This window comes from Flavobacteriales bacterium (assembly GCA_016699575.1).
Classification (GTDB): domain Bacteria; phylum Bacteroidota; class Bacteroidia; order Flavobacteriales_F; family PHOS-HE28; genus PHOS-HE28.
Window position 1 is genome coordinate 3,339,162 of the sequence record CP064979.1, and the last position, 57,671, is coordinate 3,396,832.

Annotated in this window: 43 protein-coding genes, 1 other RNA gene and 3 pseudogenes (2 of these 47 cut by a window edge); 27 read left to right on the forward strand and 20 right to left on the reverse strand. The window is 60.3% G+C overall.

Features of this window, described 5'->3' with window-relative positions:
* The 3 genes in view from IPJ76_13950 to IPJ76_13960 are tightly spaced (at most 3 nt apart) and all read right to left on the reverse strand, a layout consistent with a single transcriptional unit that may run on beyond the window.
* Positions 1 to 399 carry the 5' portion of a TolC family protein gene (locus tag IPJ76_13950; GenBank protein ID QQR85698.1) on the reverse strand. The gene continues 1,014 nt to the left of window position 1, outside the view, so the window shows 399 of its 1,413 coding nt (coding positions 1-399); the start codon lies at positions 397 to 399; the stop codon falls past the left edge of the window.
* Positions 396 to 1,751 (reverse strand): HlyD family efflux transporter periplasmic adaptor subunit, encoded by a 1,356-nt coding sequence (locus tag IPJ76_13955; protein QQR85699.1) that lies wholly within the window; start codon positions 1,749 to 1,751, stop codon positions 396 to 398. The genes IPJ76_13950 and IPJ76_13955 overlap by 4 nt, the downstream gene beginning before the upstream one ends.
* Positions 1,752 to 1,754: 3 nt before the next feature.
* Complete coding sequence (locus IPJ76_13960) at positions 1,755 to 3,425, reverse strand: ATP-binding cassette domain-containing protein (GenBank protein QQR85700.1); 1,671 nt, start codon at positions 3,423 to 3,425, stop codon at positions 1,755 to 1,757.
* Positions 3,426 to 3,515: 90 nt separating this feature from the next.
* On the opposite strand from IPJ76_13960, the gene IPJ76_13965 reads away from it, so the two are divergent.
* The 3 genes from IPJ76_13965 (at position 3,516) to IPJ76_13975 (ending at position 7,038) form a co-directional block, all read left to right on the forward strand.
* Positions 3,516 to 4,199 (forward strand): TetR/AcrR family transcriptional regulator, encoded by a 684-nt coding sequence (locus tag IPJ76_13965; protein QQR85701.1) that lies wholly within the window; start codon positions 3,516 to 3,518, stop codon positions 4,197 to 4,199.
* A gap of 10 nt (positions 4,200 to 4,209) precedes the next feature.
* Positions 4,210 to 5,064, forward strand: coding sequence for an SdiA-regulated domain-containing protein (locus IPJ76_13970; GenBank protein ID QQR85702.1), 855 nt, complete (start codon positions 4,210 to 4,212; stop codon positions 5,062 to 5,064).
* Between the two features lie 537 nt (positions 5,065 to 5,601).
* Complete coding sequence (locus IPJ76_13975; GenBank protein ID QQR85703.1) at positions 5,602 to 7,038, forward strand: hypothetical protein; 1,437 nt, start codon at positions 5,602 to 5,604, stop codon at positions 7,036 to 7,038.
* Positions 7,039 to 7,044: 6 nt separating this feature from the next.
* On the opposite strand, the gene IPJ76_13980 is transcribed toward IPJ76_13975, so the two are convergent.
* Positions 7,045 to 9,549: an LPS-assembly protein LptD gene (locus IPJ76_13980; protein QQR85704.1), complete on the reverse strand. Its 2,505-nt coding sequence runs from the start codon at positions 9,547 to 9,549 to the stop codon at positions 7,045 to 7,047.
* A gap of 85 nt (positions 9,550 to 9,634) precedes the next feature.
* On the opposite strand from IPJ76_13980, the gene IPJ76_13985 reads away from it, so the two are divergent.
* Genes IPJ76_13985 through IPJ76_14010 form a run of 6 tightly spaced genes read left to right on the forward strand, consistent with a single transcriptional unit; the run spans position 9,635 to position 15,521 of the window.
* Entirely contained in the window at positions 9,635 to 11,056 is a 1,422-nt protein-coding gene (locus IPJ76_13985; GenBank protein QQR85705.1) for an N-acetylmuramoyl-L-alanine amidase, read from the forward strand.
* A 2-nt stretch (positions 11,057 to 11,058) separates the two neighbouring features.
* Positions 11,059 to 12,069 (forward strand): MCE family protein, encoded by a 1,011-nt coding sequence (locus tag IPJ76_13990; GenBank protein ID QQR85706.1) that lies wholly within the window; start codon positions 11,059 to 11,061, stop codon positions 12,067 to 12,069.
* Positions 12,069 to 13,397 carry a (Fe-S)-binding protein gene (locus tag IPJ76_13995; GenBank protein QQR85707.1) on the forward strand — a complete coding sequence of 443 codons (1,329 nt, stop codon included), beginning with the start codon at positions 12,069 to 12,071 and terminating at the stop codon, positions 13,395 to 13,397. The genes IPJ76_13990 and IPJ76_13995 overlap by 1 nt, the downstream gene beginning before the upstream one ends.
* Positions 13,394 to 14,233: a hypothetical protein gene (locus IPJ76_14000; protein ID QQR85708.1), complete on the forward strand. Its 840-nt coding sequence runs from the start codon at positions 13,394 to 13,396 to the stop codon at positions 14,231 to 14,233. The genes IPJ76_13995 and IPJ76_14000 overlap by 4 nt, the downstream gene beginning before the upstream one ends.
* A gap of 19 nt (positions 14,234 to 14,252) precedes the next feature.
* Positions 14,253 to 14,678: a phosphoheptose isomerase gene (locus tag IPJ76_14005; GenBank protein ID QQR85709.1), complete on the forward strand. Its 426-nt coding sequence runs from the start codon at positions 14,253 to 14,255 to the stop codon at positions 14,676 to 14,678.
* A gap of 51 nt (positions 14,679 to 14,729) precedes the next feature.
* On the forward strand, positions 14,730 to 15,521 hold the full coding sequence (locus tag IPJ76_14010) for a (Fe-S)-binding protein (GenBank protein ID QQR85710.1): 792 nt from the start codon (positions 14,730 to 14,732) through the stop codon (positions 15,519 to 15,521).
* A gap of 49 nt (positions 15,522 to 15,570) precedes the next feature.
* On the opposite strand, the gene IPJ76_14015 is transcribed toward IPJ76_14010, so the two are convergent.
* A complete protein-coding gene (locus IPJ76_14015) occupies positions 15,571 to 17,121 on the reverse strand; it encodes a hypothetical protein (protein QQR85711.1) in 1,551 nt (516 codons plus the stop codon).
* 42 nt (positions 17,122 to 17,163) lie between these two features.
* A complete protein-coding gene (locus IPJ76_14020; protein QQR85712.1) occupies positions 17,164 to 20,406 on the reverse strand; it encodes a PD40 domain-containing protein in 3,243 nt (1,080 codons plus the stop codon).
* A gap of 85 nt (positions 20,407 to 20,491) precedes the next feature.
* Between IPJ76_14020 and IPJ76_14025 the strand changes: the two genes are divergently transcribed.
* On the forward strand, positions 20,492 to 20,989 hold the full coding sequence (locus tag IPJ76_14025) for an ABC transporter ATPase (GenBank protein ID QQR85713.1): 498 nt from the start codon (positions 20,492 to 20,494) through the stop codon (positions 20,987 to 20,989).
* Positions 20,990 to 21,039: 50 nt separating this feature from the next.
* Positions 21,040 to 21,828, forward strand: a complete 789-nt coding sequence (locus IPJ76_14030; GenBank protein QQR85714.1) for a hypothetical protein — start codon at positions 21,040 to 21,042, stop codon at positions 21,826 to 21,828.
* Positions 21,829 to 21,915: 87 nt separating this feature from the next.
* On the opposite strand, the gene ssrA is transcribed toward IPJ76_14030, so the two are convergent.
* Positions 21,916 to 22,312: a transfer-messenger RNA gene (ssrA, locus tag IPJ76_14035) on the reverse strand.
* Positions 22,313 to 22,388: 76 nt separating this feature from the next.
* Between ssrA and IPJ76_14040 the strand changes: the two genes are divergently transcribed.
* The 8 genes and pseudogenes from IPJ76_14040 (at position 22,389) to IPJ76_14075 (ending at position 33,407) form a co-directional block, all read left to right on the forward strand.
* Positions 22,389 to 23,600: an alanine dehydrogenase gene (locus IPJ76_14040; protein QQR85715.1), complete on the forward strand. Its 1,212-nt coding sequence runs from the start codon at positions 22,389 to 22,391 to the stop codon at positions 23,598 to 23,600.
* Positions 23,601 to 23,721: 121 nt separating this feature from the next.
* Positions 23,722 to 24,771: pseudogene (locus tag IPJ76_14045) on the forward strand (PKD domain-containing protein).
* 171 nt (positions 24,772 to 24,942) lie between these two features.
* Positions 24,943 to 25,467 (forward strand): annotated as a pseudogene (locus IPJ76_14050) (PKD domain-containing protein).
* A gap of 18 nt (positions 25,468 to 25,485) precedes the next feature.
* Positions 25,486 to 26,172 (forward strand): annotated as a pseudogene (locus tag IPJ76_14055) (PKD domain-containing protein).
* A 363-nt stretch (positions 26,173 to 26,535) separates the two neighbouring features.
* Positions 26,536 to 26,841, forward strand: coding sequence for a T9SS type A sorting domain-containing protein (locus IPJ76_14060; protein ID QQR88472.1), 306 nt, complete (start codon positions 26,536 to 26,538; stop codon positions 26,839 to 26,841).
* 29 nt (positions 26,842 to 26,870) lie between these two features.
* Positions 26,871 to 31,937, forward strand: a complete 5,067-nt coding sequence (locus IPJ76_14065; GenBank protein QQR85716.1) for a gliding motility-associated C-terminal domain-containing protein — start codon at positions 26,871 to 26,873, stop codon at positions 31,935 to 31,937.
* A gap of 13 nt (positions 31,938 to 31,950) precedes the next feature.
* The gene (locus IPJ76_14070; protein ID QQR85717.1) at positions 31,951 to 32,664 is read left to right on the forward strand and encodes a DUF2807 domain-containing protein; all 714 of its coding nucleotides are present in this window, start codon (positions 31,951 to 31,953) and stop codon (positions 32,662 to 32,664) included.
* Positions 32,664 to 33,407 (forward strand): hypothetical protein, encoded by a 744-nt coding sequence (locus IPJ76_14075; GenBank protein ID QQR85718.1) that lies wholly within the window; start codon positions 32,664 to 32,666, stop codon positions 33,405 to 33,407. Before IPJ76_14070 ends, IPJ76_14075 begins: the two co-directional genes overlap by 1 nt.
* Before the next feature lie 4 nt (positions 33,408 to 33,411).
* On the opposite strand, the gene IPJ76_14080 is transcribed toward IPJ76_14075, so the two are convergent.
* The 6 genes from IPJ76_14080 to IPJ76_14105 all read right to left on the reverse strand — a co-directional run bounded on the left by IPJ76_14080 (position 33,412) and on the right by IPJ76_14105 (position 40,844).
* Positions 33,412 to 34,497 carry a methyltransferase domain-containing protein gene (locus IPJ76_14080; GenBank protein ID QQR85719.1) on the reverse strand — a complete coding sequence of 362 codons (1,086 nt, stop codon included), beginning with the start codon at positions 34,495 to 34,497 and terminating at the stop codon, positions 33,412 to 33,414.
* Positions 34,494 to 35,831, reverse strand: a complete 1,338-nt coding sequence (locus IPJ76_14085; GenBank protein ID QQR85720.1) for a tryptophan 7-halogenase — start codon at positions 35,829 to 35,831, stop codon at positions 34,494 to 34,496. The genes IPJ76_14080 and IPJ76_14085 overlap by 4 nt, the downstream gene beginning before the upstream one ends.
* A 27-nt stretch (positions 35,832 to 35,858) precedes the next feature.
* The gene (locus tag IPJ76_14090) at positions 35,859 to 37,160 is read right to left on the reverse strand and encodes an AMP-binding protein (GenBank protein QQR85721.1); all 1,302 of its coding nucleotides are present in this window, start codon (positions 37,158 to 37,160) and stop codon (positions 35,859 to 35,861) included.
* Positions 37,142 to 38,806, reverse strand: a complete 1,665-nt coding sequence (locus IPJ76_14095; protein ID QQR85722.1) for a peptidase C45 — start codon at positions 38,804 to 38,806, stop codon at positions 37,142 to 37,144. The genes IPJ76_14090 and IPJ76_14095 overlap by 19 nt, the downstream gene beginning before the upstream one ends.
* A 61-nt stretch (positions 38,807 to 38,867) precedes the next feature.
* Positions 38,868 to 39,464: a hypothetical protein gene (locus tag IPJ76_14100; protein ID QQR85723.1), complete on the reverse strand. Its 597-nt coding sequence runs from the start codon at positions 39,462 to 39,464 to the stop codon at positions 38,868 to 38,870.
* 36 nt (positions 39,465 to 39,500) lie between these two features.
* Positions 39,501 to 40,844, reverse strand: coding sequence for an MATE family efflux transporter (locus tag IPJ76_14105; GenBank protein QQR85724.1), 1,344 nt, complete (start codon positions 40,842 to 40,844; stop codon positions 39,501 to 39,503).
* A gap of 45 nt (positions 40,845 to 40,889) precedes the next feature.
* Here IPJ76_14105 and IPJ76_14110 point away from each other — a divergent pair, with 45 nt between their 5' ends.
* Complete coding sequence (locus tag IPJ76_14110; GenBank protein QQR85725.1) at positions 40,890 to 41,483, forward strand: YdeI/OmpD-associated family protein; 594 nt, start codon at positions 40,890 to 40,892, stop codon at positions 41,481 to 41,483.
* A gap of 10 nt (positions 41,484 to 41,493) precedes the next feature.
* On the opposite strand, the gene IPJ76_14115 is transcribed toward IPJ76_14110, so the two are convergent.
* The 5 genes from IPJ76_14115 to IPJ76_14135 all read right to left on the reverse strand — a co-directional run bounded on the left by IPJ76_14115 (position 41,494) and on the right by IPJ76_14135 (position 49,740).
* Entirely contained in the window at positions 41,494 to 41,970 is a 477-nt protein-coding gene (locus tag IPJ76_14115; GenBank protein QQR85726.1) for a hypothetical protein, read from the reverse strand.
* A 245-nt stretch (positions 41,971 to 42,215) separates the two neighbouring features.
* Positions 42,216 to 43,430: an AAA family ATPase gene (locus tag IPJ76_14120; protein QQR85727.1), complete on the reverse strand. Its 1,215-nt coding sequence runs from the start codon at positions 43,428 to 43,430 to the stop codon at positions 42,216 to 42,218.
* Between the two features lie 94 nt (positions 43,431 to 43,524).
* Positions 43,525 to 44,751: an isocitrate dehydrogenase (NADP(+)) gene (locus IPJ76_14125; GenBank protein QQR85728.1), complete on the reverse strand. Its 1,227-nt coding sequence runs from the start codon at positions 44,749 to 44,751 to the stop codon at positions 43,525 to 43,527.
* 165 nt (positions 44,752 to 44,916) lie between these two features.
* Complete coding sequence (locus IPJ76_14130) at positions 44,917 to 47,940, reverse strand: gliding motility-associated C-terminal domain-containing protein (protein ID QQR85729.1); 3,024 nt, start codon at positions 47,938 to 47,940, stop codon at positions 44,917 to 44,919.
* Positions 47,941 to 47,964: 24 nt separating this feature from the next.
* Entirely contained in the window at positions 47,965 to 49,740 is a 1,776-nt protein-coding gene (locus IPJ76_14135) for a DNA polymerase III subunit gamma/tau (GenBank protein ID QQR85730.1), read from the reverse strand.
* Positions 49,741 to 49,886: 146 nt separating this feature from the next.
* Here IPJ76_14135 and IPJ76_14140 point away from each other — a divergent pair, with 146 nt between their 5' ends.
* From IPJ76_14140 to IPJ76_14165, 6 genes are all read left to right on the forward strand, one after another.
* Positions 49,887 to 50,882 (forward strand): toxin-antitoxin system YwqK family antitoxin, encoded by a 996-nt coding sequence (locus IPJ76_14140; protein ID QQR85731.1) that lies wholly within the window; start codon positions 49,887 to 49,889, stop codon positions 50,880 to 50,882.
* Positions 50,879 to 52,036: a tRNA 2-thiouridine(34) synthase MnmA gene (mnmA, locus tag IPJ76_14145; protein QQR85732.1), complete on the forward strand. Its 1,158-nt coding sequence runs from the start codon at positions 50,879 to 50,881 to the stop codon at positions 52,034 to 52,036. Before IPJ76_14140 ends, mnmA begins: the two co-directional genes overlap by 4 nt.
* On the forward strand, positions 52,033 to 52,743 hold the full coding sequence (locus IPJ76_14150; GenBank protein QQR85733.1) for a hypothetical protein: 711 nt from the start codon (positions 52,033 to 52,035) through the stop codon (positions 52,741 to 52,743). The genes mnmA and IPJ76_14150 overlap by 4 nt, the downstream gene beginning before the upstream one ends.
* A gap of 5 nt (positions 52,744 to 52,748) precedes the next feature.
* Positions 52,749 to 54,425, forward strand: a complete 1,677-nt coding sequence (locus tag IPJ76_14155; protein QQR85734.1) for a S8 family serine peptidase — start codon at positions 52,749 to 52,751, stop codon at positions 54,423 to 54,425.
* Positions 54,426 to 54,440: 15 nt separating this feature from the next.
* A complete protein-coding gene (locus IPJ76_14160) occupies positions 54,441 to 55,010 on the forward strand; it encodes a leucyl/phenylalanyl-tRNA--protein transferase (GenBank protein QQR85735.1) in 570 nt (189 codons plus the stop codon).
* Positions 55,011 to 55,134: 124 nt separating this feature from the next.
* Positions 55,135 to 55,395: a histone H1 gene (locus IPJ76_14165; GenBank protein ID QQR85736.1), complete on the forward strand. Its 261-nt coding sequence runs from the start codon at positions 55,135 to 55,137 to the stop codon at positions 55,393 to 55,395.
* Here IPJ76_14165 and IPJ76_14170 read toward each other — a convergent pair.
* A complete protein-coding gene (locus IPJ76_14170) occupies positions 55,392 to 56,210 on the reverse strand; it encodes a hypothetical protein (protein QQR85737.1) in 819 nt (272 codons plus the stop codon). The two genes, IPJ76_14165 and IPJ76_14170, sit on opposite strands and share 4 nt — an antisense overlap.
* Before the next feature lie 13 nt (positions 56,211 to 56,223).
* Complete coding sequence (locus IPJ76_14175; protein QQR85738.1) at positions 56,224 to 57,129, reverse strand: hypothetical protein; 906 nt, start codon at positions 57,127 to 57,129, stop codon at positions 56,224 to 56,226.
* 123 nt (positions 57,130 to 57,252) lie between these two features.
* On the opposite strand from IPJ76_14175, the gene IPJ76_14180 reads away from it, so the two are divergent.
* A protein-coding gene (locus IPJ76_14180; protein QQR85739.1) for a DDE-type integrase/transposase/recombinase crosses the window boundary here: on the forward strand, positions 57,253 to 57,671 show its 5' portion. It continues 418 nt past the right edge of the window; the window shows 419 of its 837 coding nt (coding positions 1-419); it begins with the start codon at positions 57,253 to 57,255; its stop codon lies beyond the right edge, outside the window.

The following is a 57,671-nucleotide window of genomic DNA, read 5'->3' on the forward strand; positions in this document are numbered from 1 at the left end:
CCCTTGTCCCAAGCTCACTTGGCCGCCCACTTTGAGCAGGCCGTCATCCGGTGTTGAAGACTCCGGGTTCAACAGGTCGCCGTTGTTCTCCTCGTAGCCCGCGAACAGTTCAACGCCGTACCACGTTGGCACTTTCAAACCGGCGTTGAAGAGCTCGAAATACGTTTTGTCGTCGTATCGCTTCTCGTCGTAGTTGGCCACGGCCATCGGGTCGAACGCACCGCGCGCACTGCGCACCGTGGCTTCGCCGAGAGCCGGCCGCAGCGCTGCCTGGCGGGCTATGGGATGGTTCTCCAGCACCAAGCGTACGAAGGCCTCCCGCGTGAGTACGGGCGGCACCTGCGCGACTGCGCCGATGCACGCGCCGACCATCAGGAACATCAGCGCGCAAGCCCTCATGGCATGCTAGGTTTTTCCGGTGTTCCGGCTTTCCCGGTGTACAGGTCCGGCGGGAATCCGTTGATCTGGCGCCATAGCTCGTACCAGATGGGCACGTCGCTCATCAGCGCGAAACCGACGGCACCGCCACCGACACGCAGTGCGTCGGGCCATGGGGCATCGTCCTTGCCAGGGGCCACCAGGATGCGGTACTTGCCATTGGCGCTGATGAAGTTGTCGATGGCCACCACCTCGCCACCGAAGGTGCCGTAGCTGGAGTTCGGCCAACCGCTGAACACCACGCTCGGCCAGCCGTCGAACATGAAGCGCACGTTCTGGCCTTTGTTGATCAACGGCATGTCCATCGGTCGCACATAGAGCTCCACCGCCAGGTCGAAGCGGGCCGGCATCACGGTCACCAGGCCGTCGCCTTCCTTCACGGTTTCCCCCACACCGGTCACCACGGCCTTGGTGATGTAGCCCGCTTGCGGTGCGGTGACGTAATAGTTGCCTGCGCGAACGGTGTAGTTGGCGAGGTCCACCTGCATCTTGCTCACTTCGGCCTCGGTGGTGTACATCTGGCTCATGCTCGCGAACTTTTCACTCTCGGCCTTGCTCAGCTTGTCACGGTAGTCGTTGCGGATGCCATTGATCTCCAATTGCGCGTTCAACAGCTCGTTGCGGGCATCGAGCATCCTGTTGCGCGCGTCGATGAGGGAAGCGTTGGCCTTCTGTTGTACCACCTGCCTGCGCTCGAGCTCCACCTTGCTGATGAGGCCTTCCTGGAACTGTTGCAGGCCGCGGGCCAATTGATCGTCCGCCACCTTGATCTCCGCTTCGGCCGCCACCACGCGGATGCTGTCGCTCTGTAGCTCTAAGCCCGCCTGCTGGATCTTGTTCCGGGCCTGTTCCAATTTGATGCGGAGCCCGCCGGTCAGTGCGTCGATCTGTGCATCCAGCGCGTGCACTTTCTCCTCGTAGCTCCTCCCGGTGAGTTCCTTGGCGGTGATCTGTTCCTGTGTGCGGTCCAACAGTTTGGGGTCGAAATACTCGGGCTTCACCTCGCTGAGGCGAAGGATGGTATCGCCCTTTTGCACGAGCTGCCCTTCCTGCACGAACCATTCCTCCAAACGGCCGGGGATGATGGCATGGATGGTTTGCGGGCGTTGATCGGGCGACAAGCTGGTGACGGTTCCCCGGGCCCGGATGTTCTGGGTCCAGGGGAGGAACAGCGCAACGATGGCCACCACGGCGATGATCTTCACCCACACGGCGAAGAGGCCGCTGGCCCGGGCAACACCGATGGTGCGGAACGAACGGAAGCTCGTGCGCGTAAGCGCGGGCGCGGGGCTGTTGGGGCTCAGGTCAAGCATGGCTCAAGCCGTTGTGAGTTGGCCATCGCGCAGCACCACGGTGCGCGCACAGCGTTGTTGCAACCATGGGTCGTTGCTCACGGCCAGCAATGTCCATGGCCGTTCGGGTGCGCTGATCCATCCGAGCAGCTGTTCCCGGTCGCGGGTGTCCCAGTTCTGCAGACTGTCCTCCAACAGGATCAACCGCGGCGAACCGGCGATGGCCCGCGCCTGGATGATGCGCTTCACAAGGCTTTTCGGCAGGCGCGATCCCTGCGGGTCGAGCTTGGTGAGCAGTCCCTCGGGGAACTGTGCGAGCTGGTCGAACAGTCCCGTCACGCGGCAGGCCTCCATCGTGTCCTGCTCCGATACCCAGGCGCGGCCCACGACGATGTTCTCCAGCACGGTCCCCGCGAACAGTTCCTCCTCGTTCAGGCTGTCGCCGATCACCGACCGCACCACGTCCAGGTCGAGACTGTTCATCGGGTGCCCGTCCAGCTGCACCGTTCCCTGATGTGGGGCCATGGCGCCGCCCAGGATGCGCAACAAGGTGGTCTTGCCGGCCCCGTTCGGACCGCAGAGGCAGACCTTTTCGCCCGGCGCCAGGTAAAGGTCAACCCCCTGCAGCACGGGCCTGCCGTGGAAGTGGGAGCGGAAGCCCAGGCCGGTGATGCGCAAATCGAGCCCCCGTGACGGGTCGCGGTCCAAGGTCTTCAGGCCTTCCTCGCGCTCCAATGGCAGGTCGGTCACGCTTCCCACCTTTTCGAGGGCGGTGAGCACGTCGTACACCGTTTCGATGCGCAGGATGATCTTCTCCACTGCGTTCATGAGCAACAGGATCACGATCTCGGCAGCCACGAACTGGCCGATGTTCATCTGTTCGTTCATCACCAGCATGCCGCCCAAGGCGAGCAAGCTCAGGGTCACCACCACCTTGAAAGCGACCATGGCCCCGTACTGCCCGAGGAGCACACGGAAGTGCGCCTTGCGCGCCGTCACGTACCCGTCAACCAGCTTGTCGGTGCGCTCCAGCGGAAGGTTGGTCTCACCGATCAGCTTGAACGTGCCCATACTGCGGCCGAGCTCTTCGAGCCAATGGGCCACGGCGTACTTGTAGTTGCTCTCGGTGATGCTGGTGGAAAGCCCTTTCCGGCCCGTGAAGCGGAAAATGAAGTACAGCAGGAGCACCAAGAGTGCACCGAACGCAATGAAGAACGGGTGGTATAGTGCCAGGAGCACCAAACAAAGGACGATCTGCAGGGCCGCCAGGGGAACCTCGAGCAAGAGCTTGCTCAGTCCCTTCTGGATGGACACCGTGTCGAAGAACCGGTTCACCAATTCGGGCAGGTACTTGCCGCTCACCGCCTCGGCCTTGATGCGCGGAATGCGGTAGGCGAATTCGAAGGCGCTCCGTGCGAACAGCCGCTGCTGGATGTTCTCGGCCAAGGCCAGCTGCATCACCTGCAAAGCCCCGGTGAACCCCACGCCGATGGTGACAAAGGCGATCAGGACCCCCCAGCTGGTGGCCACCTGCCCGCCACTGATGAGGTTGATGATGGCCTGGATGCCCAGTGGAACGCTCAGGCTGATCGCACCGCCCACCAGTGCGTACAGGTAGATATGGCCGATCTCCCGCTTGTCCACGCGGAGCAACCGCGCCAAGCGCTGCCAGGGTGTGATGTTGTTGATGGCCATCGGGGTGCAATTATAGTAATGCTAAACAAGAATGATGTTATACAATAACAAACTATTGCAGTACTACCTTCGCCGCGCTGCTCCATCACCATGCCCCGCTACCTCATCGAGCCCGACCCCGGTCTGGCCCTGCGCGATACCGCCAGCCCCATCGGCTCCCGCATCCTCACCGAGGGCCTGGACCTGATGATCGAACTGGGATTGGAAGCCTTCACCTTCAAGAAACTGGCCGAGCGCATCGGCAGCACCGAGGTGACCGTGTACCACTACTTCGCCAACAAGCAACGGCTGCTGCAGTACTACTTCCAGGCGTACTGGCTCTGGTTGGCCACGCATTGCCGCCAGGAAGGAAAGTCCCTTGCCGATCCCATGGAGCGCTTGCGCGGCGACATCAAGGCCATGTGCGGTATCTGGCCGTCCGATGCACGGGCAGGGCAGTTCGACCCCGCACGGTTGCGGGAACTCGTGATCAACGAGGGCTCCAAGTCGTTCATGCACAAGAACGTGGACTCGGACAACGAGCTGAAGCTGTTCAAGCCGTACAAAGACCTGTGCGCGCACATCGCCGGGGAGGTGAAGGCCTGTTCGCCGCGGCTCAAGCACGCACGTTCCTTCGCCACCACGCTCGTCGAAATGGCGCACTCGCTCGAGTTCGCCATGGCCCATTTGCCGGCCCTCACGGAACTCAGTGCCAAACGCGATCGCAAGCACCTCGCTCTGTTCATGGTGGACATGGCCGAGCGTTATCTGCAGGAACGGCGTGCCGCACGCTGATCTTTGCACCATGCGCCTTCTTTTCCTCGCTGCTCTGCCGTTCTTGGCCGCAGCACCGTTGCGCCACGATCTCAAGCACCCCGTTGCGCGGTTCGACCTGCCTGCGCAGCTCACGGAAGTCAGCGGCCTTACCGATGTCGATGCCAACACGGTGGCCTGCCTTCAGGACGAGGAAGCGGCGATCTACTTCATCGATCTTACCAACGGTTTGATCAAAGCCCGCTACGTTTTCGGCGCGCCCGGCGACATGGAAGGGCTCACGCGCGTGGGCACGGGCTTCTTCGCTTTGCGCAGCGATGGATTGGTGTACCGTGTAGAGCGCGTGCAGGACAAGTTCGCCGCCGTGGACAGCTACCATCTCCACTTGAAGGAGCACAACATCGAAGGGCTCGGTTACGACGACAAGAACGACCTCGTTCTCATCACCCCAAAGGATTTCCAGAAAGGCGAACCCGCGTTGCGTGAACGGCGGCTCGTGTTCGCTTTCAACCCTAGGTCGAAGCAAGTGCTGCCCGAGCCGGTGCTCAGCTTCACACTATCGGACATTGAAGCAGGCGCGCGCGCAAAGGGCATCGATCTACCTGTGCGCACCACCCCCAAGGGCCGCGCCGTTAGCGCGCTGAAACTGCGCATGGCCAGCATCGCGGTGGATCCCATCAGCGACCACTACTTCATCCTCAGCGCAGCGGATCAGTTGCTACTTGAGCTTGATCGCCAAGGCCGATTCGTTGATCTGCATCAGTTGGATGCTGCGTTGCTGCCCAAGCCAGAGGGCATCACCTTTTTGCCGGGCGGCGACATGCTCATCAGCACCGAAGGCAAGGGAACGCCGCCCAGGTTGGTGCGCTACGCGGCGAAGGGGTAGATCGGAAATGCAGTTCACCTTGGTTCCGTGTATCGCGCACAGGAGGCCTGCGGGATGTGGGCAAGGCTGCACCGCGTTCTTTCAATGATCGGCATCACCCGGTTGATCGCACATTACATTCGGCTTTCCTAAGCCCCCACTACCGTGAACACTTTAACCTCTCTCTCTCTCTAGGCTTGCTGCACTGATGGCCTTGGTTGTGGCCATGGCGTTGCCTGCCACGGCGCAGATCGATTTCACCAACGATACGGGTTGCCCGATATGGGTAAAGGTGACGTATCGGATCGGCCCCAACTGTCCGGGCTCGACGCCTGAAATGACAGACTGCGTTTCTGTACCGGCCAATAGTCCGGCGCAATCGAACATTCCGCCGGGCCATATATTTCGTGGACTTGAGATATACTGCAGTTCAGGCTGCAATTCCTCTGTGGTTGGTCTCATTTCAAGCTGCACTGGTGGCTCCACCACGTTCACATGCTGCTCAACGACCTTCACCTTCGAAGGAGATGTTGCTGGTGGGTTCAGGATCTACTGATCATGCGGTACTTGAAGTTGCTCCCCCTCAATGTGTTGTTGCTCGCGTCCATGCCAACGCATGGGCAATCCCGCAATGATCACTGGTTCTTGATGCGCGATGTATGGATGGACTTCAGCTCAGGTGGTCCGACGAACCAAGGAGGACTTGCGTCTCAGCCCGGCTATGCCGCCTCGCTCGCTTCACCGGCCGGAGCGCTGCTGTTGTACACCCCAGGGGACACGGTCTACAATGCATCTCAAGAGCCGGTAATAGGTACCGATGATGATATATTGGCTGACGGGGCTCAGGGCGCTCTCATGCTGCCTTGGCCGAACGACTCATCCAGAGTTGCTGTATTCGCTGTCAAGGGTAGTGCTGGTGGGTTAGGGGCCTACACGTTTTTCTTCGACGTTGACCTGACGATGAACGGGGGCGCTGGTGGCACCAACTACCCGCAAGCCATCGATTTCATGGAGCCCCCTGCATTGCCAGGGGGGAAGATGACCGGTATACCGCACGCCAACGGCACCGATTATTGGGTGCTGGTGCATGAGCGCGATACGGATGGCTACCACGCCTATCATCTCGACCCGTCCGGACTGGATACCGTGCCGGTGATCTCCAATACCGGAGCGGTGCATGGCCCCAGCTACGATCGCGGGTGCATGGTGGCATCGTACGATGGAAGCCTTCTGGCGATGACAGCCTATGTGGTCAGTGACACAAGTCTGGTGGATATCCTTTCGTTCAACGATGCCACAGGCGAGGTGAGCGCGATCTGCTCATTGCCGGGTTTGCAGTTCGCGCAAGGCGTCGAGTTTTCCCCTGGCGGCACCAAGCTCTACGTTACCGACCAGTTCTACACGGGCTTCAGCATCATGCAGCAACTCTGGCAATACGATCTGTCCTCCCTGGACTGTGCTGGCATCCGCAACAGCAAAACGTTGATCCGCGAGGACAGCAGTCTATATGGGAACATTTCCGCGTTGAAAGTCCTCGCCCAAGGCCCCGATGGCAAGATCTACTACCGGCACTTCTGGAAGCATAACTACCTGGGGGTGGTGAACGACCCGGACGAAAGCGGTGTTGCGTGCAACTACGTACAGGACGGATACCTCACCCTGAACGATACGTTGCTGAGCATCACCAACCAGTGTAAACGCTACCACGACAGCGAAATGCCATGGACCTTGGGCGTGCGCGAAGAGCCCGGCCCCGAGCGCGCGCAGGTGTGGCCCGTGCCCATGCGCACCGAAGGCTGGCTGCGACTTGCCCCGGGCCACGTGTTCGATGCGCTGCTGTGGACCGATGCCATGGGCCGCACCGTGCGGCGCACCACCACCACACCGGTGAACGGCCTTGCGCTGCAACCCGAAGGCCTCGCCCCGGGCGTGTACACCCTGCGCGCCCTGCGCCAAGGTGTTGTGATAGGCGTTGGTTCGGTGGTGAAGGAGTAGCCTAGCTCAATACAACAGTTCCCCGTCGTTCCTGATCGGCCAGGTGCGGTCGTATTTCATGTCCTTCAGGATGCTCGCCTTCACGTTGATGCGGAAGCCGAAGCTCTGGCGGATGCCGATGGGCACTACGTTGAAGTTGAACTCCCAGCAGTGCAGGTCCCAATACAGGTTGAGGCTGGTGGGCGTCCATTCACCGGCGGTGATGTCGTAGCCGCTCTGCGCGCCCAGCTTCCAGTACTTGAAGACGGTGATGTCGCCGTTGAAGAGCACGCTCTGGCGATCGGTCTCGGTGTAGGTGCCCTGCTTCCACGCGCGGCCGATGTCGTACGTGTAGTTGACGGCCAATCGCCACGGCATGCTGAAGTCGATGCGTGCGCCCTTGCTCGGGTCGCTCTCGCCCACTATGCTCGGTGAACCACCGCCGCCGTATCGTTTGCTCTTCAGCTCGAAGCCCACGGCCGCGCTGGCGCTGGTGAGGCGCGCGAGGCTGCCGTAAAGCTCCTTGTGGCTCTTGTCGAAGCGCGTGCCGTTGGTGTCCACCGCGTAAGGGTCGAAAACGGCGCTCGCGTTCACGTTGATGAGGTTGAAGAAGCTGGTGCGCAGTTGCGTGCTGAAGGGGCTCCAATTGATGGAGTCCTTCATCAGGTCGTAGCCCGTGCCGATGCCGAGGAAGTCGAGCAACTTGATCTTCTTCGTGGCGTCGTTGCTGCCGTCGGCGGCGGGTATCGTGTCGCGCGCACTGCGCTGCACTTTGGCTTCCAGGTTCTGCTGCAGGCTCATGGTCACCAGCCCACTGGCGCCGTCGGCCGGTGCGCCGTAGATGCCGATGCTGAACGGGTTGTAGATCCCCTGCGCGCCGTTCTCGCCAAAGGGTCCAACAACAGCTGTGCTCTGATCGGGCCGGTAGCTGAGGCCCACGGTAGGCGTGATGACGTGGCGGATGGCCTTCACCTTGCCACCGCGGAAGTTGTACTGCCCGTAAAGTTTGCTGGTCACATCGGTGCGAGCGTTCCACTCGAAGGCATTGGCGAAGCCCGGCACAGTGTCGATGAGCACCGTGTCGAGATCGGCGATGTAGGTGCGGCGCTGCGTCTCGAAATACATGCGGTCCACGGCGTTCAGCGCTGGGTTGATGGTGAAGAACTTCGTCTTGAAACTAGTGCTGGCACCGGCGGTGTGGCGGATGCCGTTGCGGAAGTCGCCCACCAGCCGGTTCATGTTGCTGAAGCTCAACTGGTCCTCCGTGGTACGCAGCTGGTTGTCGAAGTTCATGGCATAGGTGACGCCGATGCGCTCGTACCAGCGCTCCTCGCCAATGGCATCGGCGGGTCGCAGCAGGATGCCGGGGAACACGCGTTGCAGGTTGAAGTTGATGCTGGGCAGGGTGATGTTGAACTCGCGGGTGAGCGTGTTCTGGTTGTGCGTGGCGTTCACGCTTGCGGTGAAGGGCCGACCGGGCCACAAGCGCGTCCACCCCAAGTTGCTCTGGAAGGTGTTGCTCAGGTAGTCGGTCTGGCTGCTGTTGAGGTTGTTGGTGAAGCTGTTGCTGCTACCGAGGTTCAACTGCGCGTTGAAGCGGTTGCGCAGGCTGGCGCGGCTGTCCACGGTGTGCGTCCAGCGCAGGAAATAGGTGCGGTCGCGGCTGAACGTGGTGAACTCCGGATCTCCGTTGAGCTTGGTGTTGTGCGTAAGGTCCAGCGTGCCGCCGTAGCGGTAGCGCTGTTTGTAGCGCAGTACGCCGCGCGCGCCCCAACTGCCCCGGGTGTAGATGTCACCGGTGAGCTGCAGATCGGCCTTGGCGCCGAGGGGCGTGTACACGCCACCGTTCAGGAAGAAGTAGCCGAAGGCATCGCTGTAGCCATAGGAGGGAAGCAGGATGCCGGTGGTGCCGCGCGGTTTGTTGGGCACCAGCGCGAACGGGATGGCGATGGGCGTGGGCACAGGACCAATGCGCATGTAGGCCGGCCCCACAATGATCTTGTCCTCGGGGATCACCATCATCTTGCTCACACGGAAGCCGTAGTGCGGTTTCTCGCGGTCGCAGGTGGTGAGCATGCCACCGCGGCTGTGCACTTCCTTGTTCGCGTGCAGCTTGCTGCGCTTGCTGCCCACGTAGGCTTCTTCCTCCTTGGTGCGCGCCTCGCGGATGTATCCGCGCTGCGTGCGGAAGTTGTACCGAAGGCTATCGGCCCGAACGGTATTGCTCCCTTGGGTAAAGCGCGGAAGACCGGCAATGGCGGCCGTGTCCCGCGGGCCGCTGGGCATGGTATCCGGGAAGGCCTGCACCGTTTCCTGTTGGAAGTCGTAGATGATGCGGTCGGCTTCCAGCGTTATGTCATCGTACTTCACGGTGGCCTTGCCGTAGAGGTACACCCGCATGGCCTGCAGGTCGTACCGGATGCTGTCCACCGCGCTGTACCGCACCTCGTGGTCGAGGCCGCCCGCTTGGGCGGTGTCGGCAACGGCGGTGCTGTCGCGGCCTGCCGTTTGTCCATGTACCGGTGCGCTCACCAGCGTCCACGCTAACAGGAACGTGATGAAAAGTGCAGGGAACCCACGCCGATCGTCGGAAACAGCCCGGGTAGCTTCGCGCCCGTTGGAAAAGAAAGCTGGGACTGTGGGCATCAACGGCGCGAAAAGTAAGTGGCACCTGGCGGGCGGGCTTTCCCGTGCGTTGTGGCGGGCTTCATCTCAAGGGGGTTACGCCGCGTATGCCATCCTGAACGGGCTGCTGCTGCATCGTGCGGTGCCCCCCAACGGCAGCGCGTTACCACGGCTCGCACTGCCCAAGGTCTTTGCTCGTGTGGCGTCACTGCGAGGAGGGACGACGAAGCAGTCCAGCCGCACGCTGAACTGCATCCTCTTCGCCCTGGCCACCTCAACCGCCATGCCGCAAGCGGACCACGGGATGAACGACCCGACGAAAGTCGACGTGGTGGTCATCGACCCTGGCCACGGCGGCAAGGACCCGGGCAACATCGGCACCGGCCGTTACAAGACCACCGAGAAGCACGTGGCCCTCAACGTGAGCAAGCTGGTGGGGAAATACATCCAGGATGCCTACCCGGACGTGAAGGTGATCTATACCCGCGAGGACGACCGCTTCATCGAGCTCAAGGAGCGCTGCGAGATCGCCAACCGGGCCAAAGCCGATGTCTTCATCAGCATCCACTGCAACGCCAACGATAACCACGACCCGCACGGCACCGAGACCTTCGTGATGGGCCTGCACAAGACCGAGGCGAACCTGAAGACCGCGCAGCGCGAGAACAGCGCCATCCTGATGGAGGCCGATCATGAGCTGAAGTACGAAGGCTTCGACCCGAAAGACCCGGAAAGCGTGATAGGCCTGAGCATAAGGCAGAATGCCCACCTCATGCAAAGCACCAAGTTCGCCGATCTGATCGAAACACAATTCAAGGAGCGCGTGGGCCGGAATGCCAGAGGTGTAAAGCAAGCCGGCTTCATCGTCATCAGCTACACCACCATGCCTGCCGTGCTGGTGGAACTTGGCTTCCTCACCAACGACAAGGAGGAGGACTTCCTGCAAGGCGACCAAGGACAGGAGTACATGGCCAGCGCCATTTACCGGGCGTTCAAGGAATACAAGGCCACCATCGAAGGTACCGACGTGGCCATGGAGCCGGTCGTGAAACCCGACACCACGACGGCCCCGGTCAATAAGGAGGGCGAAAAGGAGGACAAGCCGGAGCCGGTGGCCACGAAGACCGACGAAAGTGGTGTGCGCTTCAAGGTGCAGATCGCCGTGAGCAAGAAGAAGATCAAATGCGAGCCGAAGAACTTCAATGGCTTGGAAGGCGTGCGGGAGTATGAAGGCGGCGGCATGTACAAGTACGTGTACGGCAATGAGCGCACGCCCGAGGGCGCCACGAAACTGAAGGAACTCTGCCGCGAGAAGGGCTATGAAGGCGCATTCATAGTGGCGTTCCAGGACGGCGCCCGGATCGAACTGGAGAAGGCCCTTACTTTGGCCAAACAGTTGGCCCAGACCCGTTGAGGATGAAGAAGGAGTACAGCATCGCCATCACCGTCATCGTGGGAGTGGCGCTGCTGGTGTTCGGTTACAACTACCTGAAGGGGCGAGACCTTTTCCAGAAGGAGAACATCTACCACGGCGTGTTCGACAATGCCGGTGGGGTGGCAGCGGCCACACCGCTCATGCTCAATGGCTACAAGGTGGGGCAGGTACTACGGAGCAAGCTGCTCTACGACGGCACCAACCGCGTGGTGATGACCTTCCAGATCAACGAGGACGAACTGAAGATCCCGAAGGACAGCCGCATCCAGATCGTCAGTGACCTACTTAGCACGGGTACACAGCTTGTGCTCGGCACGAGTGCTGAATTGGCCGTACGCGGCGATACCCTTGTGGGCCTCACATCGCCCAGCCTTACGGCCTCGCTCGGGGCGCAGATCGATCCCATCAAGCAAAAGGCCGAAGCGATGCTCGGGAGCGTGGACAGCGTGATCACCGCGTTCCAGCTCATCCTCAACCCCAGCACCATCGCGAACATCGATTCGAGCTTCATCAGCATCCGCGAAACACTGCACAACCTGTCCGATGCGAGCAAGCGTTTGGACGCGCTGATCGCTGCTGAGAGCGCCACATTGGACATCACGTTGAAGAACTTGGCGTCGGTGACCGGCAACCTGGAACAGAACAACGACGAACTGAGCCGCATCTTCAGCAACCTCGATTCGTTGAGCGGCGCCCTTGCGGACGGCCGCGTGGATACCGTGCTGCAAGGCATCAGCGAAGCCGCCAGCAGCCTGAAGGGCGTGATGAACGGCATTGAGCAAGGCCAAGGAACGCTCGGTCAACTGGCCAAGAACGATAGTCTCTACAACAACCTCAACTCCTCCATGGCCGAGCTTGATCTGCTTTTGGAGGACCTCCGTGTGAACCCGAACCGTTATGTGACGATCTTCGGCAAGAAGGACCGCCTGCCCAAGCTGAGCGAGGCAGACATCAAGCGGATCCAGGAGGCGTACGAGAAACAGAAGAAGTGATGGTCAGCAGCATCGTTTTCATCGTGCTGCTCGTTGGTGCGAGCTGGCTGTTCGCGCGCAACTTCATGCGCATCCGCCGTAACATCCTGCTTGGCCGCGATGTCGTGATCAACGACCGCAAGGGCGAGCGCTGGGCGCTGATGACGCGCGTGGCTTTGGGCCAGAGCAAGATGGTGGTGCGTCCGGTGGCCGGCATCCTGCACATCATCGTATACGCGGGCTTCGTCATCATCAACATCGAGGTGCTGGAGATCATCATCGACGGCATCTTCGGCACGCACCGGGTGCTCAGCTTCCTAGGCGGCTTCTACGACTTCCTCATCGGCAGCTTCGAGTGGCTCGCGCTGGGTGTGTGGGTGGCCTGTGCCATCTTTCTCGTGCGCCGCAACGTCATCAAGTTGAAGCGCTTCGTGATGATGGAACTGGACGGCTGGCCGCGCACCGATGCCAATCTCATCCTCGGCACCGAGATCGCACTGATGACGGCCTTCCTGCTGATGAACGCCGCGGACCTCACCTTGCAGCAACATGCTGTGGACCATTACATCGAGGCCGGTTCTTTTCCGGTCAGCCGATGGATCGCCGAGTGGTTGTCCTTCCCGTCCATGGTGTCGGGTACGCTCATCGCCATCGAACGCATCTGCTGGTGGTTCCACATCATCGGCATCCTTGCGTTCCTCAACTACCTCGTCGTCAGCAAGCACCTGCACATTCTGCTGGCTTTCCCCAACGTGTGGTACAGCAGCTTGAAGCCGAAGACGGAGATGGTGAACATGGAACGCATCACCGGCGAGGTGAAGAGCATGCTCGACCCGAGTGTTCAGCCCCCGGTGCCAGCAGCACGCACCGTGGCCGGTGTTGAGATGCAGGAGCGATTCGGCGCGAAGGACGTCTTCGACCTGTCGTGGAAACAGCTGATGGACGGCATGACCTGCACCGAGTGCGGGCGCTGCAGCAGCGTGTGCCCGGCGAACCTCACAGGTAAGTTGCTGAGCCCGCGCAAGATCATGATGGACACGCGCGACCGTCTGGAAGAAGTCGGAAAGGTGATCGATGCGAAAGGGAAATGGGAGGAGGACGGCAAGAGCCTGCACAGCCGCATCAGCGAAGAGGAGCTGTGGGCCTGCACCACCTGCAATGCGTGCACGGAGGCGTGCCCGGTGAACATCGACCCGGTGGGCATCATCGTGGACATGCGCCGCTACCTGGTGATGGAGGAAAGCAAGACGCGGCCCGCGCTGGCGAACATGCTCACGAACGTGGAGAACAACGGCGCACCTTGGCAGATGGCGCAGGCGGATAGGATGAAATGGGCGGATCCAACATGACCCAACACATCTTTCTTGCTGGTTGGGAAGTGCGTCTCAATGGCGATGCACAGTGTGAGGCATTTATCCGGACCCAATCTGTAGCGAAAGATGTGGCTGAAGTGCTTTCGAGCGCCACCGAGCTGATCTTCGAGGAAGGTGTGCTGATTGCAGCCTACACCCTTGAGGAGGGCGAAAGATCAGAGCGGATTCTGCGAATGGATGAGAAAGGACTTCCATGGGTGAATGTCAGTCCGAACAAGTCTCTTGTTTTTGAAGGAGGAGGTCCTCATCTGCTTGGCGGAGTCTGGCCTGAGTCGTTGAAAGTACCTAAGGTGGATTGTGCTACCTCTTTTCAATATGTGGGGTGCATCAAAAGGACTGAGCCAGCTTTCGGATGGCTCCCACATGACCTGCACCTTGTCTGTCCCATATACCTCGCCTTTGACCGGCTGCTAATGGACTATGTGGATCCGCTGGGGCCAGTTGTGTACAACACTAACGAGATCGCAGAGGCTGAAAGTTCGTTTGACGAAGTCGGCCCGGACAGCCTCATTGAGTTCCATGGTCGCTCCTTCAACTTCATTGAGTCGATAGAGCGCATTGGGCAAGGCTTTGCAGGGTTTCCTGCCTGGATCCAGTACCCGTCGATACCTCGCTGCCCCAAAACTGGAAATGTCATGCGCTTTGTTTGTCAGTTGAGTGGGGGTGCAGTGGTGGCCCGGAGCAATATCGTCCCATCTGATGACTACAACGCGACGTGCTTCGAGGATCTTAATTTCTGGGAGGACGGGGATCTCTACGTCTTCTTTGAGCCGAGTTCCAAGATGGCCTGTTACATCATTCAGAACACGTGAGGCCCTTACTTTGGAGTCAATGAAAAAGCCTGCCCTTATCGAGACCACTGAGAACGGCAAGCGCGTGAGCCCGAAGCTGCCGCCGGGGATGAAGAACTTCCTTATCGACATTGACGGCACCATCTGCGACGACATCCCCAACGAGGAGCCGTGGCGCATGGCCGATGCTGCGGTCTTCCCTGAGGCGCTGGAGAAGCTGAACAAGTGGTACGACGAAGGACACATCATCACCATCTTCACCAGCCGCACCGAGGAACACCGTGAAGTGACCGAGGCATGGTTGAAGAAACACGGCTTCAAGTACCACGGCATGCTGATGGGCAAACCGCGCGGGGGCAACTACCATTGGATCGACGACCGCGAAGTGCGCGCTACACGCTACGAAGGGCATTTCACCGATCTGGTGGAACGAAGCGCCACCGTGCAGGTATTTGATGAACACTGATCAATAGCACCCGTACCGTCGACCCATTGGGTCGAAACACGACACCACAGAATGACCGACCCGATCCGCGTCCCCACCATGGCCGAGATGCTGGCCAGCGGCGAAACACCGGAAGTGCTGTTCTGGGTGGGCTGTGCCGGTTCGTTCGACGACCGCGCCAAGAAGATCACCAAAGCCTTCGTGCGCATCCTCAACGCGGCGAAAGTCAAGTATGCGGTGCTGGGAACGGAGGAGAGCTGCACGGGCGATCCCGCGCGCCGCGCCGGCAACGAGTTCGTGTTCCAGATGCAGGCGCAGAACAACATCATGGTGATGAACGGCTATGGCGTGAAGCGTATCGTCACCGCCTGCCCGCACTGCTTCAACACGCTGAAGAACGAGTACCCTGCTTTGGGTGGCAGCTACGAGGTGCTGCACCACACGCAGTTCATCAACGCATTGATGAAGGAAGGCCGCATCAAGGTGGAAGGCGGCAGCTTCAAAGGCAAGCGCATCACCTTCCACGATCCCTGCTACCTCGGCCGCGGCAACGGCGAGTACGAAGCACCGCGCGAGGTGCTACTGAAGCTGGACGCTGCCTTGGTGGAGCTGAAGCGCAGCAAGCAGAACGGACTGTGCTGCGGAGCGGGCGGCGCGCAGATGTTCAAGGAAGCCGAGCCCGGCAAGAAGGAGGTGAACATCGAACGCAGCGAAGAAGCGCTGGCCGCATCACCCAACGTGATAGCAGCAGGCTGCCCGTTCTGCAACACCATGCTCACCGACGGCGTGAAGCATTTCAACAAGGAAGGGGAGGTGGTGGTGAAGGACGTGGCGGAGCTGATCGCGGAGGCTGGGGAGTTGTGATCGAACAACCATTTGCTGTTCGGCCACCGGAGTTCGTTCGGCCGGCTTATCAGCGCGTTACGATGCAGCGGGCATGCTCAAGCGATGAACCTGAACTGATCGTTACGAAGTATGCCCCGCTTTTCACGAATGCGGGAAGTTGGACCCGCACGGAGCTTGATCGGCCGTTGGTTTGGTCGTTGTGTGTATGAACGACGTGACCGGAAGCATCAGTGAAAGTGAACGTCGTCCGTCCGGTATGCGCATGAAGCCCGTGGAACTCCACGACATCCGTGGCAGGGCAGGGCACAGCACGAACAGCTTCTGCGGAACGTTCCGGTGGCGCTACGCCCGTAATCAGATTGTTGAAGTACTTCGCCACTGCCACATCAGTGTGCGCTGAGGTGGCTGCCCAACCACCAAGAACAACGCCCCCATCAGGAGCTAGGGCCATGTCCCAAGGTACTTCGAGGCTCACGCACATGTCCGTGGCTACGTAGCCCCCGCCTGCGAAGGATGGATCGAAAGAGCCATCGCCCAAGAACCGCGAAAGCGTGAACATGGCAACAGGGGATGCGCCTTGCTGGTAGAAACCTGAGACCAAGAAGGAAGTATCCGGCAATGCCAGTACCTCGGTGAACTGACCGAAATCGGGCAGCGTGTACGGGATCGACTGGACACCGCCATTGCCGAAGTCCGTATCGACACTACCGTCCGGCCAGAGCATGACGAGCTGCGGGGTATCGCCTTGTGCCAACTGCGCCGCGGAATATCCGCACGCGACGATGCGACCATCGCTCATTTCGGATATACCCACGGCGCGTTCCCCACCACTGGCGAACAGGTCGATGGTGACGATACCACCAGCTCCGAACCCCGGGTCGAATGCACCAACGCTGTCCAGCCGGGCGATGAGCCAGTCGGAACCGAGCATACCAGCGACTATGGTGCTTCCTGTGGCATCCATAGCCAGGCTGACCCCTTGGGAAGTCGGGAGGCCGAACTCTGCAACACCGCCGATCCCGTATGTCATATCGGGGCCGCCATCAGGGAGCAACCTGGCACAAACAGAACCCGATGCCCCGTTGCCAACGCAGATGATGCGATCATCGGCCAGTACCTGCATATCGAGGATGTCCTGATCGTCGGATCCCTGGTCGAAGTCCCAAGCAACAATGCCCGATTGCCCGAACGTGCTGTCCAATGCGCCTTGTCCAGTGAGGCCCCAAAGAGCGGCATTGTGATCGCCAAGGCTATCCAGCGTTGCGCCTGACACTACAACCCTGCCCGTGCTCTGAATGACGATCGCGCTAGCGACTTGGTCCAGTCCAGGAACGGTTAGGATCACCGTTCCGGCAACGCCCCATGTGCTGTCCGGCGTTCCGTCGCTCAGCAATCGATGGACAAGGACGGCTTGGTCGTCCGCGTCACCAACCATACCTGCACCGATGATCTTACCGTCGTCCTGGACAGTGATCGCCCATAGTTCATCGAACCACGGATCCAGGTCAGCGGTGTACATCCCATCACCGCTGAAGGAAGGGTCTAGGGTACCAGCCTGGCCGTGCACTTCCGCAGCTGCGGCCATAAGGCCAATTGTGATGAATATGAAAACCCTCATGATCCTATCAACGCCACGCAACCGGTGCCGCAGATCAAGCCGTCACTGCCCTAGCAACACCTTCACCGCGGCCTCGAGCTGCTGATCGCGCCCTTGGCTGACGATGCCGGGTTCCAACGGTTGCTTCACATCCGGTTCCAGCTGCTGGTTCTCCAGGTAGTTGCCGTTGTTGTCCACCATGCCCACCATGGGGATGCCGAACCACATGCCGTTCTGCAGGCCCTCCCACCACACGGCGGTGCCGGTGCCGGGCACGGGCATGCCCACCAGCTTGCCAATGCCGAGCGCGCGGTAGGTTACAGGGAACATGTGCGCATCGCTGTAGTTGCTCTCGCTCATCACCACGCAGCTCTTCTTCTGGTACTTGAAGTGCGGTTCGGTGCCGAGCTTCTGGCCGCGGGGTAGGAAGGTCATGTAGGTCTTCCCGCCGAGGAAGGTCGCGAGGTCGTCGTGCAGCCAACCGCCGCCGTTGAAGCGCGTGTCCACCACCAGTCCCTCCTTGTTGTGGTAGCGGCCGAGGGCTTCCTCGTACACCGTGCGGAAGCTCTCATCGTTCATGCCCTGCACATGCACGTAGCCGAGCTTGCCGCCGCTCAGGCTGTCCACCAGATGTCGGCAGCGCTCCACCCAACGCTGGTAGAGCAGTTCCCAATCGGCGCCTTCGGGCAGGGGCTTCACGCTTTCCTCCCAGCGCGTGTTGGTCTTCGGATCGAACACGCTAAGCAGCATCGGCTTGTTGCCTTTGCGGTTGAAGAGCTTTGCGGGGTCCATTTCGGCGGTGATCTCCACGCCGTCGATCTTTTCGATCACGTGGCCGGCTTTCACCTTGGTGCCTTGCTTGATCAACGGGCTCTTCGGCATGATCTCCACGATGCGCAGGCCCGGACCGGCCTCGTTGGCATAGTAGCAGCCGAGCGACGCGGTCTCGTCGCCGTTCTGCGGTTGGTAGCCGAAGCCCGCTCCCGTGTGCGAGGCATTGAGCTCCCCGAGCATCTCACTGCACAGCTCGGCCATATCGAAGTTGTTGTTGATGTAAGGCAGGTAGCGCTGGTACTCGGCCTTGTACTTGTCCCAGTCCACGCCCTGCATGTCCACGCGGTAGAATTTCTTCTTCACCTGTCGCCAGATGTGCTCGAAGAGGTAGGCGCGCTCGGCGGTCTCGTTCAGCAGCATTTCGCCGTTGATGCCGATGCCCTTGTTCTCGTTCTTCTCCGTGTCGTACTTGCTCACCGAGCCGTTGCTGATGTAGAAGAGCACCTTCTTGTCCTTGTCCCAATCCAGTCCACCGGCCCAGCCGTCGCCCATCTTGTTCAGGATCTTCGTTTCGCGCGTGCGGATCTCGTATTGCCACAGGTCCGTGCCCTTCTCGAAGGCGGCCAGGTAGTAGAGCTTTTCGCCGTCTTTGCTCAACAACGCGCCGCTCAGTGCACTGCTGTTGGGCGTCAAGCGCACGCGGCGGTCCTCGATGCCCGCGAGATCGATCTTGATGGGTTCGACCTTTTTGTCTTTCTCCTCTTCCTTTTTCTTGTCGTCCTTGCCCTTCTTGTCCTTCTCCTTGTCGTCCTTCTTCTCTTCGCCATCCTCTTTCTTGTCCTCGTCTTCTTTCGCCAACGCGGCTTCTTCCTTCGTCATCTTGAACTTGTCGTAGGCCTCCTGCGTGAGGAAGATGGCGTAGGCATCACTCTCGCCGCCCCAGCTCGCGTGGTTCTTCTGGCCGTCGCGGTCGCTCATGTACACGATCGCTTTGCCATCCATGGCCCAGCGCGGTGCGTAACCGCCGTAGCCGCTCTTCGTCAGGTCCACGATGTCCTTGCCACCTTCTGCGCTCACCAGGCCCACCTGCCCGATCCACTGCTCGTCGTGCAGGAAGTTCACCACGAACCACTTGCTGTCCGGGCTCCACTCGTACCACTGGTCGCCATCGCTGTAGCTGTAGTTCTTGTTGCCGGGCACGATGGTGCGCGTCTGCTTCGATGCGATGTTCAGCACCTTCAGCGTGGTGCGCTCTTCGAGGTAGGCGACTTCCTTGCCGTCGGGTGAGTAGAATGCCTGGAATTCTTCAGCCGGCGTGGTGAGCAGCGCCTCTTCCTTCAGCACGGTGGCATTGAAGAAGTACTTCTCCTCCTTGCGCGTGAGGCTGGTGGTGTACAGGTCCCAGCTGCCGTTGCGCTCGGTGGAGTAGAGGATGCTCCGGCCATCGGGGCTGAAGCTGGCGGTGCGCTCCTGCTCCGGTGTGTTGGTGATGCGCCGTGTGGTGCCTTCGGCCACGGAGCTCACGAACACTTCGCCACGGTGCACGAAGACGATCTCCTTGCCATTGGGGCTCACGTTGTATTCGTCCGCGTTGTTCACGTTGATCGTTCGCTCGGGCAGGTAGCGGCCATCGGTGTTGATGCGGATAGTGACCTTCTTCGGTTCGCTGCCGTCGGTCATCGTGTACAGCTCGCCTCGGTAACTGAAGCACAGCACACCACCATCGCTAATGCTGAGGTAACGCACCGGGTGATCGGTGAAGCGGCTCACCTGCGTGCTCGCGCCACCGGCGGCCGGCATCTTGTGTACGTTGTAGCTGCCCTTCTCTTCGGTGAGGTAGTAGAGTGTGTTGCCATCCTTGGTCCAGACGGGATTGCGATCCTCACCGGAGAACGTCGTGAGCTGCTTGTACTCCTTGGTCGCGGGATTGAAGGTCCAGATGTCGCGTGTGACCGAAGAGGTGTGGTGCTTGCGGAAGTTGTCCTCGTAGCCTTTGCGGTCGTGATAAGCGATGAGCGTGCCGGCCGGGTTGTAGCGCGCGTTCTGCATGGCGATGGTGCTCAACTGCATCGGGCGACCGCCTCTCGCTGGCACCGTGTAGAGTTCACCCAGACCGCCCACGGGGAACTGCTGGTTCTTCACATCGTCCTGTCGCGTGCCGTAGAAGATCACCTGGCTGTTGTCGGCGGAGAAGTCCGCGGCCGTTTCATGGTTTCCGTGGAAGGTGAGCCGCACAGGCGAACCGCCTGTGCTCGGCATAACGAACACATCGTAGTTGCCGTGGCGGTTGCTGGTGAAGGCGATCTGGCTGCCATCGTGGCTCCACACAGGTCCGAGGTCGTAGGCTTCGTTGGTCGTCAGCGCAACAGCTTCGCCCCCAGCGGTCGGCACGCGCCAGATGTCACCTTGGTAGCAGAAGGCGATGGTCTGCCCATCGGGACTGAGGGCGGCGTTGCGCAGCCAGAGCGGGCCCTCCTGCGCTTGGGTGGTGAACGAAAACAAGGCGGCAAGCGCGGCGAAGCTGGTCTTCATAGGTGTATGCAGATGGGCCGCCAAACTATCCGTCCCCCTGCGCCGATGGTCACGGGGCGAACGGTTCTGTGCCAACCTTTGCAAAATGGAACCAGCCACGACGCCCCGTACGATCGACACGATGCCTTCCCATGCGCGCGTTTGGGTGTACAAGAGCGCGAGGCCTTTCACGCCTGAACAACGCCGGGCCATCCTGGAGCGTGGTGCGGCGTTCACCGCTGGCTGGGCCGCGCACGGTGCGGCCCTTGACGCCTGCGTGGATGTGCTGCACGGCCATTTCGTTGTTATCGCCGTGGATGAGCAGCAGGCCATGGCCAGTGGGTGCAGCATCGACAAAAGCGTGCGGCTTGTTCAGCAGTTCGAGCATGAGCTCGGTTTGAACCTCACCGACCGTATGGTGGTGCTGTACGAGGTCGACGATTCCATTGGAACATGCCGTGTGCAGGAGGTGGAACGGCTCATCCGGGCCGGAGAACTGTCCGCATCCACTATCGTTTTCGATGATCTCGTCGCCAACGTTGGTGATCTACGCAACCGCTTCCGAGCCCCGTTGTCTTCAACTTGGATGGCGCGTTACTTGTGAACCGGACACTAGAGGACGTCTATTTTCGTTCTCGCCCAAATCAGTATTGCATGAAAAACAGCTTTCTCCGTCTCTTGGCCATGCTCTCCATCGTAGCGCTGCCTTTCATGGCATCTGCACAAAGTACCTTGGAGGATGTTGTGTACCTCAAGAACGGCAGCGTCATCCACGGTACGATCGTGGAGCAGGTGCCCAACGTGAGCATCAAGATCAAGACCGCCGATGGCAATCTTTTCGTGTTCCGCATCGAGGAAGTGGAGAAGATCACGAAGGAGGAAAAGGTCGGGGCGAATGCTCCGAAGGAGCGGGGCGTTCGGCACGCACGCGGTGGTTTCGGTCCCGAGGAGATGAAGCAACGCGGCTACAGTGCAACAGCTGAACTGGTCACCGCGATCGGCTACAACGATTTCCCCGATAAGTCCTCGTTCGGCATGCAGGTCATCAACGGCTACCAGGTGAATCCCTACTTCAACGCAGGGGTAGGCGTGGGGCTGAATCAGCACTTTTCGGGCGCAGCTTTCATGCCGGTGTTCCTCGACTTGCGCGGCACGTTCCTGCGCCAGCGCGTGTCCCCGTTCGTCGGGCTTGCCGGTGGATGGGCCGTGGCGCTCAACGTGAACGATGCCGAACCGGATGAGGGTGGGCTGTACCTCAACCCCGCCTTCGGAGTGCGGTTTTTCGTCAGCAGGAAGACGTCGCTCAACCTCAGCGTTGGGCTCCGCTATCAGGAGGGAACTGGGTACGAGCGGGAGTGGGACATCATTCAAGGCAACTATGTGGAGCGGAACGAGCGCATCCATCGCAACGCTTTCACGCTGCGTTTCGGCGTTACGTTCTGAGCTGATCAGCGGTGTCATCTGTCCGCCGCTCTTTCGTAGGCGCGCCGGGTGAGAACACGAAAGCCCCGGCAACGCCGGGGCTTTCACTTGTGGAGCCGGAGGGATTCGAACCCTCGTCCAAACGACCGCAAGGGCTGCTTTCTACATGCTTATCCGTCTTGTTGGTTTTAGATCCACGCCTGGGAAGGGGCACCCCAGCATGGACTTAGGTCCTGTTTCTCACCAATGCTCCGGACCACCGCATTGGCCAGTCTTCCAAGCTGATACCCCTATGCCGGCTCGTGGATGACGGATCGTTCCGAGGGGTACTCGTCCACGCTACTGTACTTCACGTGGATAAAGCTTCATAGCCTGAGGCTATTAGGCAGCGAGAGCGTAGCTGTTGTCGCCTGTTATGGCGTGATGTTCGTTTTGAAGAGCCGTACATCACCGCTCTGCATGCTTACAACCATTACGAAGCCGCTGTCGAAACCATGTCGGCCCCATGAGGAAAGAACGTGGCACAAATGTAGGACCGTCGCGGGATGGTGCTTCTACATTCGCCGCCTCTCATCTGCAGCATGTACAAGAAGATCGGCATCATCCGCGAAGGCAAACAACCCGTTGACCGCCGTGTGCCGCTCACGCCCGTGCTCTGCCGCGAAGTGCTGGACACCAACCCCGGGCTCGACCTCGTGGTCCAGCACAGCCCCATGCGAGCGTTCATGGATGCGGAGTACGAACTGGAAGGTATCGCCATGGTGGAAGATCTGGGCGATCGCGAGCTGATCTTCGGAGTGAAGGAAGTGCCGCTGGACATGCTGCTTCCCGGGAAGAGCTACCTGTTCTTCAGCCACACGATCAAGAAGCAGCCGCACAACAAGAAAATGCTGCGTGCGATCATGGACCGCGGCATCACGCTCATCGACCACGAGCTGCTCACCGACGCCAAAGGCGAGCGGGTGCTGGCGTTCGGCCGTTGGGCGGGTGTGGTGGGCTCCTACAATGCCTTCCGCGCCTGGCAAGTGCACCATGGTTCCCCTGACCTGGAACCGGCCAACGAATGCTACGACCGGGCTGAAATGGAGAAGCACTTGGCCGATCGGCCCTTGCGCAAGGACCTGCGGATCGCGCTCACCGGCGGTGGTAGGGTGGGGAAAGGCGCTATGGAAGTGCTGGACAAGCGCGGCGTCAAACGGGTTTCGGCGCACGAGTTCCTGAACACTGAGTTCAACGTTCCCGTGTATTGCGTGGCGGGCTCCGAAGCGATCTACGAGCGTTTGGACGGCAAGCCTTTCGACAAGCAGGCCTTCCACCGGGACCCGAGCGGGCATCGCAGCACGTTCACGCGGTTCGCGCACCGGGCCCACATCTACATGGCCTGCCACTTCTGGGATCCGCGCGGCCCGAAGTTGCTCAGCGCGGACGCTCTGCGTGATGAGCGCATTTCGTTGCGCGTGATCGCCGACATCAGTTGCGATGTGGGCGGTCCGATCGACAGTACGTTGCGCAGCACCACAATTGCCCAGCCGATGATGGGATACGATCGGGCCACAGCGACCGAATGCCCTGTTGGCAAGCCAGGCTCCATAACCGTTATGGCCGTGGACAACCTGCCGTGCGAACTCCCGCGCGATGCCAGCGAAGCCTTCGGTCGGGACTTGGTGGACAATGTCCTTCCGTGCTTCCTCGGGAACGACCCTACGGGCATGATCGACCGCGCGACCATCGTCAAGAACGGGGCGCTCACGGAGCGATACGCCTACCTCGCCGATTACGCTGCAGCGGGCTAGGCATCGCCCGGTTCCGGGACTACATTCGTTCCGTCTTCGGAACGCTTTCCCTTGTTGCGCTGGAAGACCTCGGTGGTTGAGCCTCGACTTGTCGGGGCTCTTCCTTTTCCGACCGGCAGTTATGGACAGATCGCGCATCGTGTGCGGTGATCCTGCCGAACCCCGGAACATGGCGTTGGATGAAGATCGTGGTGGGACGGAGTGCGGCATCCGGTCGTGGACCCCGGCATTTTCCGGGCCACCAAGAACAGTTGCAGTGAAGACCGTGATGGATGAAAGTGCCCGTCTATATTTCGCGGTCTACGGGCCCATCGCCCTAGCAGGATCCATGACACGGTTTTTCCTCCCGGCGACCCGGTTCTTCAAGCCACTTTGCCTTACGGTTGCAAGCCTTGCAGGCAGCGGCTTGGTCGCCCAGCAGTTCTACGACCTGGGCACCGGAACGCAAACGAACGCGAACAACGACTACCCCGCACCTTATGGGAACGATTGGCCCGGTAGCCGCCATCAAATGGTTGTCCTGGCAAGCGAGCTGAACGGGTTGGGGATGGGAGCCGGTGACATTGTGAGCATCGCCTTCAACGTGGCAACACCGCAGGGAACCCCGCTCCAAGGATTCACGCTCAGCCTTGGCACCACCACGGAGGCGGAAGCGCAGATACCGTGGATCACGGGCACGGCTCCGGTAATGGGCCCCGTCAGCTACACGGACGTCTTCGGTTGGAACACGCACGTGTTCGATGCTCCGTTCACGTGGGACGGCACCAGTAACCTCGTGGTGCAAACGTGCTTCTTCAACGGCAACGCAACGGCCAACGCCAGCATGTACTACACGCCGACGACGTTCAACAGCGTGACCTACAGAGCAACGCCGAACGGCAACGTGTGCACGAGCAATACGGGCCAACTGTTGCTTTCCACGGATCGTCCGAACATGCGCTTCGGGTTCGAACCGCCGTTGGCCGTGCCGGTGGCGCAGTTCTTGGTTTCCCCGACCATCTCCTGCAATGGCGTCGTTGATTTCTCGGATGAAACGTCGGGTGTGCCGGATGACTGGCAATGGGATTTCGGCGATGGTTCAACGGACACTGTCCAGGATCCCGAGCACACGTACTTGAGCGATGGCGTGTACATCGTGCAGCTCATCGCCAGCAACATCCTGGGCACGGACACCGCCTTCGGTACGGTGACCGTGAACATCAACGGCCCGCAGCCCGCGCCGGGATGCGTTGTTTCCAGTCCCGGCACTGTGGCAGGGTTCGGTATCACCAGTGTGGCCTATGGCGATGTGAGCGTTACGAGCGCCGACGCTCTGACTGAAGGATACGCGGACAGGGCCTGCATGATGGACACGGTGCTTGTGGGCACCAGTTTCGACCTGGCTGTTGCATGCGGGACCCTTACCACGCACAACGTTCGCGTTTGGATCGATTGGGACAACAGCGCCACCTTCGATGCCACGGAGCAGGTGGCCTCGGCGATCGCCGTCACCGGCATCAACGCTTCGATCAACGTGCCGGCAACCGCGGCGCTGAACACGCCGTTGCGCATGCGCATCATGGCGGACTATGATTTCAGTCCTTTCCCGCAACCATGCACCGATCCGCAGTTCGGGCAAGCCGAGGATTACGGCATCGTGGTGATCGAGAACCCGCTGCCGCCTGATGCAGAATTCAGCGCGGCACCGACCACTACATGCGACGGCATCGTGCAGTTCACGGATCTATCGCTCAACGTTCCAACCGGTTGGACATGGGACTTCGGTGACGGGAACGGCAGCAACGATCAGAACCCGTTGCACACTTACGCAGCCAGCGGCACCTACACGGTGAGCCTCACGGCCATCAACCCGAACGGTAGCGACACGGAAACACAGGTGAACGTTGTGGTCGTTGATCTGAACGGTCAGACCGCACCGCCGCTCTGCACCCCGCAAACCCAGAGCTGGTGCTGCGGCTATGGCATCCTTGGTGTTCAATTCGCGGGTATCAACAGCACCAGCCCTGATGGAAGTGAGGGCTACCAGGACCGCACATGCGGCAACCAGGCCGCGGTGACGGAAGGCAACAGCTATCCCATCAGCATTGCAACGGGCACCCAGAACAACTGCGATACCTATGTGTGGGTCGACCTGAACGGTGATGGTGACTTCACCGTCGGCGAACTGCTCTTCAGTGCATTGGGTACCACGAGCCCGAGCGGCACGGTGTACATACCGTCAAGCTCGGCCTTCGGTGTTCCCGTGCGCATACGGGTGGCCACGGAAGTCGTGGGAGAACTGACCGGCCCTTGCGATGCACCGCTCTTCGGGCAGGTTGAGGATTTCAGCGTGATCATCACGCAGAACACGAATCCGCCTTCAGCAGTGTTCAGCGCAGATCCCACCACAACTTGCGATGGGGTCGTGGATTTCACTGACCTGAGCACGAACCTGCCTCAAAGTTGGAGTTGGGATTTCGGTGATGGCAACGGCAGCTCGGTCCAGAACCCTACGCATACTTACGCCGCCCCAGGTACCTATACGGTGAGCCTCACCGTAACCAACAACAACGGCAGCGACACGGAAGTGCAGAACGGCTTGATCACGGTGCCTGAACCTGCGGCGTGCGATACCAATTTGGTGGACGACGCCCAGGACATCACCGACACGGATTGCACGGGCATCGTGGCCGACGATGGTGGACCTGACAATGACTACACACCGGGAAGCAGTGGGTTGTTCACCATCGCGCCGACCATCCCCGCCCAAGTGACCCTGACGTTCCTGTCGTTCGCCTTCGAGCCCAACGACGAACTGGTGATCTATGACGGCCCCGACGACCAAAGCCCGCTGATCGGTGCATACACTGGGCAGGGGCTCGGGGCGTTGGACAACAACGGCGTGTTCACCAGCACGAACGGTGCCTTGACCTTATGGCAGAACGCCAGCCCGGGCATGGTGGTGGACGACGGGTTCGTTGCAACATGGACCTGCAGCCCGGACGGCATTGTTGAGAACAGCGCTCCGTCGTTCCACTTGTCACCTGTTCCGGCCGACGACGTGCTGAACGTCTTCTTTGCACAGCGATCGGATGCCACGCTGACCATAATGAATGCGCTTGGGGCAGTGCTTGAGCAGCGCGCCATTGCCAGTGCCACGGAACGGACCATCATCGACGTAAGCGCGTGGCCGGCCGGTCTGTATGCCCTTGCCCTGAGCGACAACAGCGGCCGCAGCACCAAAACGTTCGTGGTGCGATGAACCTGAACCATCTGATCCGTGCAGAACGCATGAAGCGACTCTTCCCCCGCGCATTGGCCGCCGCCACCTTGTTGGTCGGCCTCAACGTGCAAGCCTCGCACTTGATAGGCGGCAACCTTGGATACACCTACGTGGGTGAGACGGCGCCGGGCAGCGGCATGTACCGGTACAACGTGTACATGCAGTTCTTCATGAACTGCGGCCCGGACAGCAACTGGGAGACGCTCTATGAACTCCTGGGGCAGAACTACAACACGCCGTTGGAGGTCGGTGCCTACATCCAGGACATCAATAACCCCAACGCGGACAAGGCGCTGTACCAAGTAGTGAACCTGACCTTCCAAGACAGCTTGCAGATCATTCCTGACCTGCCGGACGGCTGCACGGTGGGGCAGGGGCTCTGCACGGTGCAAGGCAACTTCCTCGGCACGATCGATCTGCCCTTGAACTTCGCGGGGTACCATCTCTATTTTCAGCTCTGCTGCCGCAACAACGACATCCTCAACCTTAACAACCCGGGCGGCACCGGGATCGGCTACTACGCTTTCGTACCACCGCCATTGGTGCAGAACAGCAGCCCGGTCTGGATCGGTATTCCCACACCGTTCCTCTGCATCAACGACACGAGCACCTTCGTCAACAGTGCCAGCGACCCGGACGGAGACCAGCTCATCTTCTCCTTTGAAGTGCCTTATGCAAGCGTTGACCAGGCCGGTGGATTGATCCCGCCGCCTTCACCGCTGCCCAACCCGGTTCCCACCGTTGCTTTTGCACCAGGCTTCAGCTTGGCGCAGCCGTTCGGCGCGGGTGGCTATTCCTTCATCAACGGTGCGACCGGACTAACGCAGTACATGCCGGTGCTGCAGGGAAACCATGTGGTGTCCGTTGAGGTGAAGGAGTACCGCAATGGCTTGTTGATCGGTCGTACACGAAGGGACCTTCAGCTGCAAGCCATTGTGTGCCCGCCGAACGCCACGCCCAACGTGAACGGCCAGTTGAACCTGAGCTATTCCGTTGCCGCTGGTGACCAACTGTGCTTCGATATGGACTTCGTTGACGCCGATGGCGATTCGCTCTACCTCACTGCGGCCGGCGCCATTTTCGATCCGTTGCTGTTCAGCCCGGCGGCGACCATCGGCGCGCCTGACAGTGCGCTGGCCGCCATCAGCGCCACGTTCTGCTGGGACACGGAATGCGACCAAGGTCAGGACCAGCCGTACCTCTTCAGCGTGAGCGTTAGTGACAACGGCTGCCCACCGAAGAACATCGATGTGGTCTTCCAAGTGACCGTGGTCCCGTTCGCAGGACCCGCTACGATCACCGGCCCTGCAGCGGTTTGCGGGAACAGCTCGGGAGTTGCATACTCCACCACCAATATCGCCAACGCGACCTATACATGGACCGTTACGGGTGGTTCACTAGCAACCCAGAACGGTAACAGCATCACGGTCAACTGGGGTGGAGCGGGTGCCGGCTCCGTGAGCGTGTTCGCGACCGATTCGCTGGGTTGTTCCTCAGCACCGATCAACCTGCCTGTAACGATCAATGCATTACCCGCTGCGGATGCGGGTCCTGATCAGCTGATCTGCCAGGGCGATAGCGTTGCCATCGGCGGCGCCCCAACCGGTCCGCCCGGCAGCACCTTCAATTGGAGCAACTCCGGTTCGTTGAGCAGTGGTAGCGCGGCCAACCCCTTCGCATCGCCGACCACTACCACCACTTATGTCGTTACCGTTGCGAATGCGGGTTGTGTGGCCACCGACACGGTGGTGGTGAACATCAGCAATGTGGCGGTGAGCGCCGGACCTGATGCCGTGATCTGCTCGGGTGATACGGCGCAGCTGCAAGCCAGTGGTGGTTCGGGCTACCTGTGGTCGCCGGGTGCTACGCTGAGCAATGATGCGATCGCGGATCCGCTGGCCTTCCCGACTTCCACCACTGTTTACGCAGTGCAGGTAACGGACAGCATCGGATGCGTGACCACGGACTCCGTGCAGGTGCTTGTGAATGAGCTGCCCATCGTTGATGCCGGCGCTGACAGCAGCATCTGCCTGAACACGTCGATCGTGCTCGGCGGTGCACCGACGGGCCCGGTCGGAAGCACTTTCGATTGGAACCAGGCCGGTACGCTCGATAGCGACACCTTGGCCAACCCGACCGCCACACCAACGCAGACCACCACCTACACTGTGACGGTTACCGATCTGAACGGATGTGTTGCGCAGGACAACATCGAGATAACTGTGCTGAACCTGCCCAACGTTGATGCGGGCCCCGATCAGAGCATTTGCCCCGGTGACAGTGCCCAGTTGAACGGAACGGCAGGCCCTGGTGCGACCTGGTCGCCCATCATCGGGTTGAGCGATCCCAACGACCTCGATCCGTTGGCCTCACCTCCGTCAACCACGGTTTATGTGCTGGAACGCACCGCGGCCAATGGTTGCAGTAACACCGACAGCGTTACAGTGGTCGTTTTCCCAGCGGCGCAGGCGAACGCTGGTCAGGACCAAAGCACCTGCCTGGGTGACACGGTGCAGCTGAACGTCACGGGAGGTACTGCGGTTTGGTCGCCTTCAACATCTCTGAGCGATCCGAACATCAGCAACCCATTGGCTTTCCCGGACACCACGACGCTTTACACCGTGGTGGTGACGGACGGCAATGGTTGTTCTGCAACCGACAGTGTGCTTGTGACCGTTACCGCGCCCATCAGTGCCGGCGGCGATGGCAGTGTGACCATCTGCAGCAACACGAGCGCATGGCTGTTCGACCACCTCGTAGGTCCTTATGATACGACAGGATCTTGGCTCAGCCCTGCTTTTGCGAACGACAATGCGGACTTCGACCCATCATTGGGCGACCAGCCAGGCACGTGGTACTATGTCGTTCAGGTTGCCAACTCAGCATGCCCTGCGGATACTGCGACGGTTGAGGTGGCCGTGAACCAACTGCCGGATGCAGGCTTCGGCGACAGTTTGACGGTTTGCAGCAGCGATGCGCCCTTTGACTTCCCGTTGAGCATCGGGGTGGATACCAATGGTGTATGGACGGGGCCCTTCAACCTGCCGAACGATGGCACCTATATCCCCGGCACCAGCGAGCAGGGCACGTACTCGTACATCCTCCTCGGCAGTGCGCCGTGCCCGAACGACACTGTGTTCTTCACAGTATCGGAAGTGCTTGCCCTCAACCCGGGCCAGAGCAACGCGGTAACCGCATGCGGAAGTGGTGTGCCGTTCAATTTGATCGACTCTTTGGGCGGCAATCCGGACCAGAACGGTTCGTGGACCGGCCCGAACAATCAACCGCACGGCAGCACGTTAGACCCTTCGGTGGATGATGATGGTACATACACGTACACCGTGGCAGGGGGCACCGCGTGCGAAGCCAGCACCACGTTGGAAGTGAACGTGCAAGTGCCTCCAGCTGATGCAGGCAACAACCTTGCGCTGTGCATCGGTGATACCGTGCAGTTGAATGCCAGCGGAGGAACGGATTACAGCTGGTCACCCGTAACCGACCTGAGCGATGCGGCCATTTCCGGCCCGCTCGCCTTCCCGACTTCCACCACCACCTACACCGTTAGCGTTACGGACGGGTTGGGGTGCGTTGCAACGGATTCCGTTGTCGTTACGGTGAACCCCCTGCCTGTGGCGGACGCTGGACCCGATGAGGCGGTGTGCACCGGAAGTTCCGTGAACATCGGCGGGAACCCCACCGGCCCCGGTGGTAGCACCTATGTGTGGTCGCCGAGCGCTGGCCTCAGCAGCACCACCAACGCCAATCCGGATGCTTCGCCCACGGACACAACGACCTACGTGGTGCAAGTGACCGATGGCAACACCTGCGTTCAGACGGATACGATGACGGTGGTCGTGTATGCATTGCCGAGCGTCTTCGCAGGCAATGACACGTCGTTCTGTACAAGCACCTCGGTGCAGCTGAATGCACAAGGTTCCGGCGACTTCGCATGGACGCCGACCGCCGGACTCAACGATCCGAACATCGCCAACCCGGTCGCGTCGCCTTCCGCGAACACCACTTACACGGTAACGCTAACGGACGGGAACGGCTGTGTGGCATCGGATGACATCAACGTGAGCATCGATCCGTTGCCCACCGTGGATGCCGGACCGGACCTGTGGGTGTGCCCTGGCTTCGGTGAGCAGTTGCAAGGCAGTGGCACTGGTACCTTCTCTTGGGCGCCTTCCACCGACCTGAACGATGCCAACGTGGCCAACCCCGTGGCCGACCCGCCGACCAGCACGGTCTATACGCTCACGGTAACCAGCGGCACGGGCTGCACGGCCAGCGATGCCATGACGCTCACCGTGAACAGCGACCCGCCTGTGGATGCAGGGCCCGACCAGTCGATCTGCTTGGGGCAGCAGGTGGTGATCGGTGGTGCGCCCACGAGCATTGCGGGGAGCTCCTACGCTTGGTCGCCCAGTGCCACGTTGAACAACCCAACGGACGGTAACCCGCTGGCCACGCCCACTGCGACAACCACTTACACCGTGGTGGTCACCAACGACACCTGCACCAGCAGTGATCAAGTGACGGTGCTAATCCAAGGCGTTGCTGAGGCGGCCTTCAATGTGCGCTTTGAACCAGGCTGCGATGGATTGCGCGCCTTCTTCACCGATCTGAGCACCGCTCCCGAGAGCTGGTTCTGGGATTTCGGCGGTGGAGCCACGAGCACCGAACAGAACCCGCAATACGTGCTCACCTATGGTCAGAGCATCGACGTGACCTTGACCATCACCGATGCGTTCGGTTGCACGGATGAAGTGACCCAGAACTACAACCCTGGCAACTACGAGGACAACGTTCAGCTGAGCGTGCCCAACGTGTTCACCCCGAACGGCGATGGCATGAACGATGTCTTTACGCTGAACACCGACGCTGAGCTAGGGCCTTGCACCAAGATGCTGGTGTACAACCGCTGGGGCCAGAAAGAGTTCGAGAGCCTTGGTGCCAACATCGTGTGGGACGGCCGCAACTTCGGTGGCATTGAGTGCACCACAGGTACATACTTCTACGTCATCGACGTCAAGGGCATGAGCTTCGAAGGCACCGTTTTCCTCAACCGGTAAACCACTACTGACCATGAAAGGGTTCGCACTGCTCGCCATTGCCGCCGCTGGCTACGGCGTTCATTCCTATAACTCGTCCGATTGCGTGAAAGGCGCAGGGGACGCGGTGAAGAAAGACCTGTCCGTTGGTGCGTTCCATGGGGTGCACGTCATGGGCTCCTTGTCGGTGGAGCTGACGCAAGCTGCCACGCAGAGCGTTCAGGTGGAAGGTCAGCCCAACCTGGTGGACCTCGTGGAGACCACCGTTGAGAACGGCATCTGGAAGATCGGAACGAGCAAGTGCTACAGCACCGACAAGCCGTTCGTGGTGCGCATCAATGTGCCGAGCATCGACCGCGTGGCCGTGATGGGCAGCGGCGATGTAAAGGGCAAGAACCAGTTCGGTGCCGATAAGGTGGACATCGACGTGCAAGGCAGTGGCGATGTGACCATGACCTTCAACTGCAAGAGCCTTGAAGCAACGGTGCAGGGCAGCGGCGACATCAAGTTGGGCGGCGAATGCCAGGAGCTGGTGGCCACCGTGCAGGGTAGCGGCGATGTGAAAGCCGTGGAGATGAAGAGCCAACGCGCCATGGCCACCGTCACTGGTAGTGGCGATGTTACCGTGGCCGTGCTCGAAAGCCTCAACGCCAAGGTGACCGGCAGCGGCGATGTGAAGTACAAAGGCAAGCCGAAGGAGGTGAAGAGCAGCATCACCGGCAGCGGCGATGTGAGCGAGCTGAAGTGATGCGCGACGCCAGTTGGTTTGCCGGTGCCCTAGTGCTCTTGGTGAGCGCATGCGGCGGAAACAACACGGAAGGCACGGCCACTGTGGTTGAGCCCCAGCGCGACACCTCCCATTGGCATGGCCCCAGCGCACTTGAGCGGGTGCACTTCCCCCAGGTAGCGGACAACATAAAGCACGACACGCTGGCGGTGCAGATCACCTTCGACCTGCTGGACGGCACGCATCTGATGGTCGCGGCCAATGCTGAAGAGACCTTTGAAGGATTGGCGCTATACCGCTACCGTGCTCGGCCGGACAGCAGCTCGGAAGTCTTGGCACGTTCTTCCCCCGCGTATGACAGCTGGACGATGTTCCCGACTTTCTTCAGGGCGCCGGACAAGTCGTGGCCGCTGGTGGTGTTCGCGAACTTCGGCGAGAAGCAGAGCTGGGGCCAGAAGTTGATGCTGTTGGACAGTAACGGGTTCTCGGATACCGGGTTCCTGGAGGTAGCGCTACCGGTGCGCGTCAACGAACAGGACTCGGCCTATCTGAAGCGTGAGAGCATAGCGCCGTTCTTGCGGTTGTTCGGCGATTCGCTCGAATTCGCGTGCGATAGCCTTTACATCTACGACGATGGTGCCGGAGGCCGGGACCGCATCGTTGCTGCACGCGCTGCGCGCTATGTGCTCGGCAATGGACAACCGATCCTGTACCTGGAAGGGCTGCAAGTAACGGCTGCCCCTCCGGACAGCCCCGCCCTCTAGCTCCTCAGACCATGCACTTCCACAGGGAGTGCCCGAGCCCCACGTTGTCGCGTTCTTCCACCACGCGCAGCCCGGCACGTTCCACCAGCGGCTTGAAGGTTTCAGCACGGTACATGCGGCTGTTGCCGTTGGCAATGGCCGTGAAGTAGAGCGATGTGGCGGCGAGCGAGAACGCTGCGGCCTCGTGTTCCTGCCGATCGATGAAGGTCTCCATGATCCATAGCACGGTGTCCTTGGTCATGGCTGCCCTGGCCTTGCGCAGGATGCTGACCACCTCTTCCTCACTGAAGCAATCCAGGAACTGGCTCATCCAGATCACATCGGCACCATCGGGCAACGTGCTGTTCGGGTCGAGCATGTCGCTGGGGACAGTGCGCAGACGATCCGCATGGCCGGCCGCTGTGATGTTGCGTTCCACTTCGCGCAGTTGCCCCGGTAGGTCCACCACCACCAGTTGCACATCGGCATCGTGGCGAAGGCAGGCGAGCGCCCACTTGCCCGTGTTGCCACCTACGTCCATCAGGGTCTTTGGCCGGTGCTCAAAGACGATCGGCAATGCCTCGGGGAAGGACCGGTCGCTGTAATAGTGGTCGAACGCGAACCAGCTCCTGCGCACCTGCTCCGGCAGGCTCTTGAGCGCCTGGTACACGGTCGGCCATTCACCGAACACTTTCAGGCCGCTGGGTCTTCCGGTGCGCAGTGCTTCCTCCAGGTGCATGGTGCCTTCGTAGCAGACGTCACCCACGAAATCCATGTTGGCGATCGTCATCTCGTCGCTGGCGAGCATGTAGCCCGTCTTGGTAACGCCGTAGCGTTCGCCTTTGCGCCAGAGCACCTCGCTGGTGAGGCCCATGTCAACGAGCACGGTGACCGCGTAATGGCTGAGCCCGCTCGTTTCCATCATGGCGCCGAAGTCCAAGCCGTCATCGCCTGACTTGTCCAATGCCTGGAGAAGGCCGGTCTTGCGCATGATCCAGCATGCCTGGAAAACGATGGGGCCGAAGGCGATGCGCTGCGCAGCGCTGCGTGCTTCGGCGGCGGTCGGACCCGTGTTGGTGCGTGCGGGGCGGCTCAAGGTTTTGATCGTCATGCGTGTTCCGGTTCTGCTGCCATGCTGTGGTGCCCGTTGCCATTGGTGCCGCCGAAGGCGGCTGCAATGGCGTCCAGTTTCGAACCACTTGTTTTTCCTTCAGCCTCCATGCGTACCACCTGCGCCAGGGTCTTCACAATACGGTCGTGCTTGCTCACGAAGGGGTTGTTGCGGTCCCAAACGTAGCCCGCCAACACGCTCACGATCTTTTCCTTGATGCTCTGGGTCAGTTCCGGTGCGAAGAAGATCGTGTGCAGATCGCCGTTGTACCATGCATCGATGTATGTGCGGAAGACCGCAGCGCCGTACCGTACTTCGTCCGCATAGTCCTTCTCCCAGTCCACCTTTTGCCCTGAGCGTTGCTTCAAGAAGAGCTTGGCGGCCATGAGCCCGCTGTTGGTGGCGAAGGCCACCCCACTGCTGAACACGGGATCGAGGAAGCCCGCGCAGTTGCCGGTGAGGACATAGTGTTTGCCGTGGAGCTTCTCGTTGTAATGAGCATAGTCGCGGATCACCTTGGGCTCCCACAGGAACCCCGGGTTCTCGTAGCGCGTCCCGAACGCTTTTTGGCGGTGCAGCATTTTGCGGAAGGCCTCGCTGGTGTTCGCGCTCTCCTCAATGGCGCTGAAGTGGCGCTTGTGGCCGACAAAACCAAGTGACGTGGTGCCGTTGCTGAACGGGATGCTCCAGAACCAAAGGTCGGTTTCCACGATCTCGAAGCTGATCTGCATCGGCTCCTTGTAGCCGTTGCGGTGCTCTTCCGTTTCGGGCACGTGCACGAACATGGCCATGCGGCCATCGCCCGATGGATCGTCCTTCAGTCCGAGCAGGCTCACTAGCGTGCCGCCGTAGCCACTACTGTCGATGATGAACGGTGCCTTCGCCACGAACGACTTGTCGCCTTTGCGCGCGTGCACCAGCGCATGGTCATCGGCTTCCAGGTCCACCTTGGTCACTTCATGCCCGAAGCGGATATCAACCCCGGCTGCAATGGCCGTGTCAGCCATCACCTTGTCGAAGTGTGCTCGTGGGACCTGCCAGGTCCACGTCCAGCCATCGGTGAAGTTCTCGGAGAACGCAAGGTCCAGGACGACCCCATCCCTGATGAAGCGGGCGCCGCGCTTGATGGCATAGTCCTGCTTCATCAACTCTGACAGCAGGCCGGCTTCGTCCCAATGGCCCATGCTCAAGGGCAATAGGCTTTCGCCGATCACGAACCGGGGGAACTCCGCCCGCTCCAGCACCAGCACTTTCAATCCTTGTTTGTTCAGATACGCACTGGTGACACTGCCCGATGGGCCTGCACCGATCACGATCACGTCGAATTCCTCCATGGTGGGTATTTGCTGCGCCTGCAGCGCTCAAGTGTTGCTCTTCCGCCGGTCGATGAAACGCTGAGGCTTCCGGGCGCCGGGCGGCAGGGCCAAAGTATCGATACGCCCCGCATCGGTCCTGACGATCGTTGGTGCTACACGGAGTTTCGCCCGGAGGACGTCCAAAACCGCAGGTTCAGCCTCAGCCGAAGCATCCAGCATCACCACCAACCGGTCGTTGCCCAGTTCATCGCTCTCGGCAATGGCCACATAGCTCCCGACTTGTCGGCAAGCCGCCAAGGCATCCAGCACTTGGGCAGGGAAAACGGTGGTGCCCTTGATCTTCAGGCGTTGCTGCTTGCGGCCGAGGACAGGCCCCAGCCGGCGCTCGTATCCGTTCGGGCCGGCACCTTCATGCCAAGCGCAGATATCCCCGGTGCGGAAGCGGAGCAATGGCATGCCTTCAACTCCGAAGGGCGTCACTACCACTTCGCCGGGTGTGCCCGCAGGAACGGGTTGGTTGTCGTCGCCGATCACTTCAACATGGATGAGGTCGTGCTGCACCACGGCACCCGAGGCGGGGGATCGCTCGGTGCTGGCCGTGCACATCTCCGTGCTGGCATAAGTGCTCACCAGGTCCACGGGCCAACCTTCGTTGATGCGCGTTGCCAAAGCGTTCGGGGCCAGATCAGCCGTGGTGATCGGTTCACCGATGCACACTACACGGCGTACACTGCTCGTTCGCGGATCGATGCCTTGCTCCCGCGCGAAGCCGATCATCCGCAGCAAGAACGAAGGCACGGCAATGAGCACGGTGGGCTTGAAACGTTGGATGGCATCCCATTGCGCGGCAGCATCACCAGGGCCCATGCGCACCATGGCCGCACCTATGCTGCGTACGCCCATCTGGTAGGCAAGCCCGGCCATGAAGCGCTTGTCGATGGTGGTCATCAACTGCAACGTGTCTGATGCTGTGACCCCGGCCATGCGCAGGCTATTGGCTTCGTTGATCGCAAGTCGCTGAAGGTCTTGCTCGGTCTGCGGAAGAGGAACCGGCTGGCCGGTGGTGCCGCTGGTGGTGGCATGGTCGCGGATGGCGCTTCGATCCACCGCGAGGAACTTGGCGTTGTGGGCTTCAAGCTGCTCCCGAACGGTGAATGGGAATGCCTTCAGGTCGTCCAAAGAGCGCAGGTCATCGGAGCTCATATGGTTCGCGGCCAAAAGCTCGCGGTACCACGGTGAACGACGTTGCAGATCGGCGATGTGCGCACGCAAACGATCCGCTTGTGCGGTGGCCCATTCTTGGGCGGTGAGCCGGGCCGCAGGCGTTGTCACTTCACTGCGTTGCATTCGTTCATCGCGTTCGTGATGCGTTCGCGCTCGGCCAGGCTTGCCACGGTATGCTCCAATGCCTGCGCGTAATACGCCGCTGCCTTCTTGTGTTCGCCCATGCTCCGGTACAGGTCGCCAAGATCGGCGTAGGTGAGGTAACTCTTCGGGTTGCTCGCGATGAAACGCTGTTCGTCAGCAGCGCTCAGGGAGTAAGCCTTTCCGGCCAGAACATGGTCGTGCAGTTCACCATGCATCTTGGCAAAAAAAGTGTGGCCCTGGCCCTCGGGTGAAGCCAGGAAGCCGTCCGCAGCAATGGTCAGCGCTTCATTGTGCACGGGTCCAGCAACGGTATTCGTGGCGCAACGGCTGAACACGGCCGTGAGGTCATAGCACACGAACGCACCTTCCTGGTAAGGGTAGGCGCTCACCCACACGCGGCGCTTCATGGGCTGGAACACGATACCGTGGTGCGCGATGAGCTGGTTGATGCTCATCGGATTGCCCATCCCGATGTCTTCGTTGTTCGGGCCTTTCCGGTCGCGGAGGATCCGCACGGCGGCTTCGGCATCCAAGCTGTCTTCGGCATCCAGCAACGTGTTCATGCGGTCCCAGCGCGTCTTGCTGTCGCTTCGCAGAAGGTTCGAGGTGTTCGCGTCGCTGTCCTTGAAGTGCGGGCTCTGGTAATGGTTGGCACAAACCAGGCGGTCGCCTTCGGTCGTGGTCACGTCCATGCCGTCGGGGGCCTTTTCGATAATGATCGCGCGGCCGTCGCGAGCGCTACCCACCAGGATGGACTCGCTCACAAAAACGTCGCGCCGTCCGGCTATGGCCACAGCGGAGTCAATGTTCGAAGCGTACTGAAGGATCTCTCGCGCCAGCAAACTGATCGGCGTTTTTGCGCCCCACGGCGTTGCGCTCTTCGCGGCGTTGATGGTAACGGTGAGACCCTCGGTGTTCATGCCGCTCGCAGCGCCCATGAAGCCGCCCCACGATACCGTCATGAACGGGATCCCGTGACGGGGCCGGATAAAGGTGATGAGCTTGTCCTTGGCGAACTCCTCGCCCATGTAGAAGTCGAAGTTCCGCCCGATGAGCAACTCGCCGTCAATAGTGGCGCTGTCCCAAGCAGCGAAACTGGTGCACCCCACCAAGGCAAGGTCCTGCAGGGCATGACCGATGTCGTGCGCCGCGTGGTAGTTCAGCGCCCGATGGTATTTCGGGCCCACGAAATCGTAGGCATCGCTGAACGAGCGGCTCACACCGAAGATCTCGCGCTCGAACTCGTCAGGCACATGTTCCGGCAGGTCGCGGTTGAACCATGCCGTGATGTACTTCAGCGACTTCAGCCATCCCTCGTTGGGCACCAACGCGCGTAAGCGGTCCACGAAGATCTCCTCCTGCTTCACCACCAGTTCTTGGGCGAGCACACCGTAAGTGAGCCCCCGTTGCAGGTCGTCACCTTCAACATACACCTCGTAAAGCCCATGATCGTTGCGCCCCAACCAGTTGTGGCCCGATCGCCAGCGGCCTTCGGCGTCCATGCTGCGCTCCGGGAGTTGAAGTACATCGGCGGAAGTCACTGGCTCAGGTACCCGCACCGTGAAGTAGAACCAGGTGAGCAGCACGCCCATCAGCAACGCGCTGAACACGACAATGCGCAGCAAGCGACGACGCCACCGGCCGGGACGAGGAGTGCGAACCATCTGCTGGTCTGTGGTCATCACTTCAGAAGCCCACGGCGAAACCGCCACCAACGAAGGGTGTTCCCCGCAAGTAAGGACTTCGCGGATCCTGCAGAACGTCCCACAGCACGGTGAAGGTCATGTACGTGCGGCCACCAAGGCTCGCCGAATAGCCGCCACCGACCAAGAGGAACGGGACCCATGTCCGCCCGAGCCTCGCCGTCGCCCGATCGATGTAGCCGACCATGTTCATGTGGTTGAACTCGGCATGGGCGAACAACTGCGGCAGCAGCCGGTAGCGTGTGAACGTGCGGTAGCCGTAGGTGCTGAAACCGCTGTTCGCACCGTATGCGTTCCAGCGGGTGTAGTTATAGCTGCCACCGACGCCCACGCTCCACTTGTTATTGCGGTCGATCTTGTAGCCGACCACCGGGTCGATGCCGATGTTGGTGGTGGTGCCGAACTGGAGGTTCAAACCCCCGCCGAAGAACAGGCGTTCCTTCACTGGGCGCGTGTCCTTCTCCTCATCCTCTTCCTCTGTGGCGTCTTCTTCTTCATCCTGCGCAAGCACGGGGACAGCGGCCATGGTGAGCAAGGCCAGCAGGCCAAGTCGCATCCAGCGCATCAGATCGGTCTTCATGTTCTGGTCCGAAAAGTAGCCCGGCCCAGGCAACCATCAGGCCGTGCGCCGCCGCCGCAGCGACCGCGGGCCGTAATCGCGCTCGAAGGCAAGGGACAGCATCAGCCCGCGACAGGTCATCCAGAGCAGGAAGGCGGCCCAAACGGCGTGCAACTCCCAGCCCAAGTGGTCGCCCACGATGGCCACGGGCAGGAACACGCCGAAGGTGGAAATGAGCAGGACGTTGCGCAGGCTCTTGCCATCGCCGAAGCCTTTGAAGATGCCATCGAAGGCGAAGGCCACCGCGTTGATCGGCTGCGTGATGATCACCAGCCAGAACACACCATTGAACAGCAAGAGCGCACCGGCGCTTTCGGTGAACATGCCACCGATCCACGGGTAGGAGATGCCATAGATCACAGCGAGGATGATGCCGATGAGCACGCTGCGCCGCACCACCTGCCAGCTTACGCGGTACAGTTCCTTCAAGTTGCGCTCACCGCTGAAACGGCCCACAAGCACACTGCCCGCGGCGGCGTAGCCATCGATGAAGAAGGCGCTGAAGAGCCAGATGTTCATGGCCGCGCTATGGGCCGCGCTGTGCAGCACGCCGTGTCCGGTGGCCAGGCGTGCACCGAAGTAGTAGCACGCGTTGAGGGCGATGGTGCGCGCGAACAGATTGCCGCTGAGCAACCACAACGAGGCCAGCTCCGGATGCCGCCATGTGCGCGGGAACAGCTCGAACGGCGTGCGCAGTTTCAGCACCACGATGGCCGTGAAGAACATGGTGATCTGCGCCGCGAAGCTGGACCACGACGACCCCACCACGCCGAGCGCAGGGACATCGTTCCACCCGAAGATCAGCACCGGGTTCAACGCAAGGTTCACCGCTGCACCGATGATGCTGATCCACATGCTCCACCGCATGTTCTGGATGCCACGGAACGCACCCGTCATGGCGAACGTGGCCAGCACGAAGGGGAAGCCGAAGCTGCGCACGTGGAAGTAGTCCACTGCCAGGCGCAGCACTTCGCCATCGGCATTGTACAACCGGAAGATCTCTTCCGAGAACGCATTGGTGATGCTGAAGAAGACGAGCCCCAGTCCGAAGTTCATCCAGATGGCCAGTGGCACCAGGCCTAGGATGCCGCTGAGGCGTTGCTCGCCATAGTAGCGTGCCACCACGGCAAGCACCGCGCTGCGCGTTTGGGCCAGCACCCAAACCACCAGCAGGAAGAAACTGCTGCCGATGCCAACGGCAGCCACCGAGGCATCGCCGAGCTCGCGCACGAACCCCATGTCCACCAGCGCGATCACCGGCTCAGCGATGCCACTGATGATGGCAGGCACCGCCAGATGGTCCAGTTCGCGGCGGGTGAGCGGGTGCGGGGATCTTGGCAAAGCGGGTGCGAAGATCGGCCTTCGGCGCGCGGGTAACTTGCCCCTATGCCTGCACCGGTTGATCCGACCACCTTCAGCAGCACGCAGGAGTTGCGACGGTGGTTGCAACGGAACCACACGTCAGCCGCTGAGCTCTGGGCTGAACTCGTGAAGCAAGCCGCAGCTGGCGATGGCGTCACCTATCAGGAGGCCGCGGACCTCATGCTGTGCTTCGGCTGGACGGAAGCGGTGCGCTACGGAAGCACCACCAATCGTTTCGTGATGCGCTTCGTGCCGCGCCGGAAGAAGAGCATTTGGAGTTCGCGGAACATCAAGCGGGCGCAAGAACTCATCGCGGCTGGGGAGATGACACCTGCCGGCTTGGCTGCGTTCGAGGACCGTGACGTTGTGCGCAGCGAGCAGTACAGCTACGAGCGCAACGCCGTTGGACTTTCACCGGCGTACGAGAAGCGCTTCAAGGCCAACAAGCCTGCCTGGGCCTGGTGGAAAGCCGCGCCCATGAGCTACACCAAAGCCGCAGCGTGGTGGGTAATGAGCGCCAAGCAGGAAGCTACGCGCGAGCGGCGGTTCGTGATGCTATTGGAGCACTGCTCGAAAGGGAAGAAGCTGAAGCTGTTCACAAGGCCCGGGGAGAGGTGAACTCATCACTCTAATCCGAAAAGAGAACTGTGTTCACTGCGGCACGCAACGGGTCGTGCCAGCGGTTCTCAACCCCTGGTTTCTCTCCTAGCTCAACTATCACGTTAGCGGTCGATGTGGCCTGCTGGGCATGGACAGAAATTCCCAGCACATACTGGTTGTTCTCAACAACCGCCACAATGCGCATCCTGCCGCCCAATCCCGGACCTTGGATTGCGTACTCGATGTGAGCCTGAACTCCGTACGTCGCTTCTCTTGGGCCTTCGCTTACGAGCGTTAGCCGCGCATCCCGCTCTTGAAGACGGTGGTGAGCATAGAGTGCTACACTATCGATGGCTTCTCGGATCTGATTATCGCCGAGCACCTCATTGTAGAGCCTTTCCGCTCGTTCAGCTTCTTCGACCCATGCACGATTTGTGGCTGCCTGTTCGGCCGCCTTCTGGGCATCTTGCGCCCTTCGGGCGTCGAGTAAGTTCTCTAGATTCATCTGACACGGAACCTCGATGAGTGAGGTCGTGCAAGTGTAAGCACCTACGAGTGCGGCTTGATGCCTGTGCCTTAGGTAGTTATCAAGAAGATTTGCACCACCGCTCGGACTGCCCCAATCGACTGGTCACCCCATCCTCCTCTCCAATCCCTCCTGCAACGCCGCCATGAACTTGTCCGTGGCGAGGTAGTGTTCGGCAGAGACCTTCTCGCCGTGGATGCAGACCGCGAGGGCGGGTATCTGGTTCACTTGACTGTCATTTGCCGTTGGATGAAATCGCCAAGGAGTGGTACGGCGAAGCTGTATCTGCCATGTCGGTTCTTGAACACCAAACCGTTCTCCGAGAGCTTCGAAAGCATCTGGGTCACTTGGCTTGGACTGAATCCTTTGGAAAGCTCGGAGGAGGCGCGTTCAACTATCTGCTGCACGCTGAATTCGTCGTTGGCGTTCTTGAGACCGGCTATCACAGAAAGCAACTCCCTTTGCCGGTCCGTGACTTTGTTCCAACGGCCAGCATAGAAGTCCGAGTCCAGCTTCCGCACGATCTGCCCCACGCTGACCATGGGCTTTACAACTCCCCTTGCCTGTTGCTGCAAGAAGCTGTCGAAACACTCTCGGCATATGAACTGGATGAAGTAGGGGTATCCGCCGGAGCTTGAGATGATCTCTTTGATCTCGCGCTCCTCGAAGCTCACTGGACAGCTCTGTTGTTGAATGGGGCGTTGGATCGCTTCTCGCGATGCTTTTGAGTTGAGCTTGTCGAGCATCGTGACGTGGAACATCCTTTCAGCGAACGTCCGCGCCTCGACGAGCTTGGGGAACAGGGTTGGCAGGCCTGTGAGCACCAGCATGTACAAGAAGCCCTTTTTTTGCAAGGACTGGAAAACCTCAAGGAGCAAGGAGAGGGGGTATTGTCCTTGAACTGCTTGATCGGACAGGTTCTGGGCCTCATCGTATGCCAGGATGATCCCTTTGATCTTGGTGGGTTGCAGTGCGTGCCAAACAAGCTCGAGCACGGCCTTCAATTTGTCCGCGACCAAGCCCGGCGTGCTCGTATAAACGCTTTCCAGCAATTCGTAGCTCAGTAGCACTGGCTCCTTTCGTGGTGTGGCCTTGAAACCAACGCGAGGATGTTCTTGTTCGGCGATCTGCAATCCCGTGACCAGTGGGGCCAAGTCGGCCATCACGCGGATCGCCAGGTTATGTTCGCTCACCGTAGCTGATTCGCTCAGATCGGTGCCTGCCCATAACCAGCCGTGCTTCAGTGCGATCGGCTTGAAGGTTTCCAGAAGGACGGTCTTCCCAACACCGCGGAGGCCGGTGAGAATGAGATTGTCAAGAACCACGTCCTGTTCGAGCATCTTCTCGAACTCGCGTTTTTCCTCTTCGCGCCCAGCCAGATAGGGCGGTGGGTGTCCTGCACCAGGACGGAACGGGTTAGTGAACTTTGGAGAGGCCATGAACGTTCTTTATGAACACAAACGTAGATGAATGAATTTAGTTGTGCAACTAAATTCATTGAACAAGCTATCGTTTTGTGAACTGCTTGACCGGTCACGCCATCCTCCGTTCCAACCCCTCCCTCAGCGCAGCCATGAACTTATCCGTGGTGAGGTAGTGCTCGGCAGAGACCTTCTCGCCGTGGATGCACACCGCAAGGTCCTTGGTCATCTGGCCTTCTTCCACCGTTTCGATGCAGGTGCGCTCCAAGGTTTTGGCGAACTTGATGAGCGCCTCATTGCCATCGAGCTTGCCACGGAAGGCTAGGCCTTGCGTCCACGCGAAGATGCTGGCGATGGGGTTGGTGCTGGTGGGTTTGCCTTCCTGGTGGTTGCGGTAGTGGCGCGTAACGGTGCCGTGCGCGGCTTCCGCTTCGATCGTCTTGCCGTCGGGGGTGATGAGCACGCTGGTCATCAGGCCCAGTGAACCGAAGCCCTGTGCAACGATGTCGCTCTGCACGTCGCCGTCGTAGTTCTTGCACGCCCAGATGAAACCGCCGCTCCACTTCAGCGCGCTGGCCACCATGTCGTCGATGAGGCGGTGCTCGTAGGTGATGCCGGCTTCCTTGAACGCGGCTGCGTAGTCCTTCTCGTAAACGCTTTGGAAGATGTCCTTGAAGCGGCCGTCGTACTTCTTCAGGATGGTGTTCTTGCTGCTGAAGTACAGTGGCCATTTCTTCTGCAAGGCCAGGTTGAAGCAGCTGCGGGCGAACCCGTCGATGCTCTCGTCGGTGTTGTACATGCTCAGCGCCACGCCATCGCCTTCGAAGTCGTACACGTTCCAGCTGGTGGCCGGACTTCCGTCGGCAGGTTGGAAGGTGAGCGTGAGCTTGCCCTTGCCTTTGATGACGGCATCGGTGGCGCGGTACTGGTCGCCGAACGCGTGGCGACCGATGACGATGGGCTTTGTCCAACCGGGCACCAGACGCGGGATGTTCTTGATGACGATCGGCTCGCGGAACACGGTGCCGTTGAGGATGTTGCGGATGGTGCCGTTGGGGCTCTTCCACATCTGCTTCAACCCGAACTCCGTAACGCGTGCCTCGTCCGGGGTGATGGTGGCGCACTTGATGCCCACGCTGTGCTTCAGGATGGCCTTGGCGCTGTCCACGGTCACCTTGTCGTCGGTGGCGTCGCGGTGCTGAATGCCGAGATCGTAATAGTCGATGGGCACTTCCACGTAGGGCAGGATCAGTTGCTCCTTGATCCACTGCCAGATGATGCGGGTCATTTCATCACCATCGAGTTCCACTACGGGGTTGGCCACCTTGATCTTCGACATGGTACGTGCTGGGGTTTTTGCGCGGGCGAAAGTAGGGGCGGCCGGTAAAGAAGATCGAACCGCAACGACGCGACGGACGCAACGGTGGCGCCACGCGAAGTTCAACGGTGAGCAACGAGTTTCCGGAACGTTGCGCTCGTTGCGCCGTTGCGGTGCGTATTTCCCTCAGCGCACCAGCGTCACATGACCGAAGTACTGCCGGTCGATGCTCTCGTACCTGTCCACCAGGTCCAGGCGCCAAGCGTACACACCTTGGGTCTGCTCAGCGCCGCTCACCTTGCCGTCCCACCATTGTCCGGGGTCGTTGGTGACGAAGACCGGCTGGCCCCAGCGATCGAACACGGTGAACTCGAATTCCTTGTCCGAGATGCCTTGGCCCAAGGGACCGAAGTGATCGTTCACGCCATCGCCGTCAGGTGTGAAGGCGTTCGGCACGTAAACCGAGAACACACCTTCGATGAACACCAGCTTCATGATGCTGTCAGGACATCCGAATTCGTTGGTGACGTGCAGCCAAACGGGGTACGTGGCTTCTTCGGTCTCGGGGAAGAGCACAACGGGGTCGGGAAAGAAGGCGGAGTCGGGGTCGCAGTCGGCGCCGAAGCTCCACGCCCAGGACACGTCGAACTGCGACTGGTTGAAGAAGGCCACCTGGGGGTCGAGGATGTTGGCCACTTCGGGCGTCCACCGGAAATCGGCGATGGGGTAGGGCCGTGCGCAGATGAACTGCGGGAATGTGGTGTCGCCTACGCAGCCTTCAGGTGAATAGACCGTGAGCGTCACATCGTAACAGCCCACGTTGGCGTAGCTGTTGAACGCGGTTGCGCAGCCCGTGGCCGTGTTGCCGTCGCCGAAATTCCAGACGCAGTCGGTGCCCACGTCGTCAGGGTCGGTCGTGTTGGTGAAGTTGATCTCCGCCGGGAAGCAGTCTTCGCGTTTGTCAACCGTGAAGTCCGGTTCGGGAGCGCGGTACCATTGCACATGCACGGTGTCGCGTACGATGGGTGTGTTGCAGTTGTCGTTCAGTGTTACCACGTAGTCGGTTCCGAAAGCCGAGGGAACCACCATGATGGTGTCACCCGCTCCGACCACGCCAGCACCTATCTCGTTCCACACCAGTGTGTACGGCCCCCCATTGCCGCCACCTGGCAGGGCGGTGAGTTCTGCATCACCGCCAATACAGATACTGTCCGGCGCATTGGCCAACACGCTCAACGCGGGCAGCACCGTCACCGTCGTCTGCACGGGCAAGGAGGTACAGCCCAGTATATCGGTGGCGGTCGCTTGGTACATCGTGGTCGCGCTCGGGGTCACCGTGTGCGGACCATCTCCCATAAGACCTTGGTTCCAGCTGTACGAGTAACCACCGTTACCACCCACCGCGCTCGCTGAAATGATCGCAGAGGTGCTCAGGCAGATCGTGGTATCGCTAACGCTGGCTACCACGGGGGCTGGCTCGGCGATGTAGAAGGTCGTATCGTGCGTGCAGCCTATCGGTTCGGCGAGCACCAAGGTGTACGTGCCCTCGGCCAGGCCGCTCAATGTGGTGCCTGCGTTCGTTGTGGTGGCAAGCACGCTGGTGTTGTTCGCATCGAACACTTCCCAGTTCCAAGCCGGACCAGCAGTGCCCCAGGGCTCCACTTCAACGTAGCCATCGCTATCGCCGTTGCAGGTGGTCTGGTAAGGCGTTACGGTATTGAAGCCGAACGGAGGGATGACGTAGATCGTCACCGTATCACGGTTCACGCATGTGCTCTGCAGGTCGCTCACCACTTCGTAGGTGGTGGTGTTCGCCGGTGTGGCAACAGGGTCGGCGCAGGGGTTGCACGAAAAGTTCACGCCCAATTGGATCGGATCGCCGCTGAGCACGCTCCAGGTGAAAACGGTACCGCCGATGGTGGTGAGGGTCACAGGCGCCGGTTCGCACAGCAAGGAATCCTCCACGGTCAGGGTCCTTGGCAGGAAGAGAACGGTGATCGTCTGCTGTGCAAGACCGGTCACCGGGCACGCATCGTCTTCGGCCACAACGGAAAACGTGGTGACCGGGCTGGTGCCGGCAATGGCCGTCCAGCAAACCGTTGCCGTGGCCGGGTTGACGCCCGTTTGGGTGAACGTGGCGCCGGGCAGGGCCAAAGTGATGTTCGACGAGAGCGTGAGGGTGTCACCAACATCCGCGTCCGTGAACGTCAGGTCCATGCAGAACTGATCGCCCAGGCACATCTCCAAACTGGTGGGGCCGGTGGAAAGCGCGGTGCCGCTGAAGTTGGTGTAGGCTGCCGGTGCCATCGGCGGAATGTTGGTGCAGGCGATCACAGTGAACTGCATGTCGCGCATCACACTGCCCACGAGGTTGCCATTGCTGTCGTATTGGTCCACTTGCACCACCACGATGTAGTTACCGGTCACCGCCACGTTGAAGGCTACCTCACCCGTGTTGGGGTCCAACGTGATGCCGGGCACAGGATTGGAACCGGAGAAACCCGCACCATAGGTCAAGTAGCTGTTGTTGAACATCTGCCCGGGCACGAACGAGAACACCAACGAATCACCGTCGGGATCGAAGACACCGTAGTTGTACGATACAGGGAAGCCGGCGCAGACGTACGGTATCGGCTGAGCGGTGAAGATCGGGGAGTTGTTGCACGGCGCGGTGGCTGTGTTCAACACGGCTTCGGCCCAGATATCGTCCAAGTTGCTCGTGGGCACGTTGGCCGAAACGTTCCGGCAGCAGGTTCCCCAGCCCACCGTCCAACTGTTGCACGGTGGGTTCAGGGTCACGATGCCCTGATAGGTGTAGTACTCCATGCCGGGCAGGCCACCACCACCGCAGGTGCTGTTGGGCAGATCGGTCGGGCACAACTGGCTGATCTCGTAACCAGTGCCCGGCGCTTGCTGCAAGGTGACCGTGAGGCTTTGCCCGCACGAGCTTGTGATCTCCACATCCTCGGTATTGCTCATGGTGATCCCATCGCAATCCCTGAAGATGTTCAGGGTGATCATGTACTGGTTGTTGCCCAAGCACTCGTAGCCGATGTCCACGCCGCTCACGTGTGAGGCTGCGGAGAACAGGGGCAAAAGGCAGGCGAACAGGAACGGAAGGACGGTGCGGGGCAGGGATCGTACCATCAGGTTGGTTTTCAGCGGCCGTGAAAGTAGGCCATCAGTGGGGTTCAGGGCCTTGACGCTCAACGGCGCCGGAAGTTGTCCGGCCCCTTATCCCAAGTCAAGGTCCAATGCGTCCCGCAAGCCGATGAGCGCCGGATTCTTCTCGGCCATGATGTTGAACCTGTCGCGGGCGGTGTAGCGCGGGCGTGCATCGGCTACGGCCTCCTTCACGATGCTCAGTTCCAAAGCGGGGTCGCTCAATTCGTTCCGCAGGTGCTCCACCAGCCCGGCCTTTTGCTCGCGCAGGTCCTTCTCCTGCACTTCGTTGATGATGGCGAACTGCACGGTGTGGGCCCCGGTAACCATGGGCTCTTTCCACATCAGGGTGGCGTGGAAGCTGCTCTTGCCCTCGCGCTTCTTCGTTAGGGCGTAGTCCTTCCAGACCATCCGCACGGCCGCTTCGCTCAACGGCCGGGCATCGGGGGCGGCCATGGCGGCAGGTGCCACTTCCACGGGCCCGTTGGCTGTTCCCTGGGCCGGTCGCTCCAGGCTCTGCTTCAAGCTGGGCGTAACGGAGATGCGTGGCTTGGCCGTGGCCAGCGGGGGGGTGGGTGTTCCCTTGGGTTGCACTGGCGAACCGCTCGGCTCGCTCACCAATACCTCGGCCATTTCGGGTTCAGGCAGAGGAGCTGAACGAGCAGGAACGGGCTGTTCCGGGCCTTTGGGGGCCGGTGGCGTGGCCCTAACGCTTACGTCAGGACTTTTTTTTTCAGGGGTACCCTCGCCGCTGCCCAAGCGGCAGAGCTGGATGAGGGTCAGTTCCACCAGGAGGCGCGCGTCCTTGCTCAGCTTGTACTGTGAGTCGCACAGCCCGATGCGTTCGAGAGCTTGCACCAGCACGTCGCGCGGGGCGGCCTTCGCCTGAACCGTGTAGCGGGCGGCCAGTTCATCGCTCACTTCCAGCAGCGGCAGTGTGCGCGGATCCTGGCTCACGAGCAGGTCACGCAAGTGGCGGCCGAGCCCGGCAATGAAGAGGTGCCCATCGAAGCCATTGGCCAGGATGGTGTTGTACTCGACCAAACAGCCGGGCACATCGCCCTTCAGCACGCAGTCCGTTACACTGAAGTAGTGCTCATGGTCCAGCACGTTCAGGTTCTTCACCACGTCCTGGTAGGTGAGCTTCCGGCCACCGAAGCTCACCAGTTGGTCGAAGATGCTCAGTGCGTCCCGCAAGCCGCCATCGGCCTTTTGGGCTATCACATGCAAGGCCTGTTGCTCCGCTTGGATGCCCTCGCGGTCGGCGATACCCTGCAAGTGCTTCACAATGTCCGTGAGCGAGATGCGCCGGAAGTCGAAGACCTGACAACGGCTCAGGATGGTGGGCAGGATCTTGTGCTTCTCCGTGGTGGCCAGGATGAAGATGGCGTAGCTCGGCGGCTCCTCCAGTGTCTTCAGGAAAGCGTTGAACGCCGCCTGGCTGAGCATGTGCACCTCGTCGATGATGTACACCTTCTTGGTGCCGACCTGCGGCGCAATGCTCACTTGCAGGATCAAGTTCCGGATGTCCTCTACACTGTTGTTGCTGGCGGCATCAAGTTCGAAAACGCTCAAGCTGTGGCCTTCATCGAAGGTGCGGCAGGGCGCACATTCGCCACAGGTGGTCAGGTCATCCTTGAGGTTCTCGCAGTTCAGGGTCCGGGCAAGGATGCGGGCACACGTGGTTTTGCCCACGCCACGGGGGCCGGTGAAGAGGAATGCCTGGGCCACATGGTTGCTGCGGATGGCGGCCATCAGGGTGCTGGTCACCGCCTCTTGGCCGACCACCGTATCGAAGGTGGCCGGGCGGTACTTGCGCGCGCTGACGACGAATTTTTCCTGCTGCATGCTGAAGGGCGCCGAAGATAAACCGATGCCTATCCGCACCTCCGACAGGTTTTCAACGCGGCATGACGACGACGGTGGGTGACCCGGGAGACGGATCACCATGAAGGGTACGGCCATTGCAGGCCGGTATCTTCGCGCCGCCCAACATGAACCACCGCATTGTACTGCTGCCCGCGCTCCTTGCGGCTTTCCTTGTTTCCAACGGCCAGAACGCCACCGACGCCCAGGGTCGCAAGCAAGGTGCGTGGAGCAAGAGCTGGCCCAATGGCCAGGTGCGCTACAAGGGGCAGTTCAACGACGACAAGCCCATGGGCGAGTTCACGCACTGGAACGAGGACGGGCTGATCACCAGCAAGCAGGTCTTCACGGCGGACGGCAAGAACTCACGTGCACAGCATTTCCATGCCAACGGCAAACTGATGGCCGTCGGCAACTACGCGGGGCAGTCCAAGGACAGCCTGTGGAACTACTTCGATGAAGCTGGGCTGCTGCGGAAGGTGGAACGCTACCGCACCGGTGCGCTTCACGGCGACGAAGTGAGCTACTTCCCCGATGGCAAAGAGGCCGAACGCACGGGTTACCAAAACGACAGGAAGCACGGCCCGTGGAAGCAGTGGTATTCCGATGGGACCGTTAAGGCCGAAGGCAACTATGTGAACGGTGAGCCCGACGGCCGCATGACCTGGTATTACCCGACCGGCAAGAAGGAGATCGAGGGGAACACGGTGAACGGGAGCAAGGACGGCACCTGGTTCTACTGGAACGTGGACGGTACCATCCAACTTCAGATGGTCTTCGCCAAGGGCGAAATGGTGAAGGCTAAAAAGGAGAACGGTGTCTTCAAGGACTACTACGAGGACGAGCAATTGAAAGAGGAGGTCACCTGGAAGAACGGCCAATTGAACGGCCCGTTCACCGAGTGGTACAACAACGGAACTTGGGTGGACAAGCCCATGACACCAACGCCCGAAGGTGTGTTCGCCGGCGAACAGCAGCGGGAGCTCAAGGGCCAGACCAAGAAGCGTGAAGGTGCCTACGTGAACGGCCAGTTGCACGGTGCCGTGAAGCACTACGATGAAAAGGGTTCGCTGGTCCGTACGGAGCATTACACCAACGGAGCCCTTAGCAGCACAGCGCCATGAGCAAACACGGACGCGTGCTGGTGGCCATGAGCGGCGGTGTGGACAGCTCCGTTGCAGCGCTCATGCTGCATGAGGAGGGCTTCGAGGTCATCGGGGTCACCATGAAAACATGGGACTATGCCGATGCCAGCGGTGGTAAGCGCATCACGGGCTGCTGCGATCTGGACAGCATCGCCGACGCGCGCAACATGGCGGTGAGCCGCGGCTTCCACCACATCATCCTCGATATCCGGGAGGAATTCGGCGAGCACATCATCGGCAACTTCACCACGGAGTACATGGCCGGCCGCACGCCCAACCCCTGTGTGTTGTGCAATACCTTCATCAAGTGGGAAGCCTTGCTGAAGCGCGCCGACATGATGGACTGCCCCATAATCGCCACAGGGCACTACGCCAACGTGCGCGAGGAACGCATTTCACCCTTCCCTACCGGGGAAGGGGCCGGGATGGGGTCGAACGGATCAGCGATGGGGTCACGATGGATCGTGTCGAAAGGCCTCGATGCTTCCAAGGACCAGAGCTATGTGCTTTGGGGGCTCGAGCAGAAGAACCTGGCTCGCACACGGTTCCCCATCGGCGGCTTCACCAAGGCGCACATCCGCGAGATGGCCATGGAGAGCGGGTTCCCCGAACTGGCGCAGAAAAGCGAGAGCTACGAGATCTGCTTCATACCCGATAACGATTACCGTGGCTTCCTCAAGCGCAAGGAACCCGAGGCCACGAAACGCCTCAGCAACGGCGTTTTCGTGAGCACGGCGGGCGAGGTCATCGGCCAGCACGATGGTTATCCGTTCTTCACCATCGGCCAGCGCAAAGGCCTGGGCATCGCGACCGGTCAGCCGTTGTACGTCACCGACATCGACCCCAGCACCAACGTGGTTATGCTGGGCAACAAGGCCGACCTCGACAAACAAGTGATGTGGGTGCGCCAGCCCAACTTCGTGAAACTGCCCGCGCTGCAAGGCGAGGTGGAGGCCGTTACCAAGGTGCGCTACAAGGACAAAGGCACGCCGAGCACCCTGCACATGGACGGTGAACGTGTGCGTGTGGAATTCCACGCCAAGGTGGCAGGCATCGCACCCGGGCAGAGTGCCGTCTTTTACGATGGCGACGATGTGCTCGGCGGAGGGTTCATCGATCGCGAACGGCCATGAAGAAGCCCATCCTGTTCCTCGGTTCGCTCTTGTTCCTGTTGCACGGGTGCAAGGACGATGAGATAATGCCCACCGACCTGGGCTATGGTTATTGGCCCACCAACACCGGCCATTGGGTGGAGTACCAAGTGGACAGCGTGTGGCAGGAGGATGAGGTTGGCCTGCGGATAACGGCGAGCTATCGCGCCATGGAGGTCATCGACAGCCAGTACGTGGATGCCGAGGGCCGGCCAAGCCAGCGTATCGAACGCTTTGTGCTTGATCCGGTGGACAGCACCTGGGTCATCAAGGACATCTGGACGCAGACGGTGACAGCCACCTACGCCGAGAAGACAGAGGAGAACCTGCGGAAGTTGCGCCTCGCTTTCCCCGTGCGTGACTACCAGATCTGGAACATGAACGAATTCGTCAGCGACGATGGGCTCTACTTCACGACCGACGATGCGAACTTCGAGGTGGAGTTCGATGAGATCGACGCACCGTGGTCGAACGGATACGTCAGCGCGGACAGTACGTGCACGGTGGTAAGCACCTATCCCAACAACATCGTAGTGACGAACACACTGAACGAGCGCTACGCCAAGAACATCGGACTGGTGGAGCAATTGCTCGTGCAGTACAACGTGCAGGATGGTGATGGGCCAGGCAATATCGATGACACCACGGGCTACCGCAAGACCATGATCGCGGTGGCCTGGGGCAATTGATCAATATGTTCCGCCTGAAGCTGCCCGCCTTGGTGTTGCCCGCGCTGTGCGCAATAGGCGCGTTGGCCCAGACAGGCCCGGCCACCTACTGGGTGCAGTTCACGGACAAGACGAGCACACCGTACACCCTCAGTGCACCGGAAGAGTTCCTGAGCGCACGCAGCCTGGACCGCCGCCAACAGCAAGGCATCGCGCTTGACGAAAGCGATCTGCCGGTGGATCCTGCGTACGTGAGCGCATTGCTGGCCGCTGGCGACTTCGAACTGGTGAACGTGAGCAAGTGGTTCAATGCGGTGACCATCCGCAGTACGGACACGCTGGCGTTGGACACCATTGGTTCGCTGCCGTTCGTGCAGCAGATGAGGCAGTCGCGCCCTGCTGGACCGGATCCCATTGCAAGTGTTGGGACGGTGAAGTACGCCTCGTTCTTGAAGCAAGAGGTCGGGGATGAATATGCCACGCGGTACGGCGCTTCCTTCCGGCAGATCGAAATGATGAACGGACACTTACTGCACGATGCCGGTGCGGAAGGGCAGGGGTTGCTGATCGGTGTGCTGGACAGCGGCTTCGACCAAGCCGACTCGCTGCACACGTTCAAGGAGCTCCGCGAAAGAGGCGGCATTGTGCTCACGCGCGACATGGCCTACCAAGATGGCGATGTGTACAGCGACAACTACCATGGCCGCAGCGTGCTGAGCGTGATGGCCGGGCATTGGCCAGGTCGGTTGCTCGGTACTGCGCCAGGTGCCGACTATGTGCTGCTGCGGACCGAAGTAGCGGAGAGCGAGTACCTCTGGGAAGAGGACAACTGGATCGCGGGCGCCGAATTGTGCGACAGCATCGGGTGCGATGTGCTGAGCACTTCCCTCGGCTACACCCAGTTCGACGACAGCCTCACCGATCACACATACACTGACATGGACGGGCGCAGCACGCGCATCAGCATTGCTGCCACCATGGCTGCACGCAAAGGGATGATCCCGGTGAACAGCGCCGGCAACAGCGGGCACGACGACTGGCGCTTCATCGGTGCGCCCGCGGACGCCGACAGCATCCTGGCCGTGGGTGCAGTCGGGAACGATCGCATCATTGCAGGCTACAGTAGCTACGGTCCGTCCTTCGACGGGCGCGTGAAACCCGATGTGGCAGCTACCGGCTATGCGACCATCGGCCTGGGTGTGAGCGGCACGCAGGTGCAACCGATCAACGGCACTTCGTTCAGTGGTCCACTGGTTGCAGGCCTTGTGGCGTGCTTGTGGCAATTGCATCCCGATCGCTCCGGACAAGAGATCGTGCAGGCGGTCCGGCGCAGTGCATCGCAGTACGACAGCCCCGATGACCGCAAGGGTTATGGCATCCCCGACTTTTACCGCGCACATCTCCTACTGGGCGGCACGGACCGCACTGGTTTGGAAAGCAACATCGTGTTCGGCACATGGCCGTCGCCGTTCATCGATGTGTTCCATGTGGAGTTGTTCACCGGCGCAGCAACGCAACTGGATCTTGTACTGTACGACACCATGGGCCGGGTGGCCTGGCGTGCGACCGACTTCCTGGAACCCGACACGTACAAGATCGTGCGCGTGGGAGATGCGACGCTACGGTCGTTGCCTGCCGGAGCGTACGTGCTGGACCTCTGGCTGGGCGCCATCAACCAACGCTCTGTCGTGGTGAAGGAGTAGCGTTTCATTCGCGCCATGGACCTGTCGGTGGAAGTGCTCTTGCATGCCTATGCACAAGGCCTGTTCCCCATGGGCAACGACGGCGGTGGCATCGACTGGTACTGCCCTGATCCACGCGCCATCATACCGATCGAAGCGGCTATGCCCAATCGCACCATGCGCAAGATCCTCCGCAGCGGACGTTTTGTGTTCACCTTCGATACCGCGTTCACGGATGTGATGCAGGCGTGCGCCGACCGCGAGGACACGTGGATCACGGACCGCATGGTGCATGCGTACACTGAACTTCATCATGCGGGCCATGCGCACAGCGCAGAGGCTTGGGAGGACGGTGCGCTGGTAGGCGGCATCTACGGGGTCAGTATCGGTGCGGCGTTCTTCGGCGAAAGCATGTTCAGCCGAGCGGACAATGCGGGGAAGGCAGCGTTCCAGCACCTGATGGCGCAACTGCGTTCCCGTGACTTCCGGCTCTTCGACAGCCAGATCATCAACGATTTCACGCGGACCCTGGGTGCCGTGGAGATACCGTTCGAGGATTTCCAACGCAAGCTTGTTTTCGGAGTGCGTATGCCGCGTCGGTGGTGAACCAGTCGCGCCACGCTCGACGGGCTGACAAGTCAAGGTCTCCCCACTCCCTGGTGGTGTCTCAGTTTCTTTTCCCCTGAGCGTCAGGCATGCTTAGCGGTAAGGACACCCTACCTTCGCGCCCATGGCGAAGAAAGCAAAGCGTCCACGGGACACCAACCAACTGGCGAAGTTGATCGGGGACATAGCCACCGGACAGAAGGTGGACGCGATCAGCGAGGACAAGCGCAACCCGGCAGCAGTGGCGTTGGGCAAGCTGGGCGGGGCGGCGAGGGCCAAGAGCCTATCGCCCACCAAGCGAAAGAAGATCGCCAAGAAGGCGGCAAAGGCCCGGTGGAAGGGCAAGCCCGGCGGAAGCGATGGGGCGGGCGCGCCTGCGCGTTAAGAGGTAGTCTGTCGGTTCTCCTTGTCCTTTTCCAGTTCGCTGGCGATGCGCTCGAAGTAGTCCATGGCCGTGGGGTCATACAGAAGCTGCATAGCCAGTTCTCTGGTCAATGGGTAGTCGGTGGACATAACGTTGGCGGTAGTCCATTCGCCCTCCACTCTTCCGATTCTGATGCTGTGCTGCATCTCGAAGAACGTTCCACCCATGGCTTCGTAGAGCACCATAATCTCCACATCGAGGATATCGCCACGGACTACTCGGTCCCTTATTGCCTTGGTAACGGGGTAATACGGTATGTCCTTATCGCCATCAATGCCACCCACGAACTTCTTGCCGGGCCTAACGAAGCTTTCGTAGCCTCCCGGTGTATGTGGTACCTCCTCGCGGCTAAGGCAGATTCTCAGTCCTCGAACAATCGCCACGGACCTCCCAAAATTCCGACAGACTACGCGAAAGCTATCGCCGCCTTCGTGCCATTCAAAGCTCTCATAAACCATACGCCCTCGTTCAGCGTCCATGTAAGCATCCACGCTTCGAGTAGCCTCGGCGCTGGCCTTCTCGGCAGTTGCGTTAGCTCTCCGCCAGAGGGCGATTTGCCAAACGGCAACAACGGTCAGGACGGCAGTAAAGACGGCGGTCCACCCGGTAGCGGTCAGTCCTATAAAGACGCTTGGAAGCCCATCGCTTGGCTGGTCGGTGCTGTCATCATTGGCCTGTTGACCGCCCCGATAGTCGTGGGCAATAAGCGCAAAAAGACCGATGTATAGGGCAACTACAAGTGCCCACACGATGGGCCGCATTGGGTCTTTGCTCATTGGGGCATGCACATTAGTCATTGCCCTCTTTTTTCTTCATCTCCGCACGTTCGCGAGTTGCGACTTCTCCAGCCTTCCTAAGTGTGTACTCTTTCAAGATGTCCAAGAAGGCCCTGTAAGTGTCCTCGCTAATCTCCTGTCCTGTAGGGCCAAAATCAGCCCTGACAAATTCTTTGTTGGTGTAGTGGTAAGTGAAGCACATTCTCTGCCCGTAGTACATTCCTTGTGCAGTTCTGTATATCAACAACGCATCAAGTATGATACTGATGTTCCTATTGTTTATTGCAGTAAGAAGATCGTTAGTAAGCGGCAGGCTGAAAATATCAATGCTTCCGGTCGCTCCATTTTGTCCCTCACTATATGGTCGCATCCAATTGTTCGAGACGAATATCTCATCGCCACTAAACTCTCCCTTCAGCCTGTCATTCGCTACGTAGAGCCTTCCGCACGTAAGAAGGCATTCGGCCGCCGTCCGGCCAACGTTTACGATATGTCCCTTGACCGCTATTCTTTCTCCGACCTTCAGGGGTCCGCCTATCAGAATTGGAGCTACCAGTATAATACGCCCCCGCTCGCTTTCAATGAATGCCTTGACATTCGTATCCGCAATCTCGTTGGATGCCTTAGTCGCCTCGTTGGCGTCTTTAGCGGCCTTGTTCGCTTTTTTAGCCTGCCTCAAGGCCCTTTTGGACGTCTTGTTGGATGTATCCCAGAGGACGATCTGAATGACGGATACTACGAAGAGAGCGCCGGTAAGAGCGAACATGCCGACGTCGGATATGGATCCCCATGGACCTTGATCCTTGCCTTTCTCTTCGGTGGTACCATCCCGCTGATTGCGCTTCTCACTGCTAACGCCGTACGCAATGCCAAGCAGAAGCGTAAGAGAGAAAAGAAGCGTCGCAAACAAGAGGCGCATGCTGCCAAACTATCTGATCCGACTGATCTCCACCGGGATCCGCCCACCCATGAAAAATAAACTGAACTTTCATGCTTAGCGTCATGCAAAAGACTATATTTGGTCCGTCAACGAACCGGAACCATGAACCGCCTCCCCCTCGCCAAGCAAGTCCAGATCATCAGCATGCTCGTTGAAGGAAGCAGCCTCCGATCCACGTCCCGCGTGTGCGACGTGAGCATCAACACCGTCATCAAGCTCTTGGTAGACGTGGGCCGCGCTTGCGAGAAGTTCCACGACGAGACGGTGCGCAAGGTGACCGTGAAGAACCTTCAGTGCGATGAGATTTGGAGTTTCGTCTATGCGAAGCAGAAGAACGTGACGGACGACATGGAGGCCGCTGGTGATGTGTGGACATGGACGGCGCTGGACAGCGATACCAAGCTCATGGTTAGCTGGTTCGTCGGTGCCCGCGATGCTCACGCCGCTTACGAGTTCCTTACGGACGTTCGCAGCCGCGTGGATCGCACCCGCATGCAACTGACGAGCGACGGTCACAGCGC

What these genes read in the sequence shown, in the direction of transcription:
- IPJ76_14100 (QQR85723.1), bottom strand. Translation starts at nt 39,464, where the DNA reads ATGAAGACCGATCTGATGCGCTGGATGCGACTTGGCCTGCTGGCCTTG.
- IPJ76_14115 (QQR85726.1), bottom strand. Translation starts at nt 41,970, where the DNA reads ATGAATCTAGAGAACTTACTCGACGCCCGAAGGGCGCAAGATGCCCAG.
- IPJ76_13965 (QQR85701.1), top strand. Translation starts at nt 3,516, where the DNA reads ATGCCCCGCTACCTCATCGAGCCCGACCCCGGTCTGGCCCTGCGCGAT.
- IPJ76_14060 (QQR88472.1), top strand. Translation starts at nt 26,536, where the DNA reads ATGGTGGTGGACGACGGGTTCGTTGCAACATGGACCTGCAGCCCGGAC.
- IPJ76_13960 (QQR85700.1), bottom strand. Translation starts at nt 3,425, where the DNA reads ATGGCCATCAACAACATCACACCCTGGCAGCGCTTGGCGCGGTTGCTC.
- IPJ76_14165 (QQR85736.1), top strand. Translation starts at nt 55,135, where the DNA reads ATGGCGAAGAAAGCAAAGCGTCCACGGGACACCAACCAACTGGCGAAG.
- IPJ76_14030 (QQR85714.1), top strand. Translation starts at nt 21,040, where the DNA reads ATGAAAAACAGCTTTCTCCGTCTCTTGGCCATGCTCTCCATCGTAGCG.
- IPJ76_13995 (QQR85707.1), top strand. Translation starts at nt 12,069, where the DNA reads ATGGTCAGCAGCATCGTTTTCATCGTGCTGCTCGTTGGTGCGAGCTGG.
- IPJ76_14015 (QQR85711.1), bottom strand. Translation starts at nt 17,121, where the DNA reads ATGAGGGTTTTCATATTCATCACAATTGGCCTTATGGCCGCAGCTGCG.
- IPJ76_14135 (QQR85730.1), bottom strand. Translation starts at nt 49,740, where the DNA reads ATGCAGCAGGAAAAATTCGTCGTCAGCGCGCGCAAGTACCGCCCGGCC.
- IPJ76_14020 (QQR85712.1), bottom strand. Translation starts at nt 20,406, where the DNA reads ATGAAGACCAGCTTCGCCGCGCTTGCCGCCTTGTTTTCGTTCACCACC.
- IPJ76_14010 (QQR85710.1), top strand. Translation starts at nt 14,730, where the DNA reads ATGACCGACCCGATCCGCGTCCCCACCATGGCCGAGATGCTGGCCAGC.
- IPJ76_14175 (QQR85738.1), bottom strand. Translation starts at nt 57,129, where the DNA reads ATGCGCCTCTTGTTTGCGACGCTTCTTTTCTCTCTTACGCTTCTGCTT.
- IPJ76_13975 (QQR85703.1), top strand. Translation starts at nt 5,602, where the DNA reads ATGCGGTACTTGAAGTTGCTCCCCCTCAATGTGTTGTTGCTCGCGTCC.
- IPJ76_14170 (QQR85737.1), bottom strand. Translation starts at nt 56,210, where the DNA reads ATGAGCAAAGACCCAATGCGGCCCATCGTGTGGGCACTTGTAGTTGCC.
- IPJ76_13970 (QQR85702.1), top strand. Translation starts at nt 4,210, where the DNA reads ATGCGCCTTCTTTTCCTCGCTGCTCTGCCGTTCTTGGCCGCAGCACCG.
- mnmA (QQR85732.1), top strand. Translation starts at nt 50,879, where the DNA reads ATGAGCAAACACGGACGCGTGCTGGTGGCCATGAGCGGCGGTGTGGAC.
- IPJ76_14000 (QQR85708.1), top strand. Translation starts at nt 13,394, where the DNA reads ATGACCCAACACATCTTTCTTGCTGGTTGGGAAGTGCGTCTCAATGGC.
- IPJ76_14085 (QQR85720.1), bottom strand. Translation starts at nt 35,831, where the DNA reads ATGGAGGAATTCGACGTGATCGTGATCGGTGCAGGCCCATCGGGCAGT.
- IPJ76_13955 (QQR85699.1), bottom strand. Translation starts at nt 1,751, where the DNA reads ATGCTTGACCTGAGCCCCAACAGCCCCGCGCCCGCGCTTACGCGCACG.
- IPJ76_13990 (QQR85706.1), top strand. Translation starts at nt 11,059, where the DNA reads ATGAAGAAGGAGTACAGCATCGCCATCACCGTCATCGTGGGAGTGGCG.
- IPJ76_14155 (QQR85734.1), top strand. Translation starts at nt 52,749, where the DNA reads ATGTTCCGCCTGAAGCTGCCCGCCTTGGTGTTGCCCGCGCTGTGCGCA.
- IPJ76_14025 (QQR85713.1), top strand. Translation starts at nt 20,492, where the DNA reads ATGGAACCAGCCACGACGCCCCGTACGATCGACACGATGCCTTCCCAT.
- IPJ76_14040 (QQR85715.1), top strand. Translation starts at nt 22,389, where the DNA reads ATGTACAAGAAGATCGGCATCATCCGCGAAGGCAAACAACCCGTTGAC.
- IPJ76_14160 (QQR85735.1), top strand. Translation starts at nt 54,441, where the DNA reads ATGGACCTGTCGGTGGAAGTGCTCTTGCATGCCTATGCACAAGGCCTG.
- IPJ76_14075 (QQR85718.1), top strand. Translation starts at nt 32,664, where the DNA reads ATGCGCGACGCCAGTTGGTTTGCCGGTGCCCTAGTGCTCTTGGTGAGC.
- IPJ76_14140 (QQR85731.1), top strand. Translation starts at nt 49,887, where the DNA reads ATGAACCACCGCATTGTACTGCTGCCCGCGCTCCTTGCGGCTTTCCTT.
- IPJ76_14090 (QQR85721.1), bottom strand. Translation starts at nt 37,160, where the DNA reads ATGCAACGCAGTGAAGTGACAACGCCTGCGGCCCGGCTCACCGCCCAA.
- IPJ76_14120 (QQR85727.1), bottom strand. Translation starts at nt 43,430, where the DNA reads ATGGCCTCTCCAAAGTTCACTAACCCGTTCCGTCCTGGTGCAGGACAC.
- IPJ76_14080 (QQR85719.1), bottom strand. Translation starts at nt 34,497, where the DNA reads ATGACGATCAAAACCTTGAGCCGCCCCGCACGCACCAACACGGGTCCG.
- IPJ76_14150 (QQR85733.1), top strand. Translation starts at nt 52,033, where the DNA reads ATGAAGAAGCCCATCCTGTTCCTCGGTTCGCTCTTGTTCCTGTTGCAC.
- IPJ76_14065 (QQR85716.1), top strand. Translation starts at nt 26,871, where the DNA reads ATGAAGCGACTCTTCCCCCGCGCATTGGCCGCCGCCACCTTGTTGGTC.
- IPJ76_14070 (QQR85717.1), top strand. Translation starts at nt 31,951, where the DNA reads ATGAAAGGGTTCGCACTGCTCGCCATTGCCGCCGCTGGCTACGGCGTT.
- IPJ76_14005 (QQR85709.1), top strand. Translation starts at nt 14,253, where the DNA reads ATGAAAAAGCCTGCCCTTATCGAGACCACTGAGAACGGCAAGCGCGTG.
- IPJ76_14125 (QQR85728.1), bottom strand. Translation starts at nt 44,751, where the DNA reads ATGTCGAAGATCAAGGTGGCCAACCCCGTAGTGGAACTCGATGGTGAT.
- IPJ76_14110 (QQR85725.1), top strand. Translation starts at nt 40,890, where the DNA reads ATGCCTGCACCGGTTGATCCGACCACCTTCAGCAGCACGCAGGAGTTG.